We start from the raw sequence: 56438 nt of genomic DNA, 5'->3' as shown, positions 1-56438 counted from the left end.
CCAGGTTTACGCCGCGCCGGCGCACGAGTACACCCGGGAACTGCTGGCCGCCGCGCCGAATCTGCGGACCGAGCTGGCCCGGTTGAAGGGAGAAGCGGATGCCTGACTACCCGGACGGCCTGCCGATTGGTCCCGGCTGGATGTCCACAGTGGATATCGCGGACGTCGTGTTTCCCTATGACGGCAGCGTGATCGGCACCGCGCCGGTCGGCACTGCCGCGCTGGCTTCACGTGCTGTCGACGAGGCGGTCGCAGCCGCTCGCGAAGTCGCTTCGCTGCCTTCGCGGACCCGCCGGACGTTGCTGAACGACGTGGCTTCGGCCGTGCGCGAGCGTCGGGCGGAGTTTGCGCAGCTGCTCGTGCTGGAGACCGGAAAACCGCTGGTCGACTGCCAGGTGGAGGTCGCGCGGACGATCGTCACCTGGGAGGCCGCGGCTGAGGAAGTGTCGCGGCTGCACGGCGAAACCGTGCCGCTCGACCTGCTGCCTTCCGGGGACGGACTGGTCGGGTTCTGGAAGCGCAAGCCGATCGGGGTGGTCGTCGGCATCGCCGGGTTCAACTACCCGCTGCTGCTGGCCTCGCACAAGATCGCCCCCGCTATTGCCGCTGGCTGTCCGGTGGTGGTGAAGCCGGCACCGCAAACCCCGCTGGCGACGCTGTGGCTGGTGCATCTGGTCCGCTCCCGCACTGACCTGCCCGCGATGGTCCAGCTGGTCACCGGAGACGCTTCGGTCGGATCGGCGCTGGTCACGGATCGGCGGATCGGCGCGGTGTCCTTCACCGGCTCTGCCGCCGTCGGCCACCAGATCGCCCGCGCCGCCGCGCCGACGAAGACCCTGCTGGAGCTGGGCTCGAACGCCGCGCTGGTGGTCGCCGAGGACGCCGACCTCGACGCAGCCGCGGACGCCGTGCTGCGCGGCGGGTTCTATGCGTCCGGGCAGGCTTGTATTTCCGTACAACGGGTGCTGGCGGTGTCTTCCGTGGCCGCGGAGTTCACCGACAAGGTGCTTGCCCGGCTTGGCGAAGTGACCGTTGGTGACCCGCGCTCCCCTGACACGAGGGTGTCCGCGCTGATCGACTCACGCGCTACTTTCCGGGTCGAGGAATGGATCGACAAAGCCGTCGCCGCGGGTGCTCGACTGCTGGCCGGTGGTGGGACTCGTGACGGGGTGCTGGAGCCGACGGTGCTCGCCGATGTTCCGGACGGCGTCGAATGCTGGGACGAGGAGATCTTCGGACCGGTCGTCTGTCTGCGCACAGTGTCCGATGTGGACGAAGCATTCGCCGCGGTCAACGCGTCGCGGTACGGCTTGCACGCGAGCGTGTACAGCCGCTCGTTGAAGACCGCGTTCCGTGCGCTGGACGAGCTGGAGGTCGGCGGGGTAGTGGTGAACGAGGTGCCGGGTTTCCGGTCCGACACGATGCCGTACGGCGGGGTCAAGGACTCCGGGATCGGGCGCGAGGGGCCGCGATTCGCCGTCGAAGAGCTGACCGTGACCAGGATGGCGGTGCTGCGCCCGTGAACTACGCCGGACTGTTCCGAATGGACGGCCGCCGGGCCGTCGTGCTCGGCGCGGGCAGCGGAATCGGCCGCGAAGCCGCCCGAGCCTTGGTCGCGCACGGCGCGTCGGTGATCTGCGCGGACCGCGACGTCGCCGCTGCTCGGGAGACTGGGGCCGGCGAGCCGTACGAGATCGACCTGCTCGCCCCCGGCGCCATCGCGGCCGCCGCTACCGAACTGGGCCCGCTGGACGCCGTGGTGCTCACCGCAGCCACGAACGTCCGGAAACGCCTGCTGGACTACACGCGCGAAGAGTTCGACCGCGTGGTGGAGCTGAACCTAGGCGTCGCCTTCGAGGTGCTACGCGCGTTTGGCGCACCCATGGTCGAGCAAGGCCGGGGAAGCATCATCGGCTTCTCCTCGATCCGCGGCACCACCGTCGAACCCGGCCAAGGCCCGTACGCAGCAACGAAGGGCGGCTTAGTGCAGCTCTTCCGCACAGCCGCCGCTGAATTCGGACCATCCGGTGTACGCGTCAACGCCATCGCCCCTGGCGTTGTCGAGACGCCCTTGACCGCGCAGATCAAAGCGCGTGCCGACTGGTACGACGCCTACGCCCAGAAGGGTGCCCTCGGCCGCTGGGCGCGCGCGGACGAACTGGCCGGCGCCGTCGTGTACCTCGCTTCGGACGCTTCGACCTTCGTCACCGGCTCCGTCCTGGCCGTTGATGGCGGCTGGACCGCAGTCGACGGCCGCTTTGACCCACCCGCTTCGTGAATCGGAGGTTCCGCGATGACCGAATTGGCCGACCTGACCGCTAACGAGCTGGTAGCCGGGTACCGCGCGCAGACGTTCTCGCCCGTCGAAGTCACCGAAGCCGTCCTCGCCCGCATCGATGCCCGCGAACCCGAACTGCGTGCTCTGTACGCGTACAACGCCGCTTCAGCCCGCGAAGCAGCGAAAGCGTCCGAAGCACGCTGGCACGCCGGTGAGCCTTCCGGTCCCATCGATGGTGTCCCTCTGACGCTGAAGGAAAACATCGCCTCCGTCGGCGTCCCCACGCCCCTGGGCACCGCCGCAACCTCTCTAACGCCCGCTGCGGCCGACGCCCCCGCCGCGGCGCGCGTACGCGAGTCAGGCGCAGTGCTGCTGGCGAAGACGACCATGCCCGACTACGGCATGCTCACCTCGGGTCTTTCGAGCTTCCACGCCGCTTCGCGCAACCCGTGGGACGTCACACGCACCCCCGGCGGCTCCAGCGCCGGTGCCGCCTCCGCAGCCGCCGCGGGCTACGGCCCCCTGCACGTAGGCACCGACATCGGCGGCTCCATCCGCCTCCCCGCCGGTTGGTGCGGCTTGGTCGGCCTGAAACCCAGCTTCGGCCGCGTCCCGGTCGATCCGCCCTTCCTCGGCCGCGTCGCCGGACCCCTGACCAGGACCGTCGCCGACACCGCCCTGCTGATGAGCGTCCTGGCCCAACCCGACGCGCGGGACCACCTCAGCCTGCCGCCCGCTTCCATCGACTGGCTTTCCCTGGCTGGTTCCCTGTCCGGCCTACGCGTCGGCCTGCACCTCGACCCCGGTGTCGGCCTCCCCGTCACCCCGTCTGTCGCCGACGCGGTCACCGCTGCCGCCGATTTGTTCGCCTCCGCCGGTGCGATCGTGGAACCCATCGCGTCGTTCCTGACCCGCGAACACCTGAACGGCTTGGACACCTTCTGGCGAGTCCGCGCCTGGTCGGACATGGCTGCACTGTCGGAAGAGCAGCGTGCGCGAGTCCTGCCGTACATCGCGGAATGGGCCGCTGGGGGAGCGGATGCGTCCGGTGTGGACACCTACCGCGGTTTCGCTGCCATCGACGCGATCAGCGTGGCAGCGCTGGGCGCGACGGAACCGTACGACGTTGTGCTGTCACCGACCTGCCCCGTCCTGCCGCCGCCCGCCGACTGGCCGTCCCCGACGAACGACCCGGCGCGGCCGTTCGAGCACATCGCGTTCACCGTGCCGTACAACATGTCCGGCCAGCCCGCGGTGTCGGTGAACTGCGGCTATACGCCGGAGGGGTTGCCGATCGGGTTGCAGATCGCAGGGCGCCGGTTCGCGGATCTGGAGGTGCTCCAGGTCGCGGCGGCCTACGAGGAGCTGCGCGGGCAGCAGCGTCCTTGGCCGGTCAGCTGAGCGGGTTTCCGCTCAGCACGGCCAGTTCGTCGGCGATCTCGCCGACTTCGGCTTGCAGCTCGGCGAGTTCCGAACGGCACTGAGCTTGCAACGACCAGGCAAGTTCGTGGTCACGCCTGCCGATTCCCGGCGGCCGAACGTCGTGATGGTCATCGAGCCGGGTGTGCCAATAGGTCAGGAAAGCCGGGAGAATCTCGTTCTGAAGACGGGGGAGCAGAGTCTGCAAACCCGGTCGAACTGAAGTGGAAGGGCGGAGCGCGTCCTGGTTGATCCCGCCGGCGATCTGCCGGAGGCTGCCGACCAGTGCGTGGAGCGAGCTGAGTGCGTTGCGCAGCAGACCTTCGTCGTCCGGCAGTTTGCGCAACGCGACGCGGCTGTTCAACTCGTTGAGGATCTGATGCGCGGCCCGCCGTTCCGCTTCGTCGATCTCCGAGCGCGGGCGAGAGAGGACAATGTGCCGTGGCCGGGCGTGGTTTTTGAGGAGCGCGATGGTCGCCTGCCGCACCTGCTCGGCTCGCGCCGGCCGAGGGTCCCGGCCTCTCAGCACGATCTGGAAGGCGGGCGGCAGCGTGAACTCGCCGAGCCCGCCGACGACGACTCCCGCGGCGAGCAACGCGGTGAACTCAGCGTCGAGGTCGGTGCTGATGCGCGCTTCCGTCAGAATCTCCGCGACTGCGTCCCGCGTCAGCGACGCGGGAGCGGCAGCGGCGAGCACTCGGGCGAGGTGCCACCCGCCTTCCACTGCCGGAAGGAGCCGTTCGGCCAACGGATCGAGCAACGGGGACTGGCGGTGCAGGCGATCGAGCACCGTCTCGGCGCTCTCGAAGAACTGTTCGGAGAGGCGTCGCGCCAGCCCGGTGCTGCCCTCCGCGGCGGACCGGAGTTCGGCAGCCAGATCCAGTTCGTCCTCGCGCAGATCGGTCAGCTCGACGGCAGTGCCCAGTTTCGCCAGCCGCGGGTCCCGGGTGAGCAGCAAGACCGAGACACCGGCGGGAAGCGGCTCCGGCGGAGCGCTGACGTCGTCGAGCACCACCAGATCGCCAGCGGTGGCCGCGGCCGAGTACCCGGCGAAAACCGCGTGATAAGCCTGGCCGAACTGCCGGACGTAGGCCTGGGCCAGGGTGGTCTTGCCGATGTCGACCAAGCCGTGCACCACGGCCGTCCCACCGCCGCGCAGGATCGAGTGGACCTCCCAGAGTTCCTTCCACCGGCCGGCGAACTTCGCCGGCGCGGACCAGCCGAGCGCCGTGCTCGCCCGTCCGATCGGGCGCGCAGCGGCCGAGACCCGCTGCCGCACCGCGTCGACGAGGGCGGTCAGCGCCGCTTTGGTCGCGGGATGCCCCGGCAGCAGGACGTCGAGCAGTTCCCGAGGCGCCAGGTGCCCGGTGCCCGTTTCGGGGTTCACCACCAGTACCTGCTCGGGGTCGGCCAGGTAGGCGGTGGTGAACTCTTCCTGGCAGGCGCGCCGCGATCCGTAGCTCCGGCTGTAGTAGGCGAGCAGGATCCGGGACCTGGCGAGGGCATCGCTCAGCCGCCCCGGGATGGGATCGAACGGGCGGATTTCCTCGGTGTCCAGGAACACCCGAAGCCCCACGCTCTCCAGCGCGGCCGCGATCCGCCGCACCGCCGCCGCGTCCGTGCGGTCGTAGCTGACGAACACATCCCAGTCCAGCACTCGGCCCTCCCCTCCGAGGCGGCTGCCGCCGCTGCCGCCGACACCTAGAATGCCGAACATGAGTGTGTCCGAGCGACCTGAGAAGTCCCTGGCCTGGAATTTGCACGTCGAACTGGCCAGCCGGATCTCCGCGGTCCGCCTCGGCCCGGACGAGGGACTGCTGTCGGAGGCGCTCAGCAGCCTCTACCAGGTGTTCACCGAGGCGCGCCGGGCACTGGCCGAGCATCCGCCGGAGCGGTCGCTGACGTCGGACTCCTTGCACCAGGTGGTGTTCCGGCTGCTCAATGACGGATTGCGCCCGTTCCTGGCCAAATGGCATCCCCTCCTCGACGCCCACCTCGAGCGCCGCCCGTCGCGGGCGTCCCAGTTCGAGCACGAGCGGGCGTGGGACCAGGCCGGGCAGCTGCGTGCCGAGCTGGCCGAGCTGCAGGTACTCCTGCGCGACGCGACTGAACGGCTCGCCGAACTCGCCGGCGCGGGCTCGCTCCTGATGGCGGTGCGCTGATGGGAAGGCGAAGCAGGCAGTTCCGGCCGCGCGAGGTCGGGGTGAAACTGAAGCTGCCGTTCGTCGGCGAGATCAGCGGATCCTGGACGCCGCAGCAGGCGGAAGCGAAGGCGGCGTGGGAGCTGTATGCCGAACTGGCGACCCGGATCTCAGTCGTCAAACTCCGCCGCGACGAAGGTCTCGCGCGGGAAGCGCTGAGCAGCCTCTACACGCTGTTCGGCACCACCCGGGAGATCCTGCGCAAATACGGCCCGGAAGTGTCGCCGCGGGGCAGCGCGGACGCGATCACGTTCGGAAAGCTCGCGCTGACGATGCTGAACGTGGCGGTACGCCCGCTGCTGGCGCGCTGGCACCCGCGTCTCGGCGCGTGGGAAGCCACGCGAGCGAACGGCGTGGCACCGGTTGACCACGAGAACGAATGGGAACACGTCGAGGAACTGCGCGCGGAAATCGAATCCGTGCGGGTCGCGCTCCTGCAGGTCGCCGAACTGCTGGCGGAGGTCTCTGGAGCCGCCCCGTTGACTCCGGACTCCCGGCTCTTGGGCGACCTCGGAAAACAACGGGGGGGGGGGGTAGTTGCCTGACGGTCCCGCCAGGGGCCGTTGACCGGCCGGTTCACTCCGCCCCGATCGCCTCCGCCAACGCCAGCACCCGCCGCGCGTTCTCCACATGCAGGTTCTCGATCATCCGCCCATCCACCGTCACCACGCCGCGTCCCTCAGCCGAAGCCTCCTCGAACGCCACGATGATCCGCCGCGACCGGTCGATTTCCTCCGCCGACGGCGCGAAGATCCGGTTGCACGGCTCCACCTGCGAAGGATGGATCAACGTCTTCCCGTCGAACCCGTACTGCCGCCCCTGCGAGCATTCCGCCTCGAAGCCGTCGGCGTCCTTGACGTCGTTGTAGACCCCGTCCAGGATCACCTTCCCGGTCGCGCGTGCCGCGAGCAGGCACAGCGAAAGCCCGCTCAGCAACGGTGCACGGCCGGGCACGAATTCCGCGTGCAATTCCTTCGCCAGGTCGTTCGTGCCCATCACCAGCACGGTCAATCGTTCCGACGCTCCCGCGATCTCTTCGGCGTGCAGCATCGCGACCGGCGTCTCCACCATCGCCCAGATCTTCGTGTGCTCCGGCGCTCCGCCGAGTTCCAGCGCGCGCTCGATGTTGTGCACCTCAGCCGCTGAGTTCACCTTCGGCACCACCACGGCGGCGGGACCAGCGGCAGCGGCGGCGCGCAGGTCGGCGTCGTGCCATTCGGTGTCCAGGCCGTTGACCCGGATCGTCACTTCGCGCGAGCCGTAAGTGCCGACAGCGGCGCAGACCCGTTCCCGCGCGGCTTCCTTCGCGTCGGGGGCGACGGCGTCTTCCAAGTCCAGGATCAACGCATCCGCGGGAAGAGTCTTCGCCTTCTCCAGCGCGCGTTCGTTCGCGCCGGGCATGTACAGCACGGACCGCCGCGGGCGGAGTTCGGTCATGACTGGATCTCCTTTGTCGCGGCGTCGTACGCGGCGGCCAGTTCGGGGTCGGTGGCGGCCAGTTCGTCCGCCAGTTCCACGACCACCCGGCACTGTTTGACCGAGGCGTCGTCCTGCATCTTCCCGTCGATCATCACCGCGCCGGTTCCGTCGCCCATCTCGGCGATCACGCGACGGGCCCAGGCCACATCGGCGGGGGACGGCGAGAAGACCTTCTTCGCGATGTCGATCTGCACCGGGTGCAGGCTCCACGCGCCGACACAGCCGAGCAGGAACGCGTTGCGGAACTGGTCTTCGCACGCCACCACGTCACGGATGTCCCCGAACGGCCCGTAGTACGGAAGGATTCCGTTCATCGCGCACGCGTCGACCATCCGCGCGACCGTGTAGTGCCACAGGTCCTGCTGATACGTCGTCCGGCCTTCGTTGAGGTCCTCGCCGACCGGGTCGGTGCGCACCAGATATCCCGGGTGACCGCCGCCGACACGGGTCGTCTTCATCCGGCGGCTCGCGGCCAGGTCGGCCGGGCCCAGCGAGATGCCCTGCATGCGGGGCGAGGCTCCGGCGATCTCTTCGACGTTCGCCACGCCGCTCGCCGTTTCCAGGATCGCGTGCACCAGCAGCGGTTCGGTCAGCCCGGCCCGCGCTTCGAGCTGCGCCAGCAACCGGTCGACGTAGTGAATGTCCTGCGCGCCTTCGACCTTCGGGATCATGATCACGTCGAGCTTGTCGCCGATCTCGGTGACCAGCGTGATCAGGTCGTCGAGCACCCACGGCGAGTCGAGGCTGTTCACCCGCGTCCACAGCTGCGTGCGGCCGAAGTCCGTCGCCTTCGCGATCGACACCAGTCCGGCGCGCGCGGCTTCCTTGCGGTCCGCGCGGACGGCGTCCTCGAGGTTGCCGAGCAAGACGTCGGTCTTCTTCGCGAGGTCGGGGACCTTCGCGGCCATCTTTTCGTTGCCCGGATCGAAAAAGTGGATCATGCGCGAGGGCCGCACCGGGATCTGCCGCGGCGGCTGCGGCGCTCCGACGGCGAGCGGGGCGAAGAAGTCCTTCGGCGAGCGCATCCTGGTCCTCCCGGCGGGTACTTGACCGACGGGTAACCCTAAACCGGCGACGCGAACCCTCGCTGCGGCGAAGCTCACCCGCCATCCGGGTGACGTCCGTGACCAGGGGAAGTCCACTGTGGAACCGCGTTGATTAGGCCGACCGGAGTAAGACGCTGCGCTGCTTGCCCTGCCCCGCACGAGGCGGTGCGACACCCAGGGGAAGCGCTCCGTGCGCACCACTCACCCCCGTCTCACTCGGTTGGCCGCACGGTCGGGCTGAAGTCGAACGACCGCCTACCGACCGGTCACCGACCGCTGAGCGCCGCCGATCGCACGCGGCGGGGCAACCCGGAGACCTCGCGTCTTTGCCCTGGTACTCAGTTCATGTACCGGTTTTCGCCGGTATGCAGGAACAGGTGCTTGAAGGAGGCGGACTCGTGGCGGCTACCCCACAGAACACCGAGCGCTCGACGGTCGCCGGCGGTGCGAAGCGCAGCCGGACGACAGCGAGCCGGGTGCTGCCGCCGATCGAGCTCCCCGCGAGCGTCGACGAGCTGGCGCGCAAGGCCGCGGCCCTGCTGGGCTGGAACGGTGTGGTGCTGCCCGCGACGACCCTGCTCGGCCGCAAGGTCAGCATCGTCGCGAAGCTCAAGACCGACGTGCACGCGGAGCGGATCGCGATGGGTGTCGGTCCCGTCGCCGATCGCGCCCTCGTCGACACCTGGACCTGGCCAGAGCTGGCCGCGACCGCACCCGCGCCGGCCGCCGAGATCATCGGCGTCCTCGCGGTCGCCCGGCACTGGCGGACCGCGATGGCCTCCGCGGTGCCCTTTTCACGCTACGGCGAGGCCGCGATGGTGCTCCCATCGCCTGCCGTGCTGACCGATGACTACGTGACGAACTGCCTGCCGCGCGCCCGCGCCTACGGGCTCGCGGTCGTCGCCGCCGACCCGTACGCCACCACGGACCTCGACCTCGACACCCACCACGACCGGGTGCTGCTGCAGGAGGACCCGGTTTCGCGCTGGGTCAACGAGATGGCCTACGACCTGTTGCTGCGCGAGGACTCCGACGCCCCCGTTCCCGCCGAGGTGGACTGACCCGCCAGCGCCGGGCCGCGCGCGGCGATAGAGTCGGGTTTATGCGAGTCGTCATTGCTGGCGGACACGGCCAGATCGCCCTGCACCTGGAAAAGCTGCTCGCGCAGCGGCACGACGCGCCGGTCGGCATCGTGCGCAACCCCGAGCACGAAGCGGACCTCATCGCCGTCGGCGCCGAGACCGTCGTGCTCGACCTCGAAAAGTCCGATGTGGACGCTGTCGCCAAAGCGCTCGAAGGCGCGGACGCCGCGGTGTTCTCCGCCGGCGCGGGCCCGGGCAGCGGCGAGAGCCGCAAAGACACCGTAGACCGCGGCGCGGCAGTGCTGTTTGCCGACGCCGCGCAGCGGGCGGGCGTCCGCCGGTTCATCCAGGTCGGCTCGATGGGCGCGGACCACCCGGACGCCCCCGGCCTCGACCCGGTTTTCGCCGCCTACCTGCGGGCCAAGCGCGCCGCCGAGGACGACCTCAAGGCCCGCGACCTCGACTGGACGATCCTGCGTCCCGGCCGCCTGACCAACGATTCCGGCACCGGACAGGTCAAGCTCGCGGAGAAGACCGGCCGCGCGGAGATCCCGCGCGAGGACGTCGCCGCGGTGCTGCTGGCCCTGCTCGACACCCCGGCGACCGCCCGGCGCACGCTGGAGCTGATCTCCGGCGAGGATTCCATCGCTGACGCCGTGTCCCGGATCTGATGCGCGATATCGCGGTTTTCAGCGGCAGCGCGCACCCCGAGCTTGCCGAAGAAATCTGCGCCAACCTGGGCGTTCCACTGCTTCCGGTGGAGATCGACCGGTTCGCCAACGACTGTCTCCAGGTCCAGCTCCAGGCCAACTGCCGCGAGCGGGACGTCTTCCTGATCCAGCCGCTGGTCAAACCGGTGCAGGAACACCTGGTCGAACTACTGCTGATGCTCGACGCGGCGCGCGGCGCCTCGGCCGCGCGCACCACCGTCGTGATGCCGCACTATTCGTACGCGCGTTCGGACAAAAAGGACGCGCCGCGGATCTCCATCGGCGGGAGGCTGGTCGCGGACCTGATGGTCACCGCGGGCGCGAACCGCGTGCTCACCATGACGCTGCACTCGCCGCAGGTGCACGGGTTCTTCAGTGTGCCGGTCGACCATCTGCACGCGTTGCACGAGCTGGCGCGGTACTTCCGGCAGTACGACCTCTCGGAGACCACGGTCGTGTCGCCGGATTTGGGCAACGCCAAGGAAGCCGCGCATTTCGCCCGGCTGCTCGGCGCGAAGGTCGCGGCAGGCGCGAAACAGCGGTTCGCCGACGACCGGGTCGAGATCACGTCGGTGATCGGCGAGATCGCCGGACGCGACATCATCGTGCTGGACGACGAGATCGCCCGCGGCAGCACCGTGCTGGAACTGCTGGACCGGCTGCGGGAGCTGGGCGCGCGGACGATCCGGGTGGCCTGCACGCACGGGCTGTTCGCCGACGGCGCGCTCAAGCGGATCGGCAGCCAGGAGGACGTCCTGGAGATCGTCTGCACGAACACCGTGCCGGTGCCCGCCGAGGAACGTACGGAAAAGCTGCGGATCCTGTCCATCGCCCCGGCACTGGCCGAGGCGATGCGGCGAATCCACAACGGAGAGTCGGTCAGCTCGCTGTTCGAGCCGAACTGATCACGCGCTGCCGAGTACCCGGTCGAGGTACGTGTTCGCGAACGTCCCGGCCGGATCGCACTCCTTGCGGATCCGCAGGAAATCGTCGAAGTGCGGGTAGCGGGTGCGCAGCACGGACGCGTCGAGGTCGTGCATTTTGCCCCAGTGCGGCCGTCCGCCGACCTGGCCCGCGATGGCCTCGAACGCGGCGAAGTACTCGCGGTAGGGCATGCCGAGGAACTGGTGGATCGCGATGTACGCGGAGTCGCGGCCGTTCGCGGTGGACAGCCAGATGTCGTCCGCCGCGGCCACCCGCACCTCGACCGGGAACGCCACCGGATTCCGCAGCCGCGGCACCACTGTCCGCAGTTCGGCCAGCACGTCGAGCACCGATTCGCGCGGGACCGCGTACTCCGACTCCACGAACCGCACGCCGCGATGGGTCACGAAAACGCGATGCGAAAGATCGCTGTACTCACGCGGCGACGACACCTGCGACGCGAACGCGCCGAGCGGCCGCACCAGTTTCGGCACCGCGCGACCGAGCCGGCAAAGCCCGCCGAACGCGATGTTCTCGGTGAGTTCGTAGTCCACGAACTGCTTCAGGCGCGACAACGGTTTCCGCTCGGCGTGCACCGGCAGCCGGTTGTTGCGCTTCACCAAGGCCTTGCTGCCGTAGGGGAACCAGTAGAACTCGAAGTGGTCGTTGTTCGCGGCGTTGTCGTCGAAGCTGTCGAGGACCTGCTCCAGCGGTTCCGGGCGTTCCTGCGCGGACAGCACAAAGGACGGTTCACATTGGAGGGTCACGGTGCTGATCACGCCCAGCGCGCCAAGGCCGACGCGGGCGGCGTGGAACAACTCCGGACGTTCGCCGGCCGAGCAGCGGACCACCGAACCGTCGGCGAGCACCAGTTCCAGCGCGACGATCTGCGTCGAGATTCCGCCGAACCGCGCACCGGTGCCGTGCGTGCCGGTGGAAATCGCGCCGGCGATGGTCTGTGCGTCGATGTCGCCGAGGTTCGTCATGGCGAGCCCGAGCGCGTCGAGGGCGGCGTTGAGGGTGCGGAGAGTGGTGCCGGAACGGACCGTGACCTGCTGCGTTTCCAGGTCGGCGCGTTCGATGCCGGTGCACGCGGTGAGGTCGAGCGCGTCGGAATCGGCGGCGGCGATCGCGGTGAACGAATGCCCGCTGCCGAGCGCGCGGACGCGGTGTCCTGCTTCGGCGACCCCGGCCACGACCTCGGCGATCTCGGCCGTGCTGCGCGGCCGGTGCACCCGTTGCGGGGTGGCCTTGGCCGTTCCGGCCCAGTTGCTCCACGTCATTGCGGCACCTGTTCTTCGCTGGAAGGTTCCCACGATAGATGCCGGAACCGTAAGTGAATAGTATTCGCGTTTCAAGCGTTGTTGTCGTACCGTAAGTGGCGTGACCACCTCAGCGCACGGGTACGACCTCGCGACGAAGGACCTGGATCCGCCGCTCGCGATCGTCGACCTGGACGCCTTCGACGCCAACACCGACGACCTGCTGCGCCGGGCCGCGGGCAAGCCGATCCGGGTGGTCAGCAAGTCCGTGCGCTGCCGTGCGCTGCTGGAGCGAGCGCTCGCGCGAGACGGCTTCGAAGGCTTGATGTGCTACTCGCTCGCCGAGGCCGTTTGGCACGCTGAGCTGGGCACTTCCGACGACATCGTGGTCGCGTACCCGACCGCGGACCACGAAGCGCTCCGTCGGCTGGCGGCGAGCGAACGCGCTCGCGCGGCGGTCACGATCATGGTCGATTCGACCGAGCACCTCGACCTGGTCGACGCCGCGCTCGGCTACGGCCATCCGGACATTCGCGTGTGTCTCGAACTCGACGCGTCCTGGCGTCCGTTGCCCGGCGTGCACGTCGGCACGCGCCGCTCGCCGGTGTTCACGCCGGGGCAAGCGGTGACGGTAGCCCGCCGGATCGTGACGCGGCCGGGTTTTCAGCTGGTCGGGATGATGGCGTACGAAGGCCAGATCGCCGGACTCGGCGACGCCGCCGGAAAAGGCCTGCAAAACCGGGTGATCGGCTGGATGCAACGCCGTTCCGCGGCTGAACTCGCCCGGCGCCGAGGGGCGGCGGTGCGGGCCGTGCGCGAGGTCGCTGACCTGGAGTTCGTCAACGGCGGAGGCACCGGAAGCATCGAGACCACCGGCGCGGAGGACGTGGTCACCGAGATCGCCGCCGGTTCCGGATTCCTCGCCCCGACGCTGTTCGACGGCTACTCGCACTTCCAGCCGCGCCCGGCCGCGTTGTTCGCGCTGCCGGTGGTGCGCCGCCCGGCGAAGAACGTCGCGACGCTGTACTCCGGCGGATACATCGCCTCCGGACCGACCGGTCCCTCGCGCGAACCGTCGCCGTACCTGCCGGAAGGCTTGCGCCTGCTGGGTTTCGAAGGCGCTGGCGAGGTGCAGACCCCGGTGACCGGCGAGGCCGCGCGCACGCTGCGGCTCGGCGATCGCGTCTGGCTGCGGCACGCGAAAGCCGGGGAACTGGCCGAACGGTTCCTGGCCTACCACCTCGTCCGCGGCAGCCAGGTGGAGCGAACCGTCCCGACTTACCGCGGCGAAGGCCAAAACTTCGGCTGAGCGCTCAGTCACCGAATTTGCTGGCCAGATAACCCTTCACCACGTGCTTGGCCTCGGCGACGATCCGCTCGTCCCCGTTCGGGTCGCGGCGGAAGGCGAGTTTCAGCAGCGCGTCCGCCGTTTCGTTGGCGATCGCGATGGCGAACCGGAGTTCGTCGGCGGGCCGGTCGACGTGCCCGCGCAGGATTTCGACCAGCGAATCCGCGATGACCGAGTTGTTGTCGCGGTCGTCGGCCAGCAGCCGGACGTCGATGACGTCGCCGAAGTGGACTTTGGAGAACCCCGGCACCTCCCGGTGCATCCGCAGGTAGATGTCGAGCACCGAGTCGACGATGTTCCACCAGTGCTCGGGGCTCAGCTGCTGCAGCCGCTCGTTCACCGCGGCCACGAACCGTTCCAGGTTCCGCTGCGTCAGCGCCTGCACGACCGCGCGTTTGTCCGGGAAGAACTGGTACAGCGACCCGACCGCGACGCCCGCGCGTTTGGCGATCAGCGTGGTGGTGAGCGCGTCGTAGCCCAGCTCGTCGATGAGCACGGCGCTCGCGTCCAGCATCTGTTCCACCCGCCGGGCACTGCGTTGCTGAACCGGCTTTCGCCGCAGCGGTGTGGGTTCAGCCTGGGTCTCGGCCACGTCGTTCCTCGGAGTCTCTCGCGATTCACTCATCTGATCTGGGACTTTAGCGCCCCGCGGGGCTTCCCCCGAGACGAGTGACGACCTAACATATGAGAACTTTTCACGTTCACCCGCGAGGGTGTCCGCAAGCAAGGGGTGCTCAGCGTGGACCATCCGACCTTCCCGCCCGACTTCCTGTGGGGTGTCTCGACCTCGGCGTTCCAGATCGAGGGGGCGACGGCCGAGGGCGGTCGCGGACCGTCCATCTGGGACACGTTCACCGCCACCGAAGGCAAGATCGCCCGGGGCGAGGACGCCAAGGTAGCGGCCGATCACTACCACCGCTACTCCGAGGACATCGCGCTGATGGCGGAACTCGGCGTCGGCGCCTACCGGCTGTCGATCGCGTGGCCGCGGATCCAGCCGGACGGTTCCGGCAAACCGAACGCGGAGGGACTTTCCTTCTACGACAAGCTGATCGACGAGGTCTGCGCGGCCGGAATCGCCCCGGCGATCACGCTGTACCACTGGGACACGCCGCAGGCGATCGAGGACGCGGGCGGCTGGCGCTCCCGAGACACCGCCTTTCGCTTCGCCGAGTACGCCACGATCGTGGGGGAGCATTTCGCCGATCGGGCGAAACTCTGGATCCCGCTCAACGAGCCGATGGTCATGTCGATCTACGGCTACGGCATCGGCGAGTACGCGCCCGGCGAGTTCCTCCTGCTCGACGCGCTTCCCACGGCACATCACCAGAATCTCGCGCACGGCCTGGCCGTGCAGGCGCTGCGCGCGGCGGGCGCGACCGGCATCGGCACCGCGAACAACCACTCGCCGATCTGGCCGGACCACGACACGCCCGCCGACCGCGCGGCCGCCGACTGGCTCGACGCGCTGATCAACCGCACCTTCGCCGACCCGATGCTGCTCGGCAGCTATCCCGGGCAGGTCCATCCACATCTTCCGGAGAACTTCGCCGACGATCTCGCCACGATCGCCCAGCCGCTCGATTTCTACGGCGTCAACTACTACGAACCCCAAGGCGTGACCGCTCCCGGCGAGGGCAACCCGCTGCCGTTCGAACTGCGCCCGATCGAGGGTTATCCGATGACCACCAACGATTCGCCGATCGTCCCGCAGGCGTTGCGCGAACTGCTGGTGTCCTTCCACGAGCGCTACCGCGAGCGGCTGCCGCCGGTGCAGATCACCGAGAACGGCTGTAGTTTCGCCGACGAACCGGCCGCCGACGGCAGCGTCCCCGACCCCGAGCGCATCGAATTCCTCGCCAGCCACCTGCAAGCGCTGCGCGAAGCGATGGATGCCGGCGTCGACGTGCGCGGATACTTCGTCTGGTCGCTGCTGGACAACTTCGAATGGTCCAAGGGCTACGCGCCGCGGTTCGGGCTCGTGCACGTGGACTACCAGACGCAGCGCCGCACGCCCAAGGATTCCTTCGCCTGGTACCGGAAGCTGGTCCGCCATGAGTGACACCGCCGCCGCTGTCCCGGACGTTTTCGCCGAGCCGGTCAACCGCGTCCGCGCCGGATGGATGACGTTGCTGTTCCTCGCGAACATCGCGCTGTGGCTGGGCGTTTACGCGCCGATCCAGGTTTTGCTGCCCCAGCAGGCCGAACTGCTCGACGCCGCGCACAAGGAAACCGTCTTCGGCATCGTGACCGGCATCGGCGCGGCCGTCGCGCTCATCGCGAATCCGGCGATCGGCCTGCTCTCGGACCGCACCTGCTCGCGGTTCGGCAGGCGGCATCCGTGGACGATCGCGGGCGGCGCGATCGGCGCGGCCGGGCTGCTGGTGCTGGCCGAGGCCCCGAACGTCGTCGTGATGACGATCGGCTGGTGTCTCGTGCAGGCCGGGCTCAACGGCATGCTCGCGACACTGATGTCCGGCATCGCCGACCGGGTTCCGGTCGGGCAGCGCGCGCAGGTCGGCGGCCTGGTCGGCATCGCGCAGATGCTCGGCACCGTGCTCGGCGCGGTGGTGGTCGTGGTGATGCTCGACCTCGCCGGACTGCCGCTCGGCTACGCGGCCTGCGCCGCGATCGTCCTCGCCGGGGCGGCGGCGTTCGTGCTGCGCACGCCGGACGCGCGGCTGCCGGTGGAGTTCCGGCCGAGCGGGCGGATCCGCGAAATCCTCGCCGACCTGTGGGTCTCGCCGCGGCGGCATCCGGACTTCGCGTGGGCGTGGGCCTGCCACTTCATGATCAACCTCGGGAACGCGTTCGGCACGCTCTACCTGCTGTTCTTCCTCAAGGACGCGGTGCACTACCCGGATCCGGACAGCGGCCTGCTGATCATGATGGGGCTGTACGGCGTGGCACTGGTGATCGGCGCGGTGCTGGCCGGGCACTTCTCGGACAAGTCCGGCAAGCGCAAGCCGTACGTCCTCGGCTCGGCGGCGATCATGGCGCTGGCCGCCTTGCTGCTGGTGATCTGGCAGAGCTGGCCGGTGGCACTGGTGGCGTCGCCGCTGCTGGGGGTCGGGTTCGGGACGTACATGGCGGTCGCGCTGGCGATGCTGACGCAGGTGCTGCCCGCGGCCCAGAACCGGGCCAAGGACCTCGGCGTGGTCAACATCGCGAACTCGCTGCCGCAGGTGGTCGCGCCGCTGCTCACGACGTTGATCCTGCAGTGGCTTGGCGGGTATCCGGGGCTGTTCGCGGCGTCCGCGGTGGCGACTTTGCTGGCCGGGGTTTTGGTGACTCGGGTGCGGTCGGTGGGTTAGCGCTTGCCTTTGAGCGCGCTCACAGGCTTAGCGTCTTCGGCATGGAGAAGGAGGACGCGCTGACCGAGGCGCTGCGGCTGGCGATCGACCCGCCGGGCACAGTGTCGGTCGAAGCGCTGCGGGAACTGGCCCGGGACGCTGGTCCAGGTCGCCAGGGACAGTGCCGGGCACCGGGTTTACGACGCCGCGTCGGTGCGCCGGCTGGTGTTCCTGACGCGAATGCGCGTGTCGGGCATGTCGATCAGCGACCTGCGCCGCTACGTCGAGCTGATCGAGTCCGGCGCGGACACCGTGCCCGAACGGCGCGAAATGCTCCTGGAGCATCGCGACACGCCGCGCGGGCAGATCGCTCAGCTCCAGCTTTCCCTCGCCGCCACCGAATACAAGATCGCCACTTACCAGGAAGGCCCCCTGCCGTGACCCAGCACGACGTCGACAGCCCGGAAAACCTCGCCCGCCGCAAGCACGGGCTCGACGTGCTGTCCCGCATCGACGGCCACCAGGGCGAAGCCGTCCTCGACTCCCTCGCCGACATCAACCCCGCCCTCGGACACCACGTGGCCGCGTTCGCGTTCGGCGACATGTACGACCGGCCCGGCCTCGACCCGCGCAGTCGTCAGCTCGTCACCCTCGGCGTGCTGACCGCGCTCGGCGGCTGCGAACCGCAGCTCAAGGTGCACATCGGCGCGGCGCTGAACGTCGGGCTCAGCCGCGAGGAAATCACCGAGGCGCTGATGCACTCCGCGGTCTACGCGGGATTTCCGCGAGCGCTGAACGCCACCTTCGCCGCGCGCGAGGTGTTCGCCGCTCGCGACGCGGAGGCAGCCGCCTGACGTCCGCGGCACCCGGTGCGGACCGCACCGGGCTTCCGGTGCTCACCCGCCCCGGTTCTTCTTCGCGTCGTCCTGCATCTGCTTGGCCCGGGCAGCGTGTTCGTCCGCGGCCTTCTGGATGTCTTCCTTGCTGGGCTCGCCGACCTCGTCCAGGTACTTCTTCTTTTCGGGGTCGCTCCACTCCTTCGGGTCGTACTTCCCGTTTTCGAGGTCGTTCCAGTCCTTCTGGGTCGGCCCGACGCCTTGCTCGTTCCGGTTGCCCCATTCGGTGCGCATCTGGTTTCCGTCGAGCGGCTTGTCCGGGCGTTTCCAGTCCGGATGCGAGTCCTTGTTGACGTCGATCGGGTTGCCCTTGTCGTCGAACCGGTGCGGGTTGCCGTCCGGGGCCTTGTTGTACTCGTCGATCGTGGGATGCCGCCCGGACGGCGAGGGCAGCTCGTGGAACCGTTTGATGATGTCGTCGACGTCTTTTTCGGTGTAATTCTTCGGGTTTTCCTTGAGATCGGTGAATTCGTTGAAGGACTTGTGCCACTTCTCGAATTCTTCCTTCTTGCCGCCGGGCCAGTCGAAGTCCGCGCTGTCGCCGATGTCCCGGGTGGCCCGGTTCATCTCCTTGGGATCGGTGATGCGGTCCGCCTGCTGGCCGATCGGCCGCCAGTTCTTGTCGAGATCCGGGTGGTCCTTGTGCTTGTAGCCGCCGCTCTTGTCCATCGAGTCGCTCGGCCACTTCGGGTTCTCGGTCTTGATGTTGTCGTTCTTGCCGACCTTGAGCTTGCCCGCGATCCCGTCCTCGATGTTGCCGATCCGGGTCGAGACGCCGCCGATCCCGGCGTTGGTGTGCTGCGGGCCGAGCGGCAGGTTCTTCGGCTGGTTGTGCAGCTTCGGCAGTTCGTCCTCGCCGTATTTCTTGGTCAGCGCGCTTTGTTTCTCGACCGGCTGTTCGTGCACCCAGTTCTTCAGCCCGTCCCGCATTTTCTGGAACGAGATGATGTGCCGCTGCGCGACATCGCTGCCGGCCTTGTGGAACGGATCGTTCTTGTCGCCGGTCTGCTTGGTGCGCGCGTTCTTGGCGTCCTGGTTCCACGCCATCCGGTCCCAGACGTCCGGCTCCTTCTTTTTCTTCGCGCTTCCCTTGCCGCCGGAGCCGCTGGAGCCGTCGTCGTTGTCGTCGCGCTTGCGCTTGCCCTTGCCTGCCGAGGAAGAACTGGTGCTCCCGCCGCCGTTGTCGGCGTTGTGCTTGGCCGTGGAGTCCGCGGGCGGCGGGTCCGTGGCCTTGCCCTTGCCTTTGCCGCAGCCTTCGAGGCCGAGCGGGTCGTAGGCGGCGAACGGGTCGGGGACGTAGGCGACCGGGTTCGGCCCGCCCTCCAGCCCGAGCGGATCCTGGCTGAGATAGCGCGCGGCGGCCGGGTCGTAGTAGCGGAAAACGTTGTAGTGCAGGCCGGATTCGGCGTCCGCGTACTGGCCGGGGAACTGCAGCGGGATGCCGCCGGGCCGCACCCGGCCCCACAGCGAACGGCGCGCGCTCCAGGCGAGGCCGCCGTGCTCGTCGATCAGGTCGGTCGGCGTGCCGATGGCGTCGGTGACGACAGACACGAACCGGTCGCCGCCGGGGCCTCGTTCGAGCTGGGTGACCGGTTCGTCGCTGCCCGGCCTGCGTTCCCAGGTGGTCGTCCGGCGCACTCCGGCGGAGTCGGTGTGCTCCTGTTCGATGAGCACGAAGCCGTCCCACACGAACCGGGTCGATTCGGCGACGGAACCGTCGGCCAGCAGCCGCTCCTTGGCGATCCGGCGGCCGAGCGGGTCGTAGCGGTAGCGCCACTGCGCGCCGTCCGGCGTGCGCAGGCCGGTGAGCAGATCGCCGGTCCAGGCGTACTCCCACACCCGCACGCCGCCCGGATGCACCTCGCGGTGGCGGATCCGGCGGCCGAGGGAGTCGTAGTCCGAGGACAGGCCCGAGCTGCCCGACCAGGCGGTCAGCTCACCGGCCGGGTTGTAGCGCAGTTCTTCCCTGCCTGCCGGGGAGGCCACCGTGACCACGCGTCCGGCCGGGTCCCGGGTGAAGGCGGTCTTCCCGGCAAGGCTGTCCTGCACCGCGGCGAGGCTGCCGTCCGCGTAGTAATCGAGACCGCGCCGCCGCACCGGCGTTGTGCCACGGGAAACCTGCTGTGCGGTGACCAGCCTGCGCGGGCCGAACGCCTGCTGCAGGGTGCTGATCCCGTCGGTGTCGCGGGCGAGCACGCGGCCCTCGTCGTCCAGCCGGTAGCGCACGGTGTGTCCCGCCGTGGTCAGCGAGACCGGCCGGTCTTCCTCGTCGAAGGTCCACACGCTCTCCGCTCCCGAAGGCGTCCGGCGGCGGATCGTCTGGCCCCGCTCGTCGTAGGAGAAGTGCACCTCGACGCCGTCGATCGCCTCGCGGACGACCCGGCCGTACAGATCGCGGTCGAACTCCACCACCGAGTCCGCGGATTCCACCCGCACGACGTTGCCGACCGGGTCGTAGGCGTAGCGCACGGTGCGGTGCGGAGCGCGGATCTCGACCCGGTTGCCGAGCAGGTCGTAGATGTTCTCGGTGACCGAACCGTCCGGCTCGGTCACGGCGACAGTCTGTCCGGCCGCGTCGTAGGCGTAGGTCCGGGTCCGGCCGTCGAAATCGGTCTGCGCGACCAGCCTGCCGAGCGGGTCGTAGGTGTAGGTCCAGGTGCGGTTCAGCGGATCGGTCACCGACGTCAGCCGCAGTTCGGTGTCGTAGGTGTAGCTGGTGCGCGCGCCCGAGGGGTCCACGACCGCGGTCACCACGTCGAACGGGCCGTATTCGCGCCGGGTCGTCCGGCCGAGTTCGTCAACGTGCTCGATCTCGTTGCCTTCGCGGTCGTACCGCCACATCGCCCGCTCGCGGCGCACTCCGACGCGTGAAGCCGGTTTTCCGTCGACCGTCCAGCCCAGTTGCGTCCGCCCGCCGCCGACCTCGGGCGCCGAACGCGGCCTGCCGAATTGGTCCAGTTCCGCGGCAGGATCGCCGTCCTCGGGCTCGCTCGCGAAGAGGGCGGGCAACTCGAGCGCGGCGGCGGGCTGGTCGTACCGGCGCTGCCAGCTCCGGCCGTTGCCGTGCACTGTGATCGAGGCCAGCTCGGTGCCGTCGTGTTCCAGTTCGGCGAGGCTGCCGTCGGGACGGGCGATGGTGAGCGGCGTGCCGTCGTCGGCGTAGGTGTACTCAGTGACCCGGCCGAGCGGATCGACCCGGCGGAGCAGATTGCCGTAGCGATCCCATTCCGACAGCGTCACGTTGCCCAGCGGATCGGTCTCCCGGACCGGCCTGCCCTCAAGGTTGTACTCGTACTCCGAAACGTGGCCGAGGGAATCGGTGAACCGGGTGATGCGAGCCGCGGGGAGGTACTCGAACGCGCCGTTGTAGAAGCCTTGCGCGCCTTCGGTGCGCACGCAGCGGCCTTCGGCGTCGTAGCCGTAGCGGTAGCTGACGCCGTTGCGGTCTTCCCAGCTCGTGACCCTGCCGTCGGGATCGTAGGTGTAGCGCTTCGCCGTTCCCGAGGAGTTGACGACTTCGGAGAGATGGCCCTGGTAGTTGTAGCGGTAGCCGCGCACGACGACGTCCGGAGCCGGGCCGGTGCCGATCATCCGCAGTTCGGTGATCCGGTGCCCGTCGGTGCGGAAGCCGACCTGGACCCCGCTCGAATGCGTGAGCAGCGCGGGCGCGCCGGAGTCCGCATAGGACAGTTCGGTCCACGAGCCGTCGGCGTCCTCGATCGAGCGCAGCGGCAATGTCTTGCCCGTGCCGGAAAACCGCATCGTCCGATCCGGGTGCACCTGGTCGATGGTGCAGCTGCCGTCGGCGTGTTTGGTCAGCGGCCAGCGCGCGCCCTCGATCGGCAGCACCGGCTCTTCCCCGGCGGGCATCGGGTAGTAGAGGATGACGCCTTCCGGCCCGTAGAACCGAAGATATTCCTCGCCGAACTCCAGCCGCTGGTCCACAGTGGACGTCCAGGTCGGGCCGAACCAGCGCCCGGAGCGGTAGGACGAGCGATGCGTCCGCCGCACCAGCAGCTCCGGCAGTTCGAGGTCGTAGTCCTCGACCAGCACCTCGCCGCTGGAGATGACGACCGGGTCGGTCTTGCATTCCGGCTCGGGGTCGCTCTGCTTCTTCGCGCCGGACGTCTCGGTGCCGCCCGTCGGCCCGGTGTTCGACTCGTTCCCGCCGCGTTCGTTGGTTCCCGTCCCGCCGCCGGCTTCGCCGTTGCCCTGCGCCTGCTCTTTCGGAGGTTCGCGCGGGGGAGGTTCGTGGTTCCCGCCGCCCCTGGTTTCCGGCGGGCCGTCGTGCGCGCCGGAGGTGTTGGTGGACTCGTCCTTGACCGGCGGCGGTTTCTCGCCACCGCCGCCGCTCTTTTCGTTCGGAGTGTCCTTCACTCCGGAGGGCTTGGTGGAGCCACCGCCCGACTTGATCTCCTTCGGCGGGTGCGTGGCTTCCTTGCCGCCTGACTTGATGCCCTTCATCGACTTGGCGACGTCCTCGAACAGGCCGCGCGCCTTGGTGAGCAGCTTGCCGAGTTCCTTGAGCGCCTTGGTGAGGTTCTTGACCAGTTCGGCGATCTGCTTGGCGGTCTTGGCGACCAGGTTGACCACCTGCGGCACCACCCAGGTCATCCCGATGCCGAGGGTGAACAGCACCTGCAGCGCCCACGAGATCAAGTGCGCCACGACCTGGGAGATGATGTCGCGCACCAGCATCCGCACCGCGCCGACGACTTCACCCGCGGTCTTCACCCCGCTGCCCGCGCCCTCGCAGGCCTGCGCCGCGCCTTCGAGGGTCTTGGCGACCTCCTCGGCCTGTTTGCGGTAGGCGTCGGCGGTGGCGCCCTCCCAGGACTCGATGTCCTTTTTGACCTGTGCGGCCAGATCCTGCGCGACGGAACTGACCTCTTTGGAGACGTTCTGCCACGTTTCGGAGTAGGCGTGGACCTGGTCGGGGTCCCCGGCCAGTTTGTCCAGCGCTTCCTTGAGCGGGCCGACGTGTTCGATCAGCCAGCCGACGCCCGCGGCGAGGATCGCGCCGAACGGGTCCATCACCGCGGCGAGCGCTTCCATGCCGACCCCGACCGCGCCCATCACGGTCGCCGCCCAGTCGCCGGACTCGATGCCGTCCTTCAGGCCCTTTCCGGCCTCGAGGATCGAGATGCCGGAGATCGCCGAGGTCGAGTCCTGCTTTTCGGCCACCAAAGGATTCGACATGCCCGGCCCTTCTCCACGCTCAACACCATCGTGGGCGCGCAGCCGAATTCGAACGTACGAGCCCCCAGCGCAGATTACCGACCGCTCCCGGGCGTTTGCCGTGGCGTTGCGCGGCATTACCCCGCCGGTACCCGTGCGCACCGCCGCGAACACGACAAAACCCGCCGCGGACTCCGAGGAGACGACGGCGGGTCTGGGAAGTGGAACCGCGGGCCGGTGCCGGTCGGGGGAGGGGAGTGCAACGGCACCGGCCCGCGGAGTTCTTGATCGCGACCGGCGCGTGGCGGCCGGAGCGATGATCTTCAACCTAGCGTCCGATTACTGCGTCCGCTAGGTGTTCTGCCGGACATTTTTCGATTAATCGCGTTGAAGGCTAGGGGTGGCCGAGGGTGGTCCGTCGCGCTCGGGGGGACGGACGGACCAGCCCTCGGCCGGGCGAGGATGCCGGGCGACCTGACCGGTTGGGGACGCCGGAAAGTCGCGCGCTCGCCAGTCGAACCTCGGGTGAGGTGATCCGCCCGGAAGCACCCCACCCGAGAGGTCAGGCGCTGACCGGGCGCGGCTTCACCAGCGCGTGCCTGCCGGTGGTCTCCGCGGGGGATTCGGCTCGCCGGTTCTGCCCGGGAACCGCCGGGACCGCGGCGCGGCGGCGGGCCGGGCGATGTCCGGCAGCGGACAGCGCCTGCGGGGCAAGCCCGCCCGCGACCAGGTGCTCGTGCGCTACCTGCCACACCGAGCACGGGGCCTTGCAGCGGTGCCAGCGCGTCGAGCAGGTGGGGCAGTCGCCGCGCTCGTCGGGCTCGTGCGCCTGCAGCATCGCGCGCCAGCCCTCGGCGAGCCGGGGCAGTTCGGAGCGGGCGACCGAGACCAGCGACGGGGCGTCGGCGCGTTCGGCCAGGTCGGACAGCATGTCGAGGCGCTCCCACACGGCGTTGCGGAGAACCTGACCGAGAACCTGATCCATGGGGAAACTCACCGTCACCTTTCCGCCATAGTGGCGGCTTCGTTGAGCGCGGCCCGGAGCTGGCCGAGCTGGCCGGACGTGAGGCGGGCGGTCTCCCCCGGCGGGGACACCACGACGACCTCGTCGTCCTCGACGAACACCGTGACGGCGCGCTCGCGGCTGATGAGATCTCCGCACTGCACGCGCCACACGACCTGGCCGCCCTCGAAATGCCGCACGCCCGCGGTGCGCGGGTCGGCGGACACCGAAGCGGCGACAGCGGAAGCGACAGTAGGCGGCACCGGACGTGCCGTGGTGATTCCCGGTGCGGGCCGAACGGACCGCACCGCGGTCCCGGCTTGTCCTCCACCGAGCGAATCCACGAACTCCACTGTCCCTCCACGCTTTCTCGTCCCGGGCCGCTGCACCTTGCGGGATGCATCAGCGCCGGCAGATCTGTGTCGTCGGGTCCATCGCTCTCCGTGATCGCCGCGGGTGTCCGGGCGGTGACGGAGATCTGGCAACTACAGTGAAGTGAAACCGGGTGCGAGAGAAGGTCGAAACCGCGTCATAGCGGTGACCGGACCGCGTTCCACGGTAAGCGGTCACCGGAGTTCGGCCCCGCCGATCAACCCCGCTGCCCGCGCGTTTCACAAGGTTCTCGCGTGTGCTTAGGGTGCTGATCAGACGCCCAGGAGACGGTGAGGGGGCGCAATGGCAATGGATGCCAGTGCTGGCAGTGGTTCCGGAGTCGCTCATGCGGACACCCGGTCAGGCAATCCGGTTCCGGCCGACGCCTGGGAACAGCCCGAAATGCGGGAGGCGCTCGCCGCCCGCGAGGTCAGCGCCGTGTACCGGCTGTTGCGCAAACACGGAGTATCGCAGCGCCAGATCGCCGCGATGACCGGCCAGTCGCAGTCCGAGGTGTCGGAGATCCTCAAGGGTCGCCAGGTCATGGCCTACGACGTGCTCACGAGAATCGCCGACGGCCTGGGTGTCCCTCGTGGATACATGGGTCTCGCCTATGACGAGACCACGGCGATACGGGTCGTCGGCGCGTCCGACGGCCGGCAGGCTGAGGAGGACGAGTCCGTGAAGCGACGGAGGTTCCTCGCGCACGCCGCCCAGGTCACGATGGGTGCGGCGGTGTTCGGTCCGGAATCCGGCACGTGGTCGGAGGCGCCCGCGCGCACTCCCGCCCCCGGGCGCATCGGGACGACCGACGTGCGCCAGGTCGAGGCGGCGACCAGAGCGTTGCGCGCGCTCGATTACCAGTACGGCGGCGGGTTCTGCCGCGACGCGGTCGTCGCCCAGCTGTCCTGGGGACAGCAGATGCTCGACTCCAGCGCGGCCGAGCAGGTGAAGAACCGGCTGTACACCGCGATCGCCGACCTGCACAGCCTCGCCGGCTGGACGTCGTTCGACACCGGCCTGATGGACTCCGCCCGCGGCCATTTCGCGCAGGCGCTCGACCTGGCCAAACAGGGCGGCGACCACCATCTGGTGGCGAACGTGCTGTACCGGATGGGCCGCGTCTACCTGCACCAGGACGCCGCGAACGACGCGCTCAAGCTGTTCCAGCTCGGCCAGATCGCCGCGCAGGAATCCGGTTCCGAGCTGGCCGTCGCCGTGCTCTGTGCCAATGAGGCGTGGGCCTACGCGATGATGGGCAACGAGGAGCAGTCGGTGAAGCTGCTCGGCCGGTGCAAGGACGAATTCGCGCGCGCCGACCTGGCCACGGCCGAATCGTGGGTCAAGTTCTTCACCGAGACCGACGTCTACGCGATGACCGGCACCGTGCACACCGTGCTGGCGATGAAGAACCCCGAGCACACGAAGTACGCGATCCCGGCGCTGAGCCGGGCGGTTGACTCCTACACCGACGACATGGCGCGCAGCAAGGCGTTCATGCTCAGCGCGCTCGCCACGAACCACCTGCTTGAGGGCGATATCGATCACGGCGTGAAGATCGGCGGCAAGGCCATCGAATGCGCGGAAAGCATCAAATCCGCGCGGGTCAAGGACCGGATGCGGCCGCTGCTCGCGGAGGCCGAACGGCGGCGCAACAACCCCGACGCCCGCGACCTCGCCGACCGGCTCAAGATCTTCTACGCGGCCTGAACCCACCGGATTCGCCTTGCTCGAAGGCAGGTTCACCCCTGCGAAACTGCGCCGGGTGCTGACCGCTGTCTGCGCTCGGCTCGGCTTCGATCCGGCGGGCGCGCGGCTGCTGCGATTCACCAACAACGCGGTGTTCGCGCTGCACGGGGCTCCGGTCGTCGTGCGGATCGTCGGCTCCACCCGGCTGCGTCACCGCGTCGGCACGGTCGTGCGGGTGGCCGAGCATTTCGCCCGGCACGAGGTGCCCGCGGTCCGGCTGCTCGCCGGGGTCGAGCAACCGCTTGACGTGCACGGACACCTGGTCACCGTGTGGGATCTGGTGCCGTTCGCCGGACCGCCGCCGACCCCGGCCGACCTGGCCGGACTGCTGCGGCAGGTGCACGCGCTGCCCCCGCCGGAGGGCCTTCCCGAATGGGAGCCGCTGCGCTCGGTCGAGGCGAGGGTCGCCGACGCGGAGGAACTCGCCGAGGCCGACCAGCGGTTCCTGCTGGAACGCTGCGCGCAGGTGCAGGACCGGCTCGACACCTTGGATTTCCCGCTGACCAGGGGGTTCGTGCACGGCGACGCGCATCCGGGAAATGTGCTGCCCGGTCCGGAGGGACCGGTGCTGTGCGATTTCGATTCCTCCTGCGTCGGCCCGCCGGAATGGGATCTGACGCCGCTCGCCGTCGGCCGCGACCGGTTCGGCGACCCTCCCGCCCGGTATGCGGAGTTCGCCGCGGCCTACGGGTTCGACGTGACGGTCTGGCCGGGGTTCTCGGTGCTCAGGGCGGTGCGGGAGCTGAAGCTGACGACGAGCGTGCTGCCGATTCTGCGCAGTCACCCGCCGGTGCGGGCTGAACTCCGCCGTCGGCTGGCGGACCTTCGCGCCGGGCGGACGGCCACCGCGTGGACGAGATACCGCTGAACGGCATTCTGCACGTGCATTGGCCGACTGCAGATGACCGTTCGCCGCATTCCGTCGATGGCTGACGAGGTATCGCTGCGCAGCGATAATTCGGTCCGGCAGATCGCCCCACTTAGCGTACTGCTAGTCCCATTGTGCAATTTGCGGCTACCCGCCGTCACCCCGGCCGGTCAGGACACCGCGACCGGAGCCCGGGTGAGCACCACGGCGAACCCGAAGGCTAGCCCCATCACGGTCAGTTCCAGCGTGGCCCACGAAGCGAGCGCCGTCCGCTGGTGGCGCACGATGCGCGGCATCAGCCGCCACCGCAAGTTGGCGGCCAGCAGCGCGATCGCGCCGGTGCACAGCAGCTTCAGCACCATCAGCTGCCCGTACGGCGTGGTGAACACGCCAGCCCAGAAACCGATCGTCGGATTGGCCAGGATTTCCACGATGCCGTTGAACAGCCCGGTCACCGCGGAGAGCACCAGGCACAGCGTCGCCAGTTTCGAGAACCGCGGCAGGGCGTGCGCGAGCAGCGTCCGGTTGGCCGCCAGCAGCACGATCATCGCGCCGAGGCCGCCGCACCAGGCGACCGCGCTCATGACGTGCAGCTCCATCGAGATCATCGTGTAGTCGTGATAAGCCCAGTTCGACGCGTGGCCGGTGACCGGCAACGGCAGCAGCGCGAACATGCCAAGGCCCACCCGCACCTCGGCGGGCACCTTCTCGCCCTTGCGCAGCGCGACAAACCCGAGCACGGCGTGCAGCAGCGCGAGCACCGCCACGATCACCAGCGCCTTGCCCGCGCCGACCTCGGCGATATAGCTGCCGATGTCGCCGCCGGTCAGCATCTTCTTGCCCGGCTGGTACTCCGCGGTCTGCAGAATCAGCGCGACCACCGCGGTCGCCGCCCAGATCAGCGCGGCGGCGACAGCGGCGGGACGAGCCCGGCGCAGGACCGGTTCGGTGAGCTTCGGCCGGTCGTAGCCGACCAGCACGGACAGCAGGGCCAGCCCGATCGTCGCGACCGCCGACAGGTCCAGCAGCACGCGCACGATCGGGATGGCCGCCGAGACCACCTCGCTGGGTTCCACCACGCCCGGAATGGGCGAGGACGCGGTGAGCGCGATGCCGATCAGCGCGCCCAGCAGCCCCGCGACGACCACGCAGGCGAGCGTGGCCCAGCGGACCGCGGAGGTGGTCTCGGCTCGCGTCACTGGTCCGCCTTGTCCGATCCGGGCTCGCGGCCGGTGCGCAGCGCGACGGTGAGGCCGATCGCGAGCAGCACCACCGCACCGGCGATCCACACCCAGATCGGCACGCCGCTCGACGACGAGGAATCCGCCGGAGCCGACTGAGCGGGAGCCCCGGCCGCCTTGGCCGCGTCGCCCTTGGCCGGAGTGCCGTTGCCCGCGGTGGTGAGGGTGAACGGGATCTCGCCGGACACCGGGTGCCCGTCGGCGGAAAGGATCCGGTAGCCGACGGTGTACTTGCCCGCCGGGCCGAGCGGCCGCAGCGGGGCGCTGATCACGTTGTTCTCCACCGAAACCGGGCCCTCGGCCCACTGGCTGCCGTCCGGTCCGGTCACCGCGATCTGGTTGACGTCGGCGTTCTGCACGTACTGGTCGAACGTGAGCGTGATCTTCGCCGGACCCGTGGCGACGGACGCGCCGTTGGCCGGATCGGAGTTGATCAGCACGTTGTGCGCCAGCGCCGGGGTGGCCGTGCCGAGCAGGGCCACCCCGGAGATCGCCAGCGCGAGGAGCGCTTTCCTGATCCGGCCGAAAGCAGGCCGACCCCCGCGCGGCACGTAACCGTTGCTACTAAGCCATTCGACCGTGGCTGTGGCCGGATTGGTCAAGATCGGCACAGTAGGCATTACTTGGTTCCTTCGGTCTTTCCAGCGGCCGGGCGACGGGAACGCAGCACCGCGCCCGCGCCGACGCCGAGCCCGAGCGCGCCGACCACGAGGCCGGCCCCGCCGAGCCAGCGAGCCGTGTTGTCCGCCGACGACGCCGCGGCTTCGGTGTTCTCCCCGGCGGCGGTGGTCTGCGCGTGGCCGCCGTGCTCCGAGGATTCGGCGGCGGCGAGCTTGATGGTCGGTGCCGGGTGCTCCGGCTCCTCGCCGCTGGGCGGGGTGGGCTGGTTCCAGTCCACCACTTTGCCACCCTCGTAGGTCTGGATGGCCGGGAACTCCAGCTGGTCGACGTTCGACGGCAGCGGGCCGCCGCTGATCTCGAACTCCTGGAATTCGGTGAGGCCGATCTTCGTGCCCGGCTGCGCGGTCCAGACGATCTTCGTGACCGCCTCGGTGACCTTCGTGCCGGACGCGGTGGTCACCGGCCGCGGCAGCTTCGACTTGGTGACCTCGGCGGTCCAGCCGGGGATCGGCTTGGTGCGGATGTTGCCGATGCCGTAGTCCGGTTTGACGTCGACCTCGACCTTGATCGTGCCGAGCTTCGCGTCCTCGTTCGGGACGCGGAAGAAGATCGTGCCGTAGCCGCCCTTGGCCGGCTGGGTGCCGTAGACGTTGGCGGTCACGTGCGCGGACGCGATGCCGGCGCCGAGCAGACCGGTGGCGGCGACAGTCGCGGCGAGCACGCCGGCGCGACGGAAGACATGGTGGGACACAAGTTCTCCTGAACAGGGAAGGGCCGGCGGAGGGCGAGGCCTGCGCCGGAAAGGGGGAAAGGGGTCGTGAGTGCTGATCACGGTGAGAACCGGGACCGCCACTCACAAGACCGGCGGCCCTCTCCGTCCCCGCACCCGCCTCAGCTCAACGCTCAGCAACGGCACCGCCCCAGCCGCCCACGACCGCGCGACCCCCGCTGCCGCCACCGGAACCGGCAACGGCCGGATCAGCAGCGGAAGAATCAGCCGCAGCACGTGCAGCACCGCGAGCAGCATCGCGTCCGCCCGCGCCAGCACCAGCGCGGTGAGCAGCGTCGCGACGGCGTGTGCCGCGGTCATCGCCCACCCGTCCGGCGCGGCGGCCGCACCGGACGGGTCGTGTCCGCCGAGCGTCGTCAGCACCAGGTGCATGACGAGCTGTCCGCCGCCGAGCACCGCGATCGTGCCGAGCGGTCCGCGGGCCCGCCCGGCGAGCGCGGTGGCGGTCCAGCCGAGCAGGCCGGTCAGCAGAAGAGTGAGCGCGGGATCCGGCAGTCCGCCGTCGGCGACCGCGTGCGCGGTAACCGCGAGTGATGCCGAACTCAGCGCGAGCAGTCCGCCGCGGACAGCGGCGAGTGCGCCGCGATGCCGGGCTGGAGTGCTCATTCGGGCAGCTTAACGGCACTCCGGTGGGTGACTGAAGTGTCTCGAATGGTGAGCACCTGCGGAAAACGCACAGGTAAGCGGGTCTCGATCCGATAAAAACCGCTCGGTGGAGCACGTTGCTTCGGTTGCCGACCCCTCGCTGATGCGAAACGGTGGGTAATCACAACCGAGAAGTGGGGGTTTCGACCGTATCCGTTCCGGGTAGTCACCCTGCCGATTGACGGGCTACTCCGAACGGGTGACGTCCGGGGCTCGCAAGCTGGCGGGAGAACGAATACGGATGAACCTCTTCGAGTACATCTCGGACCGGTGGGGAAGGCTGCTGCTCCAGGCGTGGCTGCACACCAGCATGGTCGTGCAGTGCACGATCCTCGCCGCGATCCTTGGCGTGCTGATCGGCATCGCCGTCTATCGCAGCCCCATCGGCTCCGCCGTCGCCACGGCGCTGGCCAGCACGATCCTCACCGTCCCGTCGTTCGCCCTGCTGGGTCTGCTGATCCCGCTTTCGGGTCTCGGCTCGACGACCGCGGTGATCGCGCTCGTGCTGTACGGCCTCCTGCCCATCGTCCGCAACACGATCGTCGGCCTCGACGCGGTCGACCCGGCGATCACCGACGCCGCCCGCGGCATCGGGATGAGCCGGATCTCCGTGCTCACCCGGGTCGAACTGCGGCTGGCCTGGCCGGCGATCCTCACCGGCATGCGGGTCGCCACGCAGATGCTCATGGGCATCGCGGTGATCGCCGCCTACGCCAAGGGCCCCGGCCTCGGCGCGGAGGTCTTCTCCGGCCTCACCAACGCCGGGAGCACGAACTCCCTCAACCAGGCCCTCACCGGCACCCTCGGCGTGGTCATCCTCGCGCTGGTGCTCGACGGCATCTACGTCCTGATCAAGCGATTCACCATTTCTAGGGGTGTCCGTGGCTGAGCACACTGCGACCGAAGAAAACGTCTCCGGCGTCGAGATCGAACTCGACCACGTCACCAAGCGCTATTCCGGCACCCGCGCCCCGGCCGTCGACGACTTCTCGATGGTCGTGCCCGCGGGCAAGATCGTGGTGTTCGTCGGCCCGTCGGGCTGCGGCAAGACCACCACGATGCGGATGATCAACCGCTTGATCGAGCCGACGTCCGGCCGGATCACCATCGGCGGGCAGGACGCGCTGAAGCTCGACGTGGACACCCTGCGCCGCCAGATCGGCTACGCGATCCAGCAGGCCGGGCTGTTCCCGCACTTCACCGTGGCGCAGAACATCGCCGTCGTGCCCGGTCTGCTCGGCTGGGACAAGAAGAAGGTGACCTCGCGGGTCGAGGAGATGATGGACCTGGTCGGGCTTGATCCGGCCGATTTCCGCGACCGCTACCCGCGCCAGCTCTCGGGCGGGCAGCAGCAGCGCGTCGGCGTGGCCCGCGCGCTCGCCGCCGACCCGCCGGTGCTGCTGATGGACGAGCCGTTCGGCGCGGTCGACCCGATCACCCGCGGCAATCTGCAGGACGAACTGCTGCGGCTGCAGACCGACCTGAAGAAGACGATCGTCTTCGTCACGCACGACTTCGACGAGGCGGTCAAGCTCGGCGACCGCATCGCGGTGCTCGGCAACCAGTCGAAGATCCTGCAGTACGACACCCCGGAGTCGATCCTGGCGAACCCGGCCGACGACACCGTCGCCGGTTTCGTCGGCGCCGGCGCTTCGCTCAAGCAGCTGACCCTGCTGCGCGTGCGCGACGTCGAACTCCAGCAGGACGCGCTCACCACGACGATCGACGAATCTCCCGCCGACGTGCGGGAGAAGCTGAGCAAGCAGCGCAAGCCGTTCGCGCTGGTGCTCGACCAGCGGCGCCGGCCGATCCGCTGGGTGCATGTGCGCGAGCTGACCAACGCCACGTCTCTGGGTTCGGTCGGCAAGCCGCTGCGCGACATCGTGAGCCTTCAGTCGACGCTGCAGGACGCGCTAGAGGCGATGCTCGCCGAAGGCGGTTCGGTGCCGGTCACCGGCGCGCGCGGCGAGTACGCGGGCACGATCAAGCTGGACACCGTCATCTCGACCATCCAGCAACTGCGCGACGAGCACGCCGACGACCACGTCGACGAGGACGGGGCCACGGCATGACCGCTGCCGTCGATACCGGATTCAGCACCGAGTCAGGCTCCCGCCGCGCGGAACGCGTCCGCCTGTTCGCCCAGCCCGCCGTGGTCGTGCTGATCGTCGCCGGGACGCTGATCTGGGTGTTCGCCAGCGGCCTCACCGCGACCGAAAAGGAAACGCTGAACGCGGAGTCGCTGCTCACCGCGCTGCGCGACCACGTGGCGATGACCGTCGTGGTCACCGCGATCGTGGTGCTGGTGGCGGTGCCGCTCGGGATCATCGTGACCCGGCCGTGGGCGAAATGGCTCGCGCCGATCTTCCTGGCCATCGCGAACATCGGACAGGCCGCGCCCGCGCTCGGCGTGCTGGTGCTGTGGTTCATCTTCACCGGCTCGGTCGGCGGGCTCTGGGTCGCCGCGCTGCCGCTGGCGTTCTACTCGCTGCTCCCGGTGCTGCGCAACACGATGGTCGGCATCCAGCAGGTGGACCCGTCGCTCATCGACGCCGGCCGCGGCATCGGGATGTCCGCGCAGAAGGTGTTGTGGCGGGTGGAGTTCCCGCTCGCGGTTCCGCTGATCCTGGCCGGCCTGCGCACGTCGCTCGTGCTGGCGGTCGGCACCGCGACGTTCGGCATGTTCGTCAACGCAGGCGGGTTCGGCCTGCTGATCGACACCGGCTACAAGCTCAACCTGACCAAGGTGCTGATCACCGGTTCGGTGCTGGCCGTCGCGCTGGCGCTGCTGGTGGACTGGCTGGGCGCGGTCGCCGAGCAGTACTTCGGACCGAAGGGACTGCGCTGATGAACGTCTGGAAAAAGGCGGGGGCGCTGGTCGGCGCCGCCCTGCTCGCCGGGACGCTCTCGGCGTGCGGGCTCGACGTCAACACCTCGATCCCGTTCAAGATCGAACCGGGGTCCATCCGGCCGGTCCCCTCGCTCGAAGGCCAGCGCGTGGTCGTCGGGTCGAAGGACTTCACCGAGAACATCATCCTCGGCTACATGGCCGAGATGGCGCTGAGCGCGGCGGGCGCGGACGTCATCGACCTCACCGACATCAAGGGGTCGAACTCGTCGCGCCAGGCGCTGCTCAACGGGCAGACCGACGTGACCTGGGAGTACACCGGCACCGGCTGGATCAACTACCAGGGCAACGAACTGCCGGTACCGGGCGGGGAGAAGGCGCAGTACGACGCCACGGCTAAGGCCGACGCGGAGAAGTACGGGGTCACCTGGCTGAACTACTCGCCGCTGAACGACCAGTACGCGTTCGCCACCACCGAGGCGTACGCGGCGAAGAACAACCTCAAGACCACGTCGGACCTGGCGAAATTCCTGACCTCGCATCCGGACCAGAACCGGTTCTGCCTGGAGACGGAGTTCACCAGCCGCCAGGACGGGTTCCCGGCGGCGGTCAAGGCGTACGGATTCAAGAACCCGAAGATCGAGAACTTCGGGATCGGCACCATCTATTCGGCGGTGGCCAACGGCACCTGCCCGGTCGGCGAGGTGTTCACCACCGACGGCCGGATCTCCGGGCTGAGCCTGCGCGTGCTGGAGGATGACAAGAAGGCGTTCCCGCAGTACAACGCGGCGGCGACGTTGCGGACGGAGTTCCTGAACCAGCACCCGGAAATCCGCGGGCCGCTGGAGAAGGTGGGAGCCGCGATCGACAACAAGCAGATGGTCGAGCTGTGCAAACAGGTCGACGTGGACGGCAAGGACGCCGGAACCGTCGCGCACGACTGGATGCTGCAAAAGGGCTTCATCAAGTAGCGCCCGAGGTCCGTGAAGGGCCCCTTGCGGGAAGCTCATTCCCGCAAGGGGCCCTTCACGGCTTTTCAGATGCCCAAGCGGTGGAGCAGCTGCTCTTCCAGCCGTTCGAGTTCGCCGGTCACCGCGCGGTGCGCGGCCTTGCGCCGAGCCGCGGGCATGCGCTCGGCGGCGCGTACCGTCGCCGACAGCTGCTCCAGCGTCGACTGCGTTTCGGCGGCGAACTTCTGGTCCGCGTCGGTCGCCTTCGCCGACTTCTTCAGCTCACCGAGCCCCTGCACGAGACCCGCGATCCGGGCGTGCAGCGCCGCGCCGCGGCCGGTGTACTCGCCGAGCTGGTCGACGGCGACACCCAGCTTGCGGGCCTGGTAGCGGTCGTACGCCTCCCGCGCCGCGCCCGCCGCGCGGACCGCGTACGGCGCGAGCACCGGCAGCACCGCCGGTCCGAGCACCTTGGCCACCGCGACCGCGTTCTTCGCCTTCTTCGGGGTGATCCGGGCTTCACCCTCGTCCTGCTTGGCCTTGCCCTGCTTGGCCTTGCGCGCCATGGCCGTTACCTCCCACGCCTTCTCCGGATGAACTTACTGGTCCCCGACGTGACGGGCATGTCGGCTCGCGCGGGGAATGTCGTACCCACGATCTATTGTGATCGCTATGGGAGACGAGGTGTTGCTCGACGCGGGAGCAGTGAGCCGTTGCCGCCGCCGGGTACACCTGGAACACGACCCGGCGATGCGCGACGTGCCGTTGCCGCCGCCGGATCCGACCGCGCAGCAGCGCATCGACGACGCGACCGCGCACCGCGAAGAAATCCTCGAACAGCTGGTCGCGGCCTCGGGGCCGGAGGCCACCTGGGCGCGGGTGCCGCGCACCGCGCCCGCCGGCGAGCGGGTGCGGCTCACCGAGCAGGCGTTCGCCGATGCCGCGCAGTACATCTGGGGTGCGCTGCTGCCCGCCGATCCGGTCGGGCACCGGCGCGGCGGCATCGACCTGCTGGTGCGCGTCGGCGACGGATACGTGCCGGTGCTGGTGGTCCGGCACCGGATCACCGACCGCGGCCAGGGCGCGCCCACCACCGCGATGACGGAGCTGGATCCGGCGCGCCGTTCGCCGGACGAGCTGCGCAAGGTGCGCTCGCAGCCGCGAGACCAGCTGCGACTCGCCCACCTGCGGCGAATGCTGGAGACGCGCGAGCTGGCGGCCGGCGGACGCGCGATCGGCGGCGTGATCGGTCTCGACGCTGACGTCGTCGTCTGGCACGACCTCACCGCGGGCACCTGGCCAGGCGGCCGCAGCGCACTGGACGAATACGACGCGCGCTTCGCCGACCGGCTCGCCGTGGCGACCGCGGCCGCCACCGGTGCGGAAGCGCTGGCCGCGCCTTCTCGGGTGCTGGAGTGCCGTCGATGTCCGTTCTGGGCTACGTGCGAGGTCGTGCTCACCGAAACGCGTGACGTAAGCCTGGTGGTGCGCGGCGAGGACGCGGGCGAGCTGCGCCGCGTCGGAGTGTCCACTGTAGACAAGCTGGCCGCGCTGGACCCGGCCGCCGAAATGCCGCCGATGAACTGGACGGGCGGCACGTTCTCCGACGCGATCATGCTGGCCCGGGCGTGGCTGGCGGACCTGACGGTGGTGCGCCGCACGCCGAAGATCGAGGTGCCGCGCGCGGATGTCGAGGTCGACGTGGACATGGAAAGTTTCGGCGATTCCGGGGCCTACCTGTGGGGGACCCTGCTGTCCGGAGTGGACATCGGGGTGCGGCGGGGCTACCGGGCATTCGCGACCTGGGAACCGTTGCCGACCGTGGACGAGGCGCGGTCGTTCGCCGAGTTCTGGGCTTGGTTCACGGATGTTCGTTCGCGGACCCTTGCCGCGGGGCTGACTTTCCGGGCGTATTGCTACAACGCGCTCGCGGAGAACCGGTGGCTGTTCGGTTCGGTCGAACGGTTCGGGGAGTACTCCGGGGTGCCGGAGAAGCGGGCCGTGCAGTCCTTTGTGGATTCCGACGAATGGGTGGATCTGTTTCGCAGCGTGACGGATCAGTTCCTGTGCTCGCGGGGCAAGGGGTTGAAGGTGATCGCCCCGGTCGCCGGGTTCACCTGGCGGGATCCGGAGGCAGGCGGCGAGGCGTCGATGCGGTGGTACCGCGACGCGGTCGGCATGGACGGCGAGGTCCCCGACGACGAACAGCGCGAGCGGCTGCTGCGGTACAACGAGGACGATGTGCTCGCGACCAAGGCGCTGCGGGAATGGATGAGCGGGCGGGCTCAGGACGAGGTCCCGTACATGCTGGACCTCTGAGGTCCGCGATTTCACCGCGGGAACGGCGGACCGAGGCCTTCGTGCGGGCCGGGCCGCCATGAAGGCGAGCCGCGGAATACGCCGGGAGCGTGCTGCGGTGTCCGGTCAGCACACTGGACCCGGCGGATGACTATTCGGCGGAGCGCAGTTCGGTGTTCTGGCGCTGGGACTCGCGGAGCTGGTCTTCGAGGGAGACGATCCGGCAGGCGGCATCGACCGCCGTGCCCTGGTCGACCAGTTCCCGGACGCGTGCGGCGAGGCGCAGTTGCCCCCGGGAGTAGCGGCGATGTCCGCCCGCTGAGCGCTGCGGCTCGATCAGGCCGGTCTCGTCCAGGCTGCGCAGGAAGTTCTGGCTGGTGCCCAGCATCTCGGCGGCCCGGCCCATCGTGTAGGCGGGGTACTGGTCGTCGTCGAACTTGTCGGTCCCGCCTGGATCGGAAGACGGGGTATCGCGTGGGCTAGGGATCATTCCACCTCCACAGCACGAGGGACCCCGGGTGCCAGGAGGCACCCGGGGTCCCGGGGTTGGGTTTCATCATTGTCAACCGGCCGTGAGACCGGCATTTCGTATCCGCGAAGTCCGTTCACCGGACCTGTTGCGCGGAGATCGCTGATTCGTAACCGAGAACCACCTGCCAATCTGATGGGACTGCGGTACCCGCGCCGCGCTACTGCTCCGCCGCTGCGGGCGATCCAATGATGTTCCCGTTCCCTTCTTTCGGTTGTTTTCCTCTTGCGGTGTTTCACTTTCGGTACTGCGACTGCCTCGGACGTCACCGGCTGGAACCCTTCCACTGACCGGCCCCAGCACGCGTAACGCCGCTGGTCACTGCCCGGGGCCCCGTCGGTAATCGGCCCCGGCCACCTGACCGTCCTCGCACTGCCGGATTGGCCAGTGCGGTTTTCCGCAACCGTGGTTGCCTTACCTGTCGCACTTCACGGGCAGTTCGTCATCTCCCGTGCCTGATTGACGTTGTCTTTCTCCGTACGAAGAGAACACTACCTTCCGCTGAGGTTGAATGTCTACTCCAGGCAGGGGAGATTTTCTCCAGCGATCGCTGGTGTCGGAGAACCAGCAGGTCAGACCGCCGGTGTGGACGGGCAAGATCGCTCGGAAGGGGGAGTCCATGACTCTTCCGGGGCGGCGGCCGCGGCCGCCACCGGCTCGGAGGGGTTTTCAGCTTCCGTGGTTTCAGCGTTGCCGCTCCGGATGCTTCCCCATATACTCGCTGACGAGTAATCGCCTGCGAGGAGGTCGCGCGTGAAGCGGCGGAAGGTGTCCAACATGCTGGGCCTCGCCGTGCTGTCCACGTTGTGCGAGCGGCCGATGCACCCGTACGAAGTCGCCACGCTCCTGCGGGAACGCGGCAAGGAAGGCGACCTGAAGATCAAGTGGGGCTCGCTCTACACGGTGGTCGGCAACCTGGAAAAGCACGGTTTCGTCGAGGCGGTCGAGAACGTGCGCGAGGGGGCTCGCCCGGAGCGGACGGTGTACCGGATCACCGAGGCGGGCCAGGCCGAGCTGGAGGATTGGGTCGCCGAGCTGCTCGGGGCGCCGGATCCGGAGCCGACGCGGTTTCACACCGGGCTGTCGGTGATGCTCGCGCTCGGACCGGAGGTGGTCGCCCGGCAGCTGGGGCACCGGGTCGGTGAGCTGGAGCGGATGATCGAAGACCGCGTCGAGGTGCTGGCGAAGATGCGGACCGAGCAGCCGCGGCTGGTGCTCGTCGAGGCGGAGTACCAACTGGCGATGTGGCGCGCGGAGGCCGAATGGGTCCGCGGGCTGTACGAGGAGCTGGCCACCGGTGCGATACCGGGGGTCGAGGAATGGCGGCGCTACCGGGAGACCGGGGAGCTGCCGGACATGGCCGCCTTCGTCGGGAACGAGGGCGAATAAAGAGGTCCCGGAGGAGGTGCTGGCACACCGCCGCCGGGACCGGGAACCGTCGAACTGGAAACCGCGGGTGCGGAAACCTGTCCTCAGGCTGCGTCGAGAAGGATACCGGCCCCGCGGCAACCGGTTCGGTCTCAACCGAACAGGGAGAAAGCACATGGGCAACACCCAGGTAAAGCGCCATCGCAGGAAGCTGCTGCCGGAGATGGAGGGGCCGGTCGCCCGGGCGTACGCGCGTGGCCGCGGCACCGAACCGCAGCTTGTGCAGTATCGCGAAACGGCCGAAATGCTGGCTTCGGAGCTGGCCGAGGGCGCGGACGTGCTCGAGGTCGCGCCAGGTCCAGGGTTCTTCGCGGTGGAGCTGGCGCGCACCGGGCGGTGCACGGTGACCGGGCTGGACGTCAGCCGGACGTTTGTCCAGCTGGCCAGGGAGCACGCGCAGGAACAGGGCGTCTCGGCGGAGTTCCGCCGCGGTGACGTGGCGGCGATGCCGTTCGCGGACGGGTCGTTCGACTTCCTGATCTGCCAGGCGGCGTTCAAGAACTTCGCCGACCCGGTGGACGCGCTCGACGAGATGCACCGGGTGCTGCGGCCGGGCGGCGTCGCACTGATCCAGGATCTCAGCAAGAGCACGACGGACGCGGAGCTGGACGCCGAGGTCGCGCGGATGAAACTCGGTCCGGTGGCCACGTTCACCACCGTCCGGGCGCTGCGCGGGCTGCGGCGGCGGGCGTACACGCCGGAGCAGTTCAGCGCGACGGTCGCGGAGAGCAAGTTCCGCACGGGTGAGGTGACGGTGGACGGGATCGGGCTCGACGTGCGGCTGCGCAGGGAGTGAGGTGTCGTGAGCGGCAATCCCGGTTCTTGCCGGGATTGCCCCTCACGAGCAGGTCAGCGCGGGGCCATCCGCAGCGAGCCGTCCATGCGGACGACCTCGCCGTTGAGGTAGTCGTGGTCGATCAGTGACAGGGCGAGCTGCGCGTACTCGTCCGGCCGCGCCAGCCGCTTCGGGAACGGCACTCCGGCGGCGAGCCCGGCGCGGAATTCGTCGCTGACGGTGGCGAGCATCGGGGTGTCGACGATGCCGGGGGCGATCGTCAGCACGCGGATGCCGTGCGAGGCGAGGTCGCGCGCGGCGGGCAGGGTCATCCCGACCACGCCGCCCTTGGACGACGCGTACGCCACCTGTCCGATCTGGCCGTCGAACGCGGCGACGGACGCGGTGTTGATGATGACGCCGCGTGCGTCGTCGGCCAGCGGCTCGGTCTTCGCGATCGCTTCGGAAGCGACGGTGAGCACGTTGAAGGTGCCGATCAGGTTGATCTGGATGACCTTCGCGTACAGCCCGAGGTCGTGGCGGCCCTTCTTGGACAGAATGCGCGCGGACGGCCCGATGCCCGCGCAGTTGACCACCGTGCGCAGCGGCACGCCCGAGCCGGCCGCGGTGTCGACGGCGGCCTGCACCTGGTCCGGGTCGGTCACGTCGGCCTCGACGTAGGTGATTCCGTCGACCTGCTCGGCCTTCTCGATCGACGGCGCGAGGTCGAGGGCGAACACCCGCGCGCCTTTCGCGGCCAGCGCCTTGGCGGTCGCCCCGCCGAGCCCGGACGCGCCACCCGTGACGAGCGCTGCGGTGTCGGTGATCTGCATCTTCAGCCTTCCTCCTGCTCTCCGGTGCCGCGGTGCACCTCCGCGCCCAGGTTAACGCTCGTTCGCACGTGCGCCGGAGTGTGTCGCCTCACCCGCTTCTCGTCGCGAGGAGTATTCGGCCGCGACCGCTTCCGTTAGCACTGAGGTCAACTCCGGCTGTCACCTTCAGCGTCATGAGCTCAGCTCGGATCGTGGTGGTAGGGACGGGATACGTCGGATTGACCACGGGGGCTTGTCTCGCGAGCCTCGGGCACCGCGTCGCCTGTGTTGACGTGGACGTGGCGAAAGTGAACCGGCTGGCGGCCGGTCGCGTGGACATCCTCGAACCAGGACTGGCCGAACTGGTTTCCCGCGGACTGGCGAACGGACGGCTGTCGTTCGTCGTCGGCGCGCGGGAAGCCGTTCGCGGCGCGGAGGGCGTGTTCCTCTGCGTGCCGACGCCGATGGGCGCGGGCGGGTCCGCGGATTTGCGCGCGGTGGAATCAGTGACCGCCGAGATCGGCGACGTGTTGCCGGCCGGTTGCGCGCTGATCACGAAGTCGACGGTGCCGGTCGGCACCGCGAAACGGATCCAGGCGATGGTCGGCCGCGACGACGTGCCGGTGGTGTCCAACCCCGAGTTTCTGCGCGAAGGCACTGCGGTGCGAGACTTCCTGAACCCGGACCGGATCGTGGTCGGGTCGGATTCGCCCGCGGCCGCAGCGTGGGTCGGGCAGTTGTACGGCGACCTCGCGGCCCCGGTCGTGGTCGCCGACGCGGCGAGCGCGGAACTGGTCAAGTACGCGGCGAACTGCTTTCTCGCGCTCAAACTGTCCTATGTGAACTCAATCGCCGAACTGTGCGAACGGCTCGGCGCGGACATCGACCTGGTCACCGAAGGCATGGGCTACGACCGGCGGATCGGCCGCACCTTCCTCAAACCCGGCCCGGGCTGGGGCGGTTCGTGCCTGCCCAAGGACACCAGCGCGCTCGTCAAGGTCGCCGAATCGGTCGACTACGACTTCCGGATGCTGACCTCGGCGATCGACGAGAACATCGCCCAGCGCGACCGGATCGTGGCGAAGATCGCGGGCGCCTGCGGCGGAACGCTGGCCGGTGCGCGGATCGGCGTACTGGGCTTGGCGTTCAAAGCGGGCACGAACGATCTGCGGGATTCTCCCGCGCTGGCAGTGTCTTCGGTGCTGGGTGCGCTCGGCGCGGAGATCACCGCCTACGATCCGGCGGTGTCCGGCGGCATCGCCGGGATGACCGTCGTGGACGATCCGTATCAGGTTGCCAAGGACGCGGATGTCGTTGTGGTGCTTACCGAATGGGCCGAGTTCCGCACTCTCGACTGGGTGGCGGTCGCGGACGCGATGGAAGGCGACGACGTCGTCGACACCCGTAATCTGCTCGACCCGCGGATGATTCTCGACGCCGGATTGTCCTGGCAGGGCGTCGGCCGTCCGCGCGCGGCCCGGCGGCGAGTTCCGGTTTCCTGATTGGAGATTGGCCGCGGCTGGGGTATGTTCGACGGCGGCATCGCGTGTCGGTCACCGGCTGGGTGAGGCATGGAGGTGCGGGGATGCCTTGTGGAGGCATTGCTTCGTGTCTGGCTCTCTTGAATTGAATCACCTCATGGTCCCGTCCCGGGACAACCGGGAATCCGCCGAATTCTTCGCGCACCTGCTCGGTTTCGAGATCGGCGAGGAATGGGGCCCGTTCCTCCCCGTCGAAACCAGCAACGGCGTACGGCTCGACTTCGCCACCGTGCCGGACGCCGATCGCAGGCTCCAGCACTACTGCTTCCTCATTCCGGAAGACGACTTCGCCGCGTTTTTCCTGCGCCTGAAGGAATCCGGGGTCGACTACCACGCCGGACCGGGCGGGCAGGGCCCCGGCGAGATCAACCACAACCACGGCGGCCGCGGCGTGTATTTCCTTGATCCGGGCGGCAACGGGATCGAGGTCATCACGCAGCCGTACGAGCCGGAGCGGAAACGCCCTGCCCACTGGTAAGTCCTTTGCAGACAGACGGCGGGCGGGTCACAGCGGAAGCGAGGCCCACCCGCCGCCCGCGGCCAGCAAGGTCCGGACGCTCTCCGCGTGGTCGAAGAACGCGGCGAGGTCGGCGTGCAACAGCGCGGCGCGCTCGGAATCGAGCGGGTCCGCGTCGTCACGCCAGAGTTCGAGCGTCCAGTTGGCGGCGAGGATCATCGAGCGCACCAGTCCGGCGACCGCGGAATCCGGCCGGTCGTACGCGGCGAGAATCTCGTCGCAGGTGGTGAAGCATCGTTCCAGACCGCGCACGGCTTCGGCGGGTGTGCCGTCCCAGCCTGGTCCCGGCCAGGCGCACGAGCCCAGCGCGAGCCACAGCTGCCAGCCGGCGGTCAGCTCGGCTTCGTCCCGGGGCGTCCAGTGCGCGGCCATCCCTTGAGTGTGCGCCCCGGCGGCCGGTTTGCCGCCGGGGTTTTGGCCGAGGTCACGTGCGTGGCTGTTCCCACAGCCAGAACTCGATCCCCTGGTCGTCAGCACAATCCGCCGTTCGGCCGTACGGCTGGTTCTCCGCCTCGCCCGCCCGGCCGCCCTCCTCGCGCACCCGGCCGAGCGCGGCTTCGAGGTCGTCGACGGCGAACATCAGCTTCCAGCCGGTCTGCAGTTCCGACCCGCCCCACAGCCCGCCGGGCAGGCCGTCGCCTTCGATGCCCCACGCGGTTGGCAGGCTGCCCTGGCTGAACTGCCAGCCGAGCACCGCGCCGTAGAACGCCTTGGCCCGGCCGTCGTCGGGCACCTGGAAGGTGAAGTACCCGGCCTCGCCGTGCTGGTACGTGCGCTCCTCGGCCGCCTCCGCGCGCGGTGCGGCCTGTGCGACCAGCCAGCGCTGGCCGTATGGGTCCTTGATCGTGCCGTGCAGTCCGTAGCCGTGGTCCTCGACCGGACGCAGCTGGTCCGCGCCCAGCTCCACTGCCCGTCGCACTGAGCGCCGCGGATCGGGCACCTCGACGCGCACCATCGCGCCGCCCGCGGGGGCGACGACGTTGCCCATCTCCGGGAACTCCTCGGCCAGCATCAACACGCTGCCGCCGATGGCGAGTTCCGCGTGCCCGATCCGGCCGTCGTCCATCACGATCGGCTCGGACCGGCGACGCGCGCCGAAGACTTCGACATAGAAGTCGAGCGCGGCCCGGGCATCGGTTACGACCAGGTACGGCGTCAGCGCACCCAGTTCGGCCTGCTGGGGCGTGGTCTCGGAAGTGGTCATCTCCGCTCCGTTCAGGATCAGGCGGCGAAGGTCGTCCCGCAGCTGCTCGGCGAAGGCCGGATCGGGCTCGGCCGGAGTCGAGGGCAGTGCGAGCGCGTCGAACGGTTCAGGCATCGCGTCCCTCCTCCTGGTAGCTGCGGCGGAACGCGGTTTTGGCCCGCGTCAGCAACGCCTCCGTCGCGTGGATGGTCCGGCCGAGATACGCGGCGACGTCGCGCACCGGAAGACCGTCGACATACCGCAAGGTGAGCACCGCCCGATGCGAGACCGACAGCGTTTCGAGCACCTGCCGCGCGCGCAGGGCGTCGAGCTGCTCGTCCCAGGGATCCTCGACGTCGCATTCGGCTTCGTGCACGAGCCGCAGCCCGCGCTGTTCCCGTTCGGCGCGCCGCCAGTGATCGGCCAGCTTGTGCCGGGCCACCCCGATCAACCAGGGCGTGCTCACCGGCGGCACGTGCTCCTTGCGGCAAGCGGCGACCGCGCCGAGGAACGTCTCCGACGTCAGTTCCTCCGCCAGCACGCGGTCGCCGCACCTCGCGAGCAGGTAGCCATAGACCTCCGGCAGGGCCTTCTCGTAGAGGCCGAGCAGCGCGAAGGCCGGGTCTGGCTGCACCCGAGGTTCCGTCACATCTCCATCGTCGTCCGGGAGCGGAGTTTTCCGTCGGTCTCATTCTCAGCGCGGATCGGGAAGTGCGCGAGCCAGCCCGCTCACCAGCAGCGCCAGCGCCGCCAGAATCCCGATGACCAGCACGAACGCGCCCTGGTAGCCCATCGCGCCCGGCACGCTCAGGCTGGCGAACAGGCTGCCCAGCACCGCGACGCCCAGCGCCAGCGACGTCTGCTGGGTCGTGGTCAGCACGCCGCCGCCGACGCCGGCCAGGTCGGCGGGTACCCGGGACAGCACGACGCGGAACAGGGTGCTCATCGCGAGCCCGTTGCCGACGCCGATCAGCACCATCGCCGGGGCCAGCTGCCAGATCGACAGGCCGGGCCAGTCCAGCAGCGCGGTTCCGGCGAGCACGAGCAGCCCGACGGTGAGGATCAGCCCGCCGATCGGCACGATCTTGCGGCCGAACCGGGCGACGAGGCGGCTGCTGACCAGCGAGGTCGTGAAGTACGCGACGGCCATCGGGGTCAACGCCAGCCCGGCGCCGAGCGGGCCGAGGTGCAGGCCGTTCTGCAGGGTCACCGCGTAGACGAACATGAACGAGCCGAAGGCGCAGAAGAACGGCACCGCGACGGTCAGGCCGTGCCGCACGCTCGCGGTGCGCAGCAGGGCAGGCGGCAGCAGGGGGGTGCCGCCCGCGGCTTCGAGCTTCCGCTCGGTGCGGGCGAAGCCGTACGCCGCGAACGGGAAGACCACCAGCAGCGCGATGCTCCACCACGGCCAGCCGAGCGCGCGGCCCTCCATGATCGGGAGCAGCAGCGACAGCAGCGAGACGGCCAGCAGCACGGTGCCCCAGCGGTCGACGCCGAGCGGGTTGCTCGCCCGGCTGTCTGGCACTGTCCGTCGCGCGAGCAGCAGGCCGACGATCCCGATCGGCACGTTGACCAGGAAGATCGGCCGCCAGCTCAGGTCCCACACATTGGCGGCGACCAGCGCGCCGCCGAGCAGCTGCCCGATCACGGTGGCGATTCCGCCGGTCGCGCCGAACATGCCGATCGCACGCGAGCGCCGTTCGCCGGACGTGCCGGCCTGGATGATCGACAGCACCTGCGGCAGCAGCAGCGCCGAAGCCGCGCCCTGTGCGATGCGGGCGATGACCAGCGTGGCGGCGTCCGGGGCGACGCCGCAGGCCAGCGAGGTGAGCGTGAACAGCGTGAGGCCGAGCAGGAAGAGCCTGCGGCGGCCGAAAGTGTCGCCGAGCCGTCCGCCGAGCACCAGCAGCACCGCGTACGCGATGCCGTAGCCCGCGACGACGAGTTCGAGCGTCGCGGTGGACGCGTGCAGGTCGGCATCGATCGTGGGCAGGGCGACGTTGACGATGAAGAAGTCGATGATCGGCAGTGCCGCCCCCAGCAGCACGGTGATCAAGCCGGCGGACGAGAGGCCCGTCCTCTCCGGCGTCCCGACGGCGGCGATGGCCGATGCCGGGGCGGTGGTGGTAGTCGTCATGAGTACCACGTTCCGCCGCGGCAAACCCTGGTACCAGGTGTGCTTTTATCCTGGTACTGGGACTACCTGGTAACAGGGTCGACGCTGTGCTTACCTGGTATTCGTGACCACTGGCATCGAAGACCGCCTGCGCCGGACCGAGCTGGGAGAGTTCCTCCGCAACCGGCGCGGCCGGATCACGCCCGAGCAGGTCGGCCTGCCCCTCGGCGGCCGCAGGCGCACGCCGGGGCTGCGCCGCGAGGAGGTCGCGCAGCTCGCCGGGGTGGGGGTCACCTGGTACACGTGGCTCGAACAGGGCCGCGACATCAACGCGTCCGAGCAGGTGCTCAGCGCGATCTCCCGCACGCTCCGGCTCGACCCGCACGAGCACGTGCACCTGTTCACGCTCGCCGGTGCGCCGGAGCCGGTGACGGGGAAGAAGAACTGCTCCGCGATCACCACGTCGATGTACGACATGATGGTCCAGCTGGAGCCGTTCCCGGTCGCGGTCCGCAACGCGCGCTTCGACGTGCTCGGCCACAACGCCGGCTACGACTGGCTGATGGGCGGCGTCGACGCGATCCCGTACGAGGAACGCAACACGCTCGTCCAGTGCCTGCTCAATCCGCGGTGGAAAGAGCGGATGGTCGACTGGGAGCAGAACGTGCCGCGGATGGTCTCGTCCTTCCGCGCCGCGATGGCCGAGCACATGGCCGAACCCGGCTGGAAGTCGCTGGTCAAACGGCTCAAAGCGGAATCGCCGTGCTTCGCGGAGCTGTGGGAGCGCCACGACGTGAACACCGAGCAGGCCAAGAGCAAGCGTTACCTGCATCCGGAAGCGGGCCTGCTCACCTTCGACTTCACCTACCTCTACGCGGGCCGTCGCTCGGAGATCCGGATGTCGGTCTACACCCCGGCGAACACCGAGACGCTGGAGAAACTGCGGAAGTTCGTGCCCAAGACGCTGTAGCCCAGGTGGGTCACGCTCCCGCCAGGGGTGATTTCGGGGCGGGCCGATCCGCACCGGGTCGAGCAGCACGGCGAGTCCTCCCATCCCGCAGCCGGCTCGTGCGGCACCACGACCACCGGACCGCCGAACGGATGCGTCGCGCCCCAGCCCGAGGTCAGGTCGAACAGCCGCCGTCCGACCGAGCAGCGCCCCGGTCGACTCCAGTTGCGCGCGCGACCTTCGCGCTGGCCCGCGACATGCGCAGCGCGCGTCCCAGCTGCGCGGCCGGCACCTCCTCGGTACTGCTGCCCAGCCAGCCGAAGAGCAGATCGAACCCCGATTCGCCCGGTCTCGCCGCGAACCAGTCCAACGGCATGCTCGTCCCGGCCATTACTTCGCCCATCACCGTCTCCGTTTGCCTGGTGGCCGGAGCTGGGTGAGAGTTCTCGGCATACCGCGCCGCGCGTAGTCCGATCCCGCGCTTCACGACCGACGCGCCCGCCCGCCTTCCCCGGTAGCTTTCGCACCATGCACTACTGGTGGCGTGCGCGGAACCCGTGGTTCGGGCGGGTGTTCCGGACCTTCGTGGTGCTCGCCTTCGTGCTCGGCGGCTCCAGCGCGTCCGGCCGCTGGCAGCACGCCCCGCATCCGCTGAGTTCGCTCGGTGCCGCCTGGCTGGCCGCGACCGTGCTCACCTTGCTGCTCGTCCACCGGCACCCACTGCCGCTCTTCGTGCTCGCCGCGGCCTCGGCCTACGCGTACTACCTGTCGCCGGAGCCCGGCGGGCCGGTGATCATCGTCCCCACGATCGCGCTGTTCGTCCTCACCCGGCGGAAGGGCCCGGTGGTTGCCGCAAGCACCGGCGCGGCGGTGCTTGTGGGGGCGTATGTAGTCCACATCATCATCGCGCAAACGTTTGCGGTCAGTGCCTGGGCATTGTTCGCCGTGGTCTGGATGGCCGCGGTGATCGGCATCGCGACAGCAGTCCGGTTCCAGTTCGCCGCCGTTGCCGCCCGGCGCGAGCAGGCCGATGAGCATCGGCACCGGATGGCCGAGCAGGAACGGCTCCGGATCGCCCGCGAGGTGCACGACGTCGTCGCACACAGCCTCGCGATGATCAACGTCCAAGCGGGCGTCGCGGCGCATGTCGCGGACCGGCGGCCGGAGCAGGCGAAAGAGGCGCTGCTCAACATCAAGGCAGCCAGCGCGTCCGCGCTCAACGACCTCCGCGCGACGCTCGCCGTGCTCCGTTCCGGCGAGAACCGCGCGCCCGCGCCGAGCCTCGCGCAGGTCGACGAGCTGCTCGACCACGCGCGCGCCGCTGGGCTGGCAGTCGAACTGCACGGCGACGCCGGTGACCTGCCCGCTCCGGTGGGCGGCGCGGCGTATCGGATCCTTCAGGAGTCCCTCACCAACGTCGTCCGGCATGCCGACGGCGCACAGCGCGTCGAGGTCCGCTTCGAGCGGAAGCCGGGCACGCTGGTCCTGATCGTGCGCGACGACGGCCGCGGCACCGTCCAGCCGACGCCAGGGCATGGTCTGCGCGGCATGCGGGAACGCGCGACCGCGCTTGGCGGCAGCGTCGAGGCGAGTGTCGCCGGGCAGGGTTTCCAGGTGCGGGCGGAACTGCCCGTGGAGGGGGAGAAATGACCATCCGCGTCGTACTGGCCGACGACCAGGCCCTGGTCCGCGCCGGATTCCGGCTGCTGCTGGATACCGAGGACGGCTTCGAGGTGGCGGGCGAGGCGAGCGACGGCGAGCAGGCCGTCGCACAGGCGGTCGAGCATCGGCCCGACATCGTGGTGATGGACATCCGGATGCCCGGCACCGACGGTCTTGAGGCGACCCGCCAGATCACCTCGCACCCCGACCTCTCCGGGGTGAAAGTGCTGGTCCTGACCACTTTCGATGTCGACGAATACGTCTACGAGGCACTCCGCGCCGGGGCCAGCGGTTTCCTGCTGAAGGACACCGAACCGGTCGAATTGCTGCACGCGCTGCGCGTCGTCGCGGCGGGGGAGGCGCTGCTCGCGCCGACCGTCACGCGCCGGTTGATCGCCGAGATCGTCGGACGGCCGGAGCACCGGCGGATCGACACCTCGGCCGTGCGGGAGGTGACCGAACGCGAACGCGAGGTGCTGGCGCTGGTCGCGGGCGGATTGTCGAACGACGAAATCGCCGCCCACCTGGTGATCTCCACGGCGACCGCGCGAACGCACGTCAGCCGCGTGATGACCAAGATCGGCGCTCGCGACCGGGCGCAGCTGGTGGTGCTCGCGTACGAATCCGGCCTGGTCACCCCGCGCCGCTCGTGAGCGGCAATCCCGGTTTTGACCGCGATTGCCACTCGCGAGGTCTCGCACGGATGAGCTAAGCCGAGAGTGTGAGTTACGCCGTGTCGGTGAACGTCGTCCCACCCTCGCACGCCTTACCGGCAGAGCATCACTCCTCAGCGAGGGGTGTGGCGGAAGGAGTTCCGGTGGCGTGGGAGATCGTCCTGGTCGCCGCGCTGGGCCTGGTTTTCCTGGTCCGGCTGGTAGCGCAGCTCCGGCGGAGCTGACGGACGCCGGCGCGGCGGCATCGCGCGGCGCACCGGCGGTTCGGCGGTGCGGTCGACGGCAGATTCGACGGGACGCGCCCGGTGCGCGCCCCCGTTCGCGCGAGGCGGCATCGCGCGCGGAGTGTCAGTCGGCGGCGGAGCGCCATCCCTCGGCAGCCGCCCGTTCTGCACCGGACGCGGCCGGGGCGCCGGACGCCGCGGCGGCAGTGGTTCGGCGGGAATCCTCGGGATCTCGGCGGTCACTTCGGCGTCGTTGACGAGCTGAGTGGTTTCCCCCGGCGTTTCGACCGGCGGTTCGGGCGTTTCCGGCGCGGGCGAAGGCGGCTTCGGCCGGTGCGACAACCGCCGGGCCAGCGAGTGGCTCGGCCGTTCCACGAACCGGTAGCTCAACTCGACCACCCCGAACACCGCCGGGATCACGACCAGCAGTGCGATCGGCAGCGGCACCGCCGGGCGAAGCAACTGCAGCAGCACGAACGTGACCAGCATGTGCAGCAGGTAGATCGAATAGCTGCGCTCGGACAGCATGGTCCAGATCTTGCGCTGCTTCAGCCGGTCCTCGGCGAACATGCCCATCAGGAAGCAGGCGACGGCGAACGCCAGCGCGAGGTTGTACGAGCTGTCCACGCGGCCGACGTCGATCACGTCCGCCAGCACGTACAGCGACCACGCGCAGCCGCCGTACAGCGCGCCGGTCCACAGCGGGATCTGCTTCTTGGTCGTCGCCCAGATGACCTGGCCGATCAGCATTGCGGGCAAGTACGAGACGTTCACCGCGAACAGAGACCACGACGGTCCGAACTGCGACCGGCTCATCATCACCACGAAGACGAACGTCAGCTCGACCGCGATCCCGAGCCACACCCACCGGCGCAACAGCGGCAGCACCGCCATCAGCAGCAGGTAGAAGATGACCTCGACGATCATCGTCCAGGCCACCGGCACCAGCACGACCTGCGGGAAGATCAGGTAGTTGACCAGCGTGGTGTTGGTGAAGACGGTGAGCGGGTTCAGCGTCTGCGCCTGCCCGGTCGAGGGCGGGTGCAGGTTCACCAGCAGCAGGAACGCGGTCAGCGCCACCACGAACAGCATCGGCGCGTACACCCGGATGAACCGGTTAAGCGCGAACCGGCCGGTACCCTGGCGCAGCGCGATCGGCGTCACCACGAAACCGCTGACCAGGAAGAAGAACGGCACCGCGATCTGCCCGATGCCCTGCTTCGACATGTGCATCGGACCGCTCGTGAGCGCCTCGATGAAGTCGACGTACGGGGCTTTGTCGTTCTTCGCGATAACCCATGGATGGGCGATGTGGCTGTAGAAGACCAGCAGCGCGCCGAGGCCGCGGCCGATGTCGATGAAGACGATCCGGGTCTTCTTCGCAGGCGCGGACGACGGCTCGGCCAAGGCAGCGGAATTCGGCTCGGCCAGCGTGCTCACCCCCGTCTTCCGCTACCGACAACCTCGTGCAGGCTACCGCTTCCCGCACCCGGCCCGGACGTACTCCCCGCAATTGGCGGTAAGCAGGGGATTAGTCACAAAACCCGTTCTGGCCTCGGATTATGCGGTCGCCAGGTACGATCAGGCAGGAATTCGTCCGGTTTCACGCTAGGTAGTTCAGGAGTTCGGGGAGCGTGCAGCAGTCCAGTCTCGACGGTGCCGTCGAGCGTTCGCCGACCGCTTTCCGTCAAGCCGCTCCGGCGATCAGCCTTTACCTGCTGTTCCAGATCGTCGCCTTCGGCGTGCTGTGGATGATGAGCTGGAAGGCCGACGTGTCGCCGGGCCGGTTCATCGACAACTTCGACGCCAACTGGTTCCTCTCGGTCGCGCAGCACGGCTACGACCAGCCGATCACGCTCGGCACCGACGGGCTGCCGGTCGAGAACAGCCTGGTGTTCTTCCCGCTGTACCCGGCGACGGTGGCGTTGCTGACCCTGGTCGGGATTCCGCCGTTGGCGGCCGGGATGACGATCTCGCTGCTGGCCGGATGCGCGGCGGCGTGGGGCCTGTTCGTGCTGGGCCGCGACCTGGCCGGACCGCGCGTGGGCCTGCTGGTCGCCGTGCTGTGGTCGATCGGGCCGGGTTCGACGGCACTGCATCTGGTGTATTCGGAATCGCTGCTGATGGCGCTCGTGGCCTGGACGTTCGTGCTGCTCGCGCGCCGAGAATGGCTGGTCGCGGGCGGGTTCGCGGTGCTGGCCGGGCTGACCAGGGCGAGTTCCGGTGCGTTGGTCGCCGCGGTCGCCCTCGCCGCGCTGATCGCGGTTTTCCAGCGGCGCGACGGCTGGCGGCCGTGGATCGGCGGACTGCTCGCGCCGCTCGGCCTGCTGGGCTATCTCGGCTATGTCTGGATCCAGACCGGTCGCCCGGACGGCTGGTTCTGGCTGCAGAACGCCTGGCAGATGCACTTCGATTTCGGCGTCTTCACCTGGACCCAGGTCCGCGAAGGCCTCACCTCGGACGACGCCAGCTGGATCACCGTGACCGCGCTCGTCGTGCTCGCCGCGGTGGTACTGCAGTTCTGGACCTGGGCGACGAAGCTGCCGTTGCCGTGGCAGATCTACGGCACGCTCACCGTCGTGATCGCGCTGTGCTCGTCGAACTTCTTCCAGTCCCGCGCGCGTTTCCTGCTGCCGGCGTTCGTGCTGACCGTGCCGGTCGCGCTCATGCTGGCGAAGCTGCCGAACCGGGTGCTGGCGGTGCTGCTGCCGGTGCTCACTGTCGGAAGTGCCTGGTATGGCGCGTTCCTGCTGACCATCGCGCACGTGGCGCCCTGAGACACCACGTGCGCGATCAGGTCAGGGCGCCAGCCACAGCGTGACGAATTCCTTCTCGTCCGCCTTCGCCGCGGCGATGATCGCCGAATCTTCTAGCCCCTGGTCGGACGGACCGTCGTCGGTGACCACCTTCGGCGTGTAGCCGAGCGAGCGGTACCCGGCGAGCACGGCGGCCGGGTCGTCACCCAGCTCCGTGATCGCGCCCGGGTCGAACTCGCACACCACGTGCGGCCGGTCGCGGCGCAGCACCTCGGCCAGTCCCGCCAGCGCTCGGTGGTCGCGGCCCTGCAGATCGACCTTCACCAGGCTGATCCGCTGCTCGGTCACCTCGGGCACGGAGTCCAGCCGGACCGCGGGGACCTCGACGCCGGAACCGTCCATGGTGACGCGGTTGTCGCCGCTGTTGCCCGGGGTCGCCTGCGCGAGATGCACGGTGCCCGGCTCGTCCCACGCGGCCGACTCGACCACGGTGACCAGCTCGCCCGCCGCGGCGGGCAGGTTGGCCTCGACGTTGCGGCGCAGGTACGCGGCATTGACCGGGTCGGCCTCCACCGCGATCACCCTGGTCACTTCCGGCGTGGCCCGAAGCAGCCGCAGCGTGTGGTAGCCGACGTGCGCGCCGATGTCGAGGAACGCGCCGTCCGCCAGCGACGCCATCAGCTCGGCTTCGCTGTCCTCCCAGGACCGGTGGAACAGGATCCACGGCAGCATGACCTCGTCGACCGGCATCAGCAGTGCGCCGACGTCGCACTGGACGACGTCCGCCCCGCGCGGCACCGGAGCGTGCCGGAGCCGCGCCGCGTCCCGCATCGCGCTGACGTCGAGGGTCACCCGCTGGATGGCCTTCTCGTCGGCGTCGAGCCGTTCGTCGCGGCGCGCGAACATCTTGTGCACGGTTCCCGCGGCAGCTTCCACCTCCGCGCCGACACCGTCGTAGCCCTCGGCCAGCTTCGCCACGTCCGCTTCGAGATTGCGCAGCGCCAGGTCCGTCTCCGGAGCCTGCCGGCGCAACTCGTTGACCGTGCCGCGCAACGCTTCGAGCCGTTCGCCGAGGGCGCGCGTGGACAGCGCGGCCCGGCGCGATTCGTCGATGTTGCGTTCCAGGCCTTCGATCCGGTCCAGCAACCGCCGGTTGCTGTCCTCGGTGGCGGCGAGCAGCGCGCCCATCACGTTGCGCTGGTGCACGTCGTAGTGGTCGATCGCGCGCAGCACGGCCTTGCGCAGGGCGGGCGCGAGCGGCAGCCGCGACGGCGTGTCCGCTTCCGGCCGCCAGCGCAATGCCTCGGTGGCCTGCTGCAGCGGGCTCAGCGGGTGCTCCGGCGGCGGTGTCGCGACGCGCTGCCGCTCCTGCCATATCGCGTGCGCCTGCTCCAGTTCGCGCCGCATCCACTCGGCCGCGGCGGTCATCGACCGCTCGCGCAGGATGACCTCCCGCGCACGCTTGCCACGGGCGGTCGCCTCGGCCGGCTCGTCGGCGATCTGCACCATCGCGGCCGCGGCGGCGTCCAGATCGGGCTCCGCCCAGACCGCGTCCGCGTGGTACGGGTAGTTGCCGTCGCCGACCGGCACCAGCCGGTACGGAATCGGCCAGCCGGTGGACGCGTCGAGGAATTCGGTGGTGCTGGAGTAATCCGTCGAGACCACCGGCATCGCCCGGGCCATCGCCTCGGCGACAGTGAGCCCGAAGCCCTCGCTGCGGTGCAGCGAAACGTAAGCGGTGCTGGTCTCGTACAGCTCGTGCAGCTCGGCGACGCTGAGGTAGCGCTCGATCAGTTCGATCCGGTCGTCGCCGCGGACCACCGCGCGCAGCCGTTCGGCGGCCTGCGGGTGCAGCTTCGAGTTGATCGCCTTGACGGTGAGCCGGACGTCCTCGCGGCCCGGGAACGCCCGCTGGAACGCGACGACAGCGCCCCAAGGGTTTTTGCGCTCCGCGACGCTGTTGAAGTCGAACGCGAACAGGAACCGAACCGGCTCGCCGTTGTCCCGCGCGGGCGGAGACGGCTCGCCCGGATCGCGCACCGGCACCGGGATCGTTTTGACCGGGATCGGCGAATGCTCGGCGAACGCGCGGCGGCAGAAGTCGCTGACCGTCCAGACCTCGTCGAGCATCCCGAACGCTTCGTGCTGCCACTGCGGGAAGTCTTCGAGTTCCCACGCCCACAGCCCGATCCGATAGCGGCCCGCGCCGACCTCGGGGTGGTTGGTCAGGATCGTGCGCGTCTGGTCCGCGTTCACCGCGAACACGCTGACCGGGAACCGCGGGTCGCCGACCGTCGCCGGCCGCTCGATGCCGGTGCGGTTCGAGACCGCCTTCTCCTCCAGCACCGTGGCCACCGGCACGCCGCCGGTCTCGATCGCTTCGAGCACGATCCGGCCCATCTCGCCGAGCCCCAGCTCAGCGGTCAGATAGCCGAGCAGGTTCACGCCGAACTCGTCGTGCGGGGCACGGGTGGCGACCGGATCGGAGGGCAGCGCCCACTCCGGCAGCCCCGCCTCGGAGACGCCGGACCCGGCGCACCAGTGCCGGAAACTGTCGGCGTCGTCGCCGTAGGGATGCGGGAACGCCATCTGCAGGTCGATCCGCGACGCCCAGATCGCGTGCGTCAGCCGGTTCAGCCCGGCCGCGGCCTGGCCCTGGTCCTCCGGGGTGGCGAGCCATTCGCGCAGCGCGAGCCCGCCGTCCTCGGCGTAGGCGTGCGGCGGCGCGGGTTTCTTCTTGCGCTCGGACTTGATCCAGCCCTCGCGGAAAACGCGCCGCGCGAGCTTCGGCACCGGCGTGCCGTCCTGGAAGTCCTTGAAGCCGTAGGGAATCGAGTCGAGCGACTCGGCGTACCCCGCTTCGCGCAGCTTCGTGCCGTACGAATCGCAGATGGCGCGAAGGTCGTCGCTGTGCGACAGCAGCACGCGCGGCTTGCGCGCGCAGTGGAAGCTGAGCAGCCACGGCTTCTCCGGCCGATACCCGCTGAAGTGGAAGAACCGCAGCTTCGCACCGCCCGCGGTCAGCGCGCCGTCCTTGTCGCGGCCGATCGGCCGCTCGTGGAGGTTCCAGTACGCGACGTCGAACCCGGGATCGGTGACCACGTGGTGCCGGAACAGCGACGGCACCTGGTCGACCCAGCGCTGGTCGGTGAACAGCTGCTGCTCGGGCGCGACGATCGCGTCGTGGCGCAGCCTGCCCGCCCAGAAGTCGAGGAACGGCCCGGCACCGCGGCCGACGCCGATGAAGCCGAGGTTGAACATGCCGGTGCCCATGATCACCGCGTCGTCCGGCTCCATGCCGTCCTGCGGCAACGGGGTCAGAAAGTGCGGCGCGAGCACGATGTCGTGCTCGCGGGCCAGCTCGGCGACCTCGGGGATCGGCGCGAACAGCTCGATGTCCGGGTCGAGGTAGATCGCGGCCTCGGACTCTTTCAGCAGCTCGCGCAGCAGGTACGGCTTGACCGACGTGGCGAGTTCGGTGACCGAGTACGCGGTCGCCATCCGCAGGTAGTCGTCCTCGTCGATGCCGAACGCGGCCGGGCCGACGACGGTGAGTCCGTCGCCGGCCCGGTCCGACTGATCGCGCGGGGCGTCGATGACCGCGATGACGAAGCGGCCGCCCGGATGGTGCTCCAGGTAGGAGCGGGCCAGCACGCGCGCGGCCGGCACATAGTTGCGAGCGACGATCGTGCAGGCGGTGGTCCCGGGCTCAGGCATCGGCGGTCAGCACCGTGAGCTGCTGGTTCAGCGCGGTGGTGAAGTCGGTGGCCGTCTGTGCCTTGCCGGACACCTCGACGCGGACGACCACGTTCCCGTGCGCGTAGTGCCCGCGCGACTGGGCCGACTGGCCTTCCTTCGCGTCGATCGAGGTCGCGTACACGCCGTTCGGGGCGGTGGTGTCGCGCTTGGCCCCGTTCGTGGTCTGGACCTCCATCAGCTTCTCGGCCGCGGTCTTCGCCGCGGTCGGGCTGCTGGCCTGGGCGAGGAAGAGCGTGATCAGGTTGCCGTCTTCGAGGTGGTACACGACGAACTTGACCTTGGACGCGCCCGCCGCCTGGTAGGCGCTCAGTTCCTGCGGGTTGAGGTACTTCAGGGTGTCGACCTGCGAGAACGACGTGATGTCGTCGTGCGTCTCGGCCTTGCCCGGCATGGTCGCGACGCCGAGCGGGTCCGGCGGCTTCGGCGCCGACGACGGACCTGGCTGGTGCTGGGCACTGGTCTGCTCGGTGCCGCCGCCTCCGCTGTCGCGGCCCCACAGCCAGTACGCGCCGAACGCGATGCCGGCCAGCACGATGACGGCGCCGACGATCGCGCCGATCTTCTTGCCGTTGCCCTTCTTCGGCTTGTCGCTGAAGTACTCCGGACCCTGGCGGACCCATTCGGAATCGCCCCCGGACGGGCCGAGCGGCGGAAGATCGCCGCCGCCCCACGGCGGGGTCTGGTCGCTCTCGGCCGCGTTCCACGGCTGCTGCTGCGGGAAGCCCCCGGGCGGCGAGGCCGTGCCCTGCGGGAAACCGCCGGGCGGGGAGTAGTGCGCCTGCGGCTGGTGCTGCTGCGGCTGCACGACCTGGGTGCGCTCGGGACCGGCGTCCGCGGGCGGCTGCTGGGTCTGCCACGACTGCACGACCTGGGTGCGCTCGGCACCGCCGTCCGCGGGCGGCTGCTGCGGGGCCTGCGGCTGCTGCTGGGGGACGCCGCCGGGCGGGCTGACCGGGGCGATCACCTGGGTCGAGTCCGCGCTCTGGCTCTGCGGCGGCGGTGCGGGCTGGTC

Annotated in this window: 52 protein-coding genes (2 of these 52 running past the window's edge); 29 read left to right on the top strand and 23 right to left on the bottom strand. The window is 69.4% G+C overall.

Annotated features, from left to right (window positions below; genetic code table 11):
* The 4 genes in view from BM362_RS04195 to BM362_RS04180 are tightly spaced (at most 15 nt apart) and all read left to right on the top strand, a layout consistent with a single transcriptional unit that may run on beyond the window.
* Positions 1-106: the end of an ATP-binding cassette domain-containing protein gene (locus BM362_RS04195; protein ID WP_093572245.1), read on the top strand. The gene continues 662 nt to the left of window position 1, outside the view; the window shows 106 of its 768 coding nt (coding positions 663-768); the start codon falls outside the window, past its left edge; it ends in the stop codon at positions 104-106.
* Positions 99-1523, top strand: a complete 1425-nt coding sequence (locus tag BM362_RS04190) for an aldehyde dehydrogenase family protein (RefSeq protein WP_067578429.1) — start codon at positions 99-101, stop codon at positions 1521-1523. The genes BM362_RS04195 and BM362_RS04190 overlap by 8 nt, the downstream gene beginning before the upstream one ends.
* A complete protein-coding gene (locus BM362_RS04185) occupies positions 1520-2278 on the top strand; it encodes an SDR family NAD(P)-dependent oxidoreductase (protein ID WP_093572244.1) in 759 nt (252 codons plus the stop codon). The genes BM362_RS04190 and BM362_RS04185 overlap by 4 nt, the downstream gene beginning before the upstream one ends.
* Before the next feature lie 15 nt (positions 2279-2293).
* Complete coding sequence (locus BM362_RS04180) at positions 2294-3679, top strand: amidase (RefSeq protein WP_067578433.1); 1386 nt, start codon at positions 2294-2296, stop codon at positions 3677-3679.
* On the opposite strand, the gene BM362_RS04175 is transcribed toward BM362_RS04180, so the two are convergent.
* A complete protein-coding gene (locus BM362_RS04175) occupies positions 3672-5354 on the bottom strand; it encodes a toll/interleukin-1 receptor domain-containing protein (protein WP_067578435.1) in 1683 nt (560 codons plus the stop codon). The genes BM362_RS04180 and BM362_RS04175 overlap by 8 nt on opposite strands.
* A gap of 58 nt (positions 5355-5412) precedes the next feature.
* Here BM362_RS04175 and BM362_RS04170 point away from each other — a divergent pair, with 58 nt between their 5' ends.
* Together BM362_RS04170 and BM362_RS04165 are read left to right on the top strand one after the other, a co-directional pair.
* Positions 5413-5859, top strand: coding sequence for a hypothetical protein (locus BM362_RS04170; protein ID WP_067578746.1), 447 nt, complete (start codon positions 5413-5415; stop codon positions 5857-5859).
* The gene (locus BM362_RS04165) at positions 5859-6443 is read left to right on the top strand and encodes a hypothetical protein (RefSeq protein ID WP_208865100.1); all 585 of its coding nucleotides are present in this window, start codon (positions 5859-5861) and stop codon (positions 6441-6443) included. Before BM362_RS04170 ends, BM362_RS04165 begins: the two co-directional genes overlap by 1 nt.
* A gap of 31 nt (positions 6444-6474) precedes the next feature.
* On the opposite strand, the gene BM362_RS04160 is transcribed toward BM362_RS04165, so the two are convergent.
* Together BM362_RS04160 and BM362_RS04155 are read right to left on the bottom strand one after the other, a co-directional pair.
* Positions 6475-7335 carry an HpcH/HpaI aldolase/citrate lyase family protein gene (locus BM362_RS04160; RefSeq protein ID WP_093572241.1) on the bottom strand — a complete coding sequence of 287 codons (861 nt, stop codon included), beginning with the start codon at positions 7333-7335 and terminating at the stop codon, positions 6475-6477.
* Positions 7332-8402 (bottom strand): HpcH/HpaI aldolase/citrate lyase family protein, encoded by a 1071-nt coding sequence (locus BM362_RS04155; RefSeq protein ID WP_067578441.1) that lies wholly within the window; start codon positions 8400-8402, stop codon positions 7332-7334. Before BM362_RS04155 ends, BM362_RS04160 begins: the two co-directional genes overlap by 4 nt.
* Positions 8403-8821: 419 nt before the next feature.
* On the opposite strand from BM362_RS04155, the gene BM362_RS04150 reads away from it, so the two are divergent.
* From BM362_RS04150 to BM362_RS04140, 3 genes are read left to right on the top strand one after another with little or no spacing between them, the layout of a single operon-like run.
* A complete protein-coding gene (locus tag BM362_RS04150; protein WP_067578749.1) occupies positions 8822-9484 on the top strand; it encodes a hypothetical protein in 663 nt (220 codons plus the stop codon).
* A gap of 41 nt (positions 9485-9525) precedes the next feature.
* Positions 9526-10176 (top strand): SDR family oxidoreductase, encoded by a 651-nt coding sequence (locus BM362_RS04145; RefSeq protein WP_093572240.1) that lies wholly within the window; start codon positions 9526-9528, stop codon positions 10174-10176.
* Positions 10176-11120, top strand: coding sequence for a ribose-phosphate diphosphokinase (locus BM362_RS04140; RefSeq protein ID WP_067578445.1), 945 nt, complete (start codon positions 10176-10178; stop codon positions 11118-11120). Before BM362_RS04145 ends, BM362_RS04140 begins: the two co-directional genes overlap by 1 nt.
* On the opposite strand, the gene BM362_RS04135 is transcribed toward BM362_RS04140, so the two are convergent.
* Entirely contained in the window at positions 11121-12422 is a 1302-nt protein-coding gene (locus BM362_RS04135) for a D-arabinono-1,4-lactone oxidase (RefSeq protein ID WP_067578447.1), read from the bottom strand.
* 100 nt (positions 12423-12522) lie between these two features.
* Here BM362_RS04135 and BM362_RS04130 point away from each other — a divergent pair, with 100 nt between their 5' ends.
* Positions 12523-13710 (top strand): amino acid deaminase/aldolase, encoded by a 1188-nt coding sequence (locus BM362_RS04130; protein WP_093572239.1) that lies wholly within the window; start codon positions 12523-12525, stop codon positions 13708-13710.
* Positions 13711-13714: 4 nt separating this feature from the next.
* Here BM362_RS04130 and BM362_RS04125 read toward each other — a convergent pair whose 3' ends face one another.
* Positions 13715-14374, bottom strand: coding sequence for a TetR/AcrR family transcriptional regulator (locus tag BM362_RS04125; RefSeq protein ID WP_067578451.1), 660 nt, complete (start codon positions 14372-14374; stop codon positions 13715-13717).
* A 114-nt stretch (positions 14375-14488) separates the two neighbouring features.
* On the opposite strand from BM362_RS04125, the gene BM362_RS04120 reads away from it, so the two are divergent.
* From BM362_RS04120 to BM362_RS04105, 4 genes are all read left to right on the top strand, one after another.
* Positions 14489-15811, top strand: coding sequence for a GH1 family beta-glucosidase (locus tag BM362_RS04120; RefSeq protein WP_093572730.1), 1323 nt, complete (start codon positions 14489-14491; stop codon positions 15809-15811).
* Positions 15804-17063 (top strand): MFS transporter, encoded by a 1260-nt coding sequence (locus tag BM362_RS04115; protein ID WP_093572238.1) that lies wholly within the window; start codon positions 15804-15806, stop codon positions 17061-17063. Before BM362_RS04120 ends, BM362_RS04115 begins: the two co-directional genes overlap by 8 nt.
* A 192-nt stretch (positions 17064-17255) precedes the next feature.
* Positions 17256-17483 (top strand): MerR family DNA-binding protein, encoded by a 228-nt coding sequence (locus tag BM362_RS48685; protein WP_244287036.1) that lies wholly within the window; start codon positions 17256-17258, stop codon positions 17481-17483.
* Complete coding sequence (locus tag BM362_RS04105) at positions 17480-17896, top strand: carboxymuconolactone decarboxylase family protein (RefSeq protein WP_067578756.1); 417 nt, start codon at positions 17480-17482, stop codon at positions 17894-17896. Before BM362_RS48685 ends, BM362_RS04105 begins: the two co-directional genes overlap by 4 nt.
* A gap of 42 nt (positions 17897-17938) precedes the next feature.
* Here BM362_RS04105 and BM362_RS04100 read toward each other — a convergent pair whose 3' ends face one another.
* The 3 genes from BM362_RS04100 to BM362_RS04090 form a co-directional block, all read right to left on the bottom strand.
* Entirely contained in the window at positions 17939-23137 is a 5199-nt protein-coding gene (locus BM362_RS04100; RefSeq protein WP_093572237.1) for an RHS repeat-associated core domain-containing protein, read from the bottom strand.
* Positions 23138-23678: 541 nt separating this feature from the next.
* Entirely contained in the window at positions 23679-24101 is a 423-nt protein-coding gene (locus tag BM362_RS04095; protein WP_037806884.1) for a hypothetical protein, read from the bottom strand.
* A gap of 14 nt (positions 24102-24115) precedes the next feature.
* Positions 24116-24472: a hypothetical protein gene (locus BM362_RS04090; RefSeq protein WP_067578455.1), complete on the bottom strand. Its 357-nt coding sequence runs from the start codon at positions 24470-24472 to the stop codon at positions 24116-24118.
* 328 nt (positions 24473-24800) lie between these two features.
* Here BM362_RS04090 and BM362_RS04085 point away from each other — a divergent pair, with 328 nt between their 5' ends.
* Both BM362_RS04085 and BM362_RS04080 read left to right on the top strand, forming a co-directional pair.
* On the top strand, positions 24801-26201 hold the full coding sequence (locus BM362_RS04085; protein ID WP_093572236.1) for a helix-turn-helix transcriptional regulator: 1401 nt from the start codon (positions 24801-24803) through the stop codon (positions 26199-26201).
* 16 nt (positions 26202-26217) lie between these two features.
* Positions 26218-27108 (top strand): phosphotransferase enzyme family protein, encoded by an 891-nt coding sequence (locus BM362_RS04080; RefSeq protein WP_093572235.1) that lies wholly within the window; start codon positions 26218-26220, stop codon positions 27106-27108.
* Positions 27109-27278: 170 nt separating this feature from the next.
* Here the strand turns inward: BM362_RS04080 and BM362_RS04075 are convergent, their stop codons facing one another.
* The 4 genes from BM362_RS04075 to BM362_RS04060 form a co-directional block, all read right to left on the bottom strand.
* Positions 27279-28307, bottom strand: a complete 1029-nt coding sequence (locus BM362_RS04075; protein WP_067578457.1) for a copper resistance D family protein — start codon at positions 28305-28307, stop codon at positions 27279-27281.
* Complete coding sequence (locus BM362_RS04070) at positions 28304-28867, bottom strand: copper resistance CopC family protein (RefSeq protein WP_161269644.1); 564 nt, start codon at positions 28865-28867, stop codon at positions 28304-28306. Before BM362_RS04070 ends, BM362_RS04075 begins: the two co-directional genes overlap by 4 nt.
* Positions 28868-28968: 101 nt before the next feature.
* Positions 28969-29721 (bottom strand): YcnI family copper-binding membrane protein, encoded by a 753-nt coding sequence (locus BM362_RS04065; protein ID WP_093572234.1) that lies wholly within the window; start codon positions 29719-29721, stop codon positions 28969-28971.
* A gap of 102 nt (positions 29722-29823) precedes the next feature.
* Entirely contained in the window at positions 29824-30366 is a 543-nt protein-coding gene (locus BM362_RS04060; RefSeq protein WP_093572233.1) for a hypothetical protein, read from the bottom strand.
* Between the two features lie 280 nt (positions 30367-30646).
* On the opposite strand from BM362_RS04060, the gene BM362_RS04055 reads away from it, so the two are divergent.
* From BM362_RS04055 to BM362_RS04040, 4 genes are read left to right on the top strand one after another with little or no spacing between them, the layout of a single operon-like run.
* On the top strand, positions 30647-31294 hold the full coding sequence (locus tag BM362_RS04055; RefSeq protein WP_067578463.1) for an ABC transporter permease: 648 nt from the start codon (positions 30647-30649) through the stop codon (positions 31292-31294).
* Entirely contained in the window at positions 31281-32477 is a 1197-nt protein-coding gene (locus BM362_RS04050; protein ID WP_067578466.1) for an ABC transporter ATP-binding protein, read from the top strand. The genes BM362_RS04055 and BM362_RS04050 overlap by 14 nt, the downstream gene beginning before the upstream one ends.
* On the top strand, positions 32474-33253 hold the full coding sequence (locus tag BM362_RS04045; protein WP_067578468.1) for an ABC transporter permease: 780 nt from the start codon (positions 32474-32476) through the stop codon (positions 33251-33253). The genes BM362_RS04050 and BM362_RS04045 overlap by 4 nt, the downstream gene beginning before the upstream one ends.
* Positions 33253-34224, top strand: a complete 972-nt coding sequence (locus BM362_RS04040; RefSeq protein WP_093572232.1) for a glycine betaine ABC transporter substrate-binding protein — start codon at positions 33253-33255, stop codon at positions 34222-34224. The genes BM362_RS04045 and BM362_RS04040 overlap by 1 nt, the downstream gene beginning before the upstream one ends.
* Positions 34225-34289: 65 nt before the next feature.
* On the opposite strand, the gene BM362_RS04035 is transcribed toward BM362_RS04040, so the two are convergent.
* Positions 34290-34769: a DUF6474 family protein gene (locus BM362_RS04035; RefSeq protein ID WP_067578471.1), complete on the bottom strand. Its 480-nt coding sequence runs from the start codon at positions 34767-34769 to the stop codon at positions 34290-34292.
* 106 nt (positions 34770-34875) lie between these two features.
* On the opposite strand from BM362_RS04035, the gene BM362_RS04030 reads away from it, so the two are divergent.
* A complete protein-coding gene (locus tag BM362_RS04030) occupies positions 34876-36522 on the top strand; it encodes a TM0106 family RecB-like putative nuclease (RefSeq protein WP_167545198.1) in 1647 nt (548 codons plus the stop codon).
* Positions 36523-36652: 130 nt separating this feature from the next.
* On the opposite strand, the gene BM362_RS04025 is transcribed toward BM362_RS04030, so the two are convergent.
* A complete protein-coding gene (locus tag BM362_RS04025) occupies positions 36653-36991 on the bottom strand; it encodes a MerR family transcriptional regulator (RefSeq protein WP_067578475.1) in 339 nt (112 codons plus the stop codon).
* A gap of 792 nt (positions 36992-37783) precedes the next feature.
* Here BM362_RS04025 and BM362_RS04020 point away from each other — a divergent pair.
* Both BM362_RS04020 and BM362_RS04015 read left to right on the top strand, forming a co-directional pair.
* Positions 37784-38419: a PadR family transcriptional regulator gene (locus tag BM362_RS04020; RefSeq protein ID WP_198545233.1), complete on the top strand. Its 636-nt coding sequence runs from the start codon at positions 37784-37786 to the stop codon at positions 38417-38419.
* 154 nt (positions 38420-38573) lie between these two features.
* On the top strand, positions 38574-39254 hold the full coding sequence (locus BM362_RS04015) for a class I SAM-dependent methyltransferase (RefSeq protein ID WP_067578477.1): 681 nt from the start codon (positions 38574-38576) through the stop codon (positions 39252-39254).
* A gap of 53 nt (positions 39255-39307) precedes the next feature.
* Here BM362_RS04015 and BM362_RS04010 read toward each other — a convergent pair whose 3' ends face one another.
* Positions 39308-40066, bottom strand: coding sequence for an SDR family NAD(P)-dependent oxidoreductase (locus tag BM362_RS04010; protein ID WP_067578479.1), 759 nt, complete (start codon positions 40064-40066; stop codon positions 39308-39310).
* Positions 40067-40239: 173 nt separating this feature from the next.
* Between BM362_RS04010 and BM362_RS04005 the strand changes: the two genes are divergently transcribed.
* Positions 40240-41547 (top strand): UDP-glucose dehydrogenase family protein, encoded by a 1308-nt coding sequence (locus BM362_RS04005; protein ID WP_093572230.1) that lies wholly within the window; start codon positions 40240-40242, stop codon positions 41545-41547.
* Positions 41548-41683: 136 nt separating this feature from the next.
* Positions 41684-42064, top strand: a complete 381-nt coding sequence (locus tag BM362_RS04000; RefSeq protein ID WP_093572229.1) for a VOC family protein — start codon at positions 41684-41686, stop codon at positions 42062-42064.
* Positions 42065-42091: 27 nt separating this feature from the next.
* Here BM362_RS04000 and BM362_RS03995 read toward each other — a convergent pair whose 3' ends face one another.
* From BM362_RS03995 to BM362_RS03980, 4 genes are read right to left on the bottom strand one after another with little or no spacing between them, the layout of a single operon-like run.
* Entirely contained in the window at positions 42092-42475 is a 384-nt protein-coding gene (locus BM362_RS03995) for a hypothetical protein (RefSeq protein WP_067578483.1), read from the bottom strand.
* Between the two features lie 52 nt (positions 42476-42527).
* Positions 42528-43421, bottom strand: coding sequence for a VOC family protein (locus BM362_RS03990; protein ID WP_093572228.1), 894 nt, complete (start codon positions 43419-43421; stop codon positions 42528-42530).
* Positions 43414-43935, bottom strand: a complete 522-nt coding sequence (locus tag BM362_RS03985; protein WP_067578487.1) for an RNA polymerase sigma factor — start codon at positions 43933-43935, stop codon at positions 43414-43416. Before BM362_RS03985 ends, BM362_RS03990 begins: the two co-directional genes overlap by 8 nt.
* Before the next feature lie 45 nt (positions 43936-43980).
* Positions 43981-45423, bottom strand: coding sequence for an MFS transporter (locus BM362_RS03980; protein WP_067578489.1), 1443 nt, complete (start codon positions 45421-45423; stop codon positions 43981-43983).
* A 103-nt stretch (positions 45424-45526) separates the two neighbouring features.
* Here BM362_RS03980 and BM362_RS03975 point away from each other — a divergent pair, with 103 nt between their 5' ends.
* Entirely contained in the window at positions 45527-46372 is an 846-nt protein-coding gene (locus tag BM362_RS03975; protein ID WP_067578491.1) for a helix-turn-helix transcriptional regulator, read from the top strand.
* Between the two features lie 154 nt (positions 46373-46526).
* Here BM362_RS03975 and BM362_RS47265 read toward each other — a convergent pair whose 3' ends face one another.
* Positions 46527-46754 (bottom strand): hypothetical protein, encoded by a 228-nt coding sequence (locus BM362_RS47265; RefSeq protein WP_093572227.1) that lies wholly within the window; start codon positions 46752-46754, stop codon positions 46527-46529.
* A gap of 125 nt (positions 46755-46879) precedes the next feature.
* Between BM362_RS47265 and BM362_RS03965 the strand changes: the two genes are divergently transcribed.
* Together BM362_RS03965 and BM362_RS03960 are read left to right on the top strand one after the other, a co-directional pair.
* Positions 46880-48001: a sensor histidine kinase gene (locus BM362_RS03965; RefSeq protein ID WP_093572226.1), complete on the top strand. Its 1122-nt coding sequence runs from the start codon at positions 46880-46882 to the stop codon at positions 47999-48001.
* The gene (locus BM362_RS03960) at positions 47998-48666 is read left to right on the top strand and encodes a response regulator (protein ID WP_067578495.1); all 669 of its coding nucleotides are present in this window, start codon (positions 47998-48000) and stop codon (positions 48664-48666) included. The genes BM362_RS03965 and BM362_RS03960 overlap by 4 nt, the downstream gene beginning before the upstream one ends.
* 134 nt (positions 48667-48800) lie before the next feature.
* On the opposite strand, the gene BM362_RS03955 is transcribed toward BM362_RS03960, so the two are convergent.
* The gene (locus tag BM362_RS03955; protein WP_093572225.1) at positions 48801-50351 is read right to left on the bottom strand and encodes an acyltransferase family protein; all 1551 of its coding nucleotides are present in this window, start codon (positions 50349-50351) and stop codon (positions 48801-48803) included.
* 194 nt (positions 50352-50545) lie between these two features.
* On the opposite strand from BM362_RS03955, the gene BM362_RS03950 reads away from it, so the two are divergent.
* Entirely contained in the window at positions 50546-51688 is a 1143-nt protein-coding gene (locus BM362_RS03950; protein WP_093572224.1) for a hypothetical protein, read from the top strand.
* Positions 51689-51709: 21 nt separating this feature from the next.
* Here the strand turns inward: BM362_RS03950 and BM362_RS03945 are convergent, their stop codons facing one another.
* On the bottom strand, positions 51710-55384 hold the full coding sequence (locus tag BM362_RS03945) for an FkbM family methyltransferase (protein WP_093572223.1): 3675 nt from the start codon (positions 55382-55384) through the stop codon (positions 51710-51712).
* Positions 55377-56438, bottom strand: the 3' portion of a protein-coding gene (locus BM362_RS03940; RefSeq protein WP_067578502.1) for a flagellar basal body-associated FliL family protein. Its footprint extends 117 nt past the window's final position; only the last 1062 of its 1179 coding nucleotides appear in the window; its start codon lies off the right edge, out of view — the gene reads right to left on this strand; it ends in the stop codon at positions 55377-55379. The genes BM362_RS03945 and BM362_RS03940 overlap by 8 nt, the downstream gene beginning before the upstream one ends.

This window comes from Amycolatopsis rubida (genome assembly GCF_900115345.1).
Classification (GTDB): domain Bacteria; phylum Actinomycetota; class Actinomycetes; order Mycobacteriales; family Pseudonocardiaceae; genus Amycolatopsis; species Amycolatopsis rubida.
Note: the sequence above shows the minus strand (reverse complement) of the source record. Positions and strands in the feature narration are given on the sequence as shown.

What these genes read in the sequence shown, in the direction of transcription:
- BM362_RS04190 (WP_067578429.1), top strand. Translation starts at nt 99, where the DNA reads ATGCCTGACTACCCGGACGGCCTGCCGATTGGTCCCGGCTGGATGTCC.
- BM362_RS04180 (WP_067578433.1), top strand. Translation starts at nt 2,294, where the DNA reads ATGACCGAATTGGCCGACCTGACCGCTAACGAGCTGGTAGCCGGGTAC.
- BM362_RS04170 (WP_067578746.1), top strand. Translation starts at nt 5,413, where the DNA reads ATGAGTGTGTCCGAGCGACCTGAGAAGTCCCTGGCCTGGAATTTGCAC.
- BM362_RS04165 (WP_208865100.1), top strand. Translation starts at nt 5,859, where the DNA reads ATGGGAAGGCGAAGCAGGCAGTTCCGGCCGCGCGAGGTCGGGGTGAAA.
- BM362_RS04160 (WP_093572241.1), bottom strand. Translation starts at nt 7,335, where the DNA reads ATGACCGAACTCCGCCCGCGGCGGTCCGTGCTGTACATGCCCGGCGCG.
- BM362_RS04155 (WP_067578441.1), bottom strand. Translation starts at nt 8,402, where the DNA reads ATGCGCTCGCCGAAGGACTTCTTCGCCCCGCTCGCCGTCGGAGCGCCG.
- BM362_RS04145 (WP_093572240.1), top strand. Translation starts at nt 9,526, where the DNA reads ATGCGAGTCGTCATTGCTGGCGGACACGGCCAGATCGCCCTGCACCTG.
- BM362_RS04140 (WP_067578445.1), top strand. Translation starts at nt 10,176, where the DNA reads ATGCGCGATATCGCGGTTTTCAGCGGCAGCGCGCACCCCGAGCTTGCC.
- BM362_RS04135 (WP_067578447.1), bottom strand. Translation starts at nt 12,422, where the DNA reads ATGACGTGGAGCAACTGGGCCGGAACGGCCAAGGCCACCCCGCAACGG.
- BM362_RS04125 (WP_067578451.1), bottom strand. Translation starts at nt 14,374, where the DNA reads ATGAGTGAATCGCGAGAGACTCCGAGGAACGACGTGGCCGAGACCCAG.
- BM362_RS04115 (WP_093572238.1), top strand. Translation starts at nt 15,804, where the DNA reads ATGAGTGACACCGCCGCCGCTGTCCCGGACGTTTTCGCCGAGCCGGTC.
- BM362_RS04100 (WP_093572237.1), bottom strand. Translation starts at nt 23,137, where the DNA reads ATGTCGAATCCTTTGGTGGCCGAAAAGCAGGACTCGACCTCGGCGATC.
- BM362_RS04095 (WP_037806884.1), bottom strand. Translation starts at nt 24,101, where the DNA reads ATGGATCAGGTTCTCGGTCAGGTTCTCCGCAACGCCGTGTGGGAGCGC.
- BM362_RS04085 (WP_093572236.1), top strand. Translation starts at nt 24,801, where the DNA reads ATGGATGCCAGTGCTGGCAGTGGTTCCGGAGTCGCTCATGCGGACACC.
- BM362_RS04060 (WP_093572233.1), bottom strand. Translation starts at nt 30,366, where the DNA reads ATGAGCACTCCAGCCCGGCATCGCGGCGCACTCGCCGCTGTCCGCGGC.
- BM362_RS04055 (WP_067578463.1), top strand. Translation starts at nt 30,647, where the DNA reads ATGAACCTCTTCGAGTACATCTCGGACCGGTGGGGAAGGCTGCTGCTC.
- BM362_RS04045 (WP_067578468.1), top strand. Translation starts at nt 32,474, where the DNA reads ATGACCGCTGCCGTCGATACCGGATTCAGCACCGAGTCAGGCTCCCGC.
- BM362_RS04040 (WP_093572232.1), top strand. Translation starts at nt 33,253, where the DNA reads ATGAACGTCTGGAAAAAGGCGGGGGCGCTGGTCGGCGCCGCCCTGCTC.
- BM362_RS04035 (WP_067578471.1), bottom strand. Translation starts at nt 34,769, where the DNA reads ATGGCGCGCAAGGCCAAGCAGGGCAAGGCCAAGCAGGACGAGGGTGAA.
- BM362_RS04030 (WP_167545198.1), top strand. Translation starts at nt 34,876, where the DNA reads ATGGGAGACGAGGTGTTGCTCGACGCGGGAGCAGTGAGCCGTTGCCGC.
- BM362_RS04025 (WP_067578475.1), bottom strand. Translation starts at nt 36,991, where the DNA reads ATGATCCCTAGCCCACGCGATACCCCGTCTTCCGATCCAGGCGGGACC.
- BM362_RS04015 (WP_067578477.1), top strand. Translation starts at nt 38,574, where the DNA reads ATGGGCAACACCCAGGTAAAGCGCCATCGCAGGAAGCTGCTGCCGGAG.
- BM362_RS04010 (WP_067578479.1), bottom strand. Translation starts at nt 40,066, where the DNA reads ATGCAGATCACCGACACCGCAGCGCTCGTCACGGGTGGCGCGTCCGGG.
- BM362_RS04005 (WP_093572230.1), top strand. Translation starts at nt 40,240, where the DNA reads ATGAGCTCAGCTCGGATCGTGGTGGTAGGGACGGGATACGTCGGATTG.
- BM362_RS04000 (WP_093572229.1), top strand. Translation starts at nt 41,684, where the DNA reads ATGGTCCCGTCCCGGGACAACCGGGAATCCGCCGAATTCTTCGCGCAC.
- BM362_RS03995 (WP_067578483.1), bottom strand. Translation starts at nt 42,475, where the DNA reads ATGGCCGCGCACTGGACGCCCCGGGACGAAGCCGAGCTGACCGCCGGC.
- BM362_RS03990 (WP_093572228.1), bottom strand. Translation starts at nt 43,421, where the DNA reads ATGCCTGAACCGTTCGACGCGCTCGCACTGCCCTCGACTCCGGCCGAG.
- BM362_RS03980 (WP_067578489.1), bottom strand. Translation starts at nt 45,423, where the DNA reads ATGACGACTACCACCACCGCCCCGGCATCGGCCATCGCCGCCGTCGGG.
- BM362_RS47265 (WP_093572227.1), bottom strand. Translation starts at nt 46,754, where the DNA reads ATGGGCGAAGTAATGGCCGGGACGAGCATGCCGTTGGACTGGTTCGCG.
- BM362_RS03965 (WP_093572226.1), top strand. Translation starts at nt 46,880, where the DNA reads ATGCACTACTGGTGGCGTGCGCGGAACCCGTGGTTCGGGCGGGTGTTC.
- BM362_RS03960 (WP_067578495.1), top strand. Translation starts at nt 47,998, where the DNA reads ATGACCATCCGCGTCGTACTGGCCGACGACCAGGCCCTGGTCCGCGCC.
- BM362_RS03945 (WP_093572223.1), bottom strand. Translation starts at nt 55,384, where the DNA reads ATGCCTGAGCCCGGGACCACCGCCTGCACGATCGTCGCTCGCAACTAT.